Annotated in this window: 52 protein-coding genes (2 of these 52 cut by a window edge); 36 read left to right on the plus strand and 16 right to left on the minus strand. The window is 73.9% G+C overall.

Annotated features, from left to right (window positions below; all coding sequences use genetic code 11):
- Positions 1–15: the final stretch of a PDR/VanB family oxidoreductase gene (locus ACP7CD_RS16250; protein WP_426120640.1), read on the plus strand. It extends 990 nt beyond the left edge of the window; 15 of the gene's 1005 nt are visible here — the last part of the coding sequence; its start codon lies off the left edge, out of view; it ends in the stop codon at positions 13–15.
- 10 nt (positions 16–25) lie between these two features.
- The gene (locus ACP7CD_RS16255) at positions 26–1432 is read left to right on the plus strand and encodes an MFS transporter (protein WP_109269213.1); all 1407 of its coding nucleotides are present in this window, start codon (positions 26–28) and stop codon (positions 1430–1432) included.
- Here the strand turns inward: ACP7CD_RS16255 and ACP7CD_RS16260 are convergent.
- Positions 1401–1898: a DUF427 domain-containing protein gene (locus tag ACP7CD_RS16260; RefSeq protein WP_017833999.1), complete on the minus strand. Its 498-nt coding sequence runs from the start codon at positions 1896–1898 to the stop codon at positions 1401–1403. The two genes, ACP7CD_RS16255 and ACP7CD_RS16260, sit on opposite strands and share 32 nt — an antisense overlap.
- Before the next feature lie 141 nt (positions 1899–2039).
- On the opposite strand from ACP7CD_RS16260, the gene ACP7CD_RS16265 reads away from it, so the two are divergent.
- The 3 genes from ACP7CD_RS16265 to ACP7CD_RS16275 all read left to right on the plus strand — a co-directional run bounded on the left by ACP7CD_RS16265 (position 2040) and on the right by ACP7CD_RS16275 (position 4952).
- The gene (locus ACP7CD_RS16265; protein WP_115163133.1) at positions 2040–3095 is read left to right on the plus strand and encodes a YeeE/YedE family protein; all 1056 of its coding nucleotides are present in this window, start codon (positions 2040–2042) and stop codon (positions 3093–3095) included.
- Positions 3096–3128: 33 nt separating this feature from the next.
- The gene (locus ACP7CD_RS16270; protein ID WP_017833997.1) at positions 3129–3356 is read left to right on the plus strand and encodes a sulfurtransferase TusA family protein; all 228 of its coding nucleotides are present in this window, start codon (positions 3129–3131) and stop codon (positions 3354–3356) included.
- 162 nt (positions 3357–3518) lie between these two features.
- Positions 3519–4952, plus strand: a complete 1434-nt coding sequence (locus tag ACP7CD_RS16275) for an aminobutyraldehyde dehydrogenase (protein ID WP_426120641.1) — start codon at positions 3519–3521, stop codon at positions 4950–4952.
- A gap of 17 nt (positions 4953–4969) precedes the next feature.
- Here ACP7CD_RS16275 and ACP7CD_RS16280 read toward each other — a convergent pair whose 3' ends face one another.
- Positions 4970–5716, minus strand: a complete 747-nt coding sequence (locus ACP7CD_RS16280) for a TetR/AcrR family transcriptional regulator (protein ID WP_232035244.1) — start codon at positions 5714–5716, stop codon at positions 4970–4972.
- Between the two features lie 110 nt (positions 5717–5826).
- On the opposite strand from ACP7CD_RS16280, the gene ACP7CD_RS16285 reads away from it, so the two are divergent.
- From ACP7CD_RS16285 to ACP7CD_RS16295, 3 genes are read left to right on the plus strand one after another with little or no spacing between them, the layout of a single operon-like run.
- Entirely contained in the window at positions 5827–7263 is a 1437-nt protein-coding gene (locus ACP7CD_RS16285) for a flavin monoamine oxidase family protein (RefSeq protein ID WP_172604394.1), read from the plus strand.
- Complete coding sequence (locus ACP7CD_RS16290) at positions 7260–8129, plus strand: universal stress protein (RefSeq protein WP_109244272.1); 870 nt, start codon at positions 7260–7262, stop codon at positions 8127–8129. The genes ACP7CD_RS16285 and ACP7CD_RS16290 overlap by 4 nt, the downstream gene beginning before the upstream one ends.
- Before the next feature lie 2 nt (positions 8130–8131).
- Positions 8132–9652, plus strand: a complete 1521-nt coding sequence (locus tag ACP7CD_RS16295; protein ID WP_035925380.1) for an APC family permease — start codon at positions 8132–8134, stop codon at positions 9650–9652.
- 10 nt (positions 9653–9662) lie between these two features.
- On the opposite strand, the gene ACP7CD_RS16300 is transcribed toward ACP7CD_RS16295, so the two are convergent.
- Positions 9663–11642: a M13 family metallopeptidase gene (locus tag ACP7CD_RS16300; protein WP_426120642.1), complete on the minus strand. Its 1980-nt coding sequence runs from the start codon at positions 11640–11642 to the stop codon at positions 9663–9665.
- Between the two features lie 148 nt (positions 11643–11790).
- Positions 11791–12621, minus strand: coding sequence for an ABC transporter substrate-binding protein (locus ACP7CD_RS16305; protein ID WP_144836397.1), 831 nt, complete (start codon positions 12619–12621; stop codon positions 11791–11793).
- Positions 12622–12912: 291 nt separating this feature from the next.
- Between ACP7CD_RS16305 and ACP7CD_RS16310 the strand changes: the two genes are divergently transcribed.
- The 6 genes from ACP7CD_RS16310 (at position 12913) to ACP7CD_RS16335 (ending at position 19301) form a co-directional block, all read left to right on the plus strand.
- Positions 12913–13290, plus strand: a complete 378-nt coding sequence (locus tag ACP7CD_RS16310; RefSeq protein ID WP_109269219.1) for an RNA-binding S4 domain-containing protein — start codon at positions 12913–12915, stop codon at positions 13288–13290.
- Positions 13291–13417: 127 nt separating this feature from the next.
- On the plus strand, positions 13418–14875 hold the full coding sequence (locus tag ACP7CD_RS16315; RefSeq protein WP_017832943.1) for a benzaldehyde dehydrogenase: 1458 nt from the start codon (positions 13418–13420) through the stop codon (positions 14873–14875).
- A gap of 75 nt (positions 14876–14950) precedes the next feature.
- Entirely contained in the window at positions 14951–16303 is a 1353-nt protein-coding gene (locus tag ACP7CD_RS16320) for an MATE family efflux transporter (RefSeq protein ID WP_035925389.1), read from the plus strand.
- Positions 16304–16353: 50 nt separating this feature from the next.
- A complete protein-coding gene (locus tag ACP7CD_RS16325) occupies positions 16354–17346 on the plus strand; it encodes a universal stress protein (RefSeq protein WP_031282733.1) in 993 nt (330 codons plus the stop codon).
- Between the two features lie 39 nt (positions 17347–17385).
- A complete protein-coding gene (locus ACP7CD_RS16330) occupies positions 17386–18279 on the plus strand; it encodes a universal stress protein (protein WP_095649895.1) in 894 nt (297 codons plus the stop codon).
- A gap of 215 nt (positions 18280–18494) precedes the next feature.
- Positions 18495–19301, plus strand: coding sequence for a TPM domain-containing protein (locus ACP7CD_RS16335; RefSeq protein WP_426120643.1), 807 nt, complete (start codon positions 18495–18497; stop codon positions 19299–19301).
- Positions 19302–19326: 25 nt separating this feature from the next.
- Here ACP7CD_RS16335 and pdxT read toward each other — a convergent pair whose 3' ends face one another.
- Complete coding sequence (gene pdxT / locus ACP7CD_RS16340) at positions 19327–19929, minus strand: pyridoxal 5'-phosphate synthase glutaminase subunit PdxT (RefSeq protein ID WP_017832948.1); 603 nt, start codon at positions 19927–19929, stop codon at positions 19327–19329.
- The gene (gene pdxS / locus ACP7CD_RS16345) at positions 19926–20891 is read right to left on the minus strand and encodes a pyridoxal 5'-phosphate synthase lyase subunit PdxS (protein WP_017832949.1); all 966 of its coding nucleotides are present in this window, start codon (positions 20889–20891) and stop codon (positions 19926–19928) included. The genes pdxT and pdxS overlap by 4 nt, the downstream gene beginning before the upstream one ends.
- A gap of 94 nt (positions 20892–20985) precedes the next feature.
- Here pdxS and ACP7CD_RS16350 point away from each other — a divergent pair, with 94 nt between their 5' ends.
- The 4 genes from ACP7CD_RS16350 (at position 20986) to ACP7CD_RS16365 (ending at position 24133) form a co-directional block, all read left to right on the plus strand.
- Positions 20986–22536 carry a PLP-dependent aminotransferase family protein gene (locus ACP7CD_RS16350; protein WP_426120644.1) on the plus strand — a complete coding sequence of 517 codons (1551 nt, stop codon included), beginning with the start codon at positions 20986–20988 and terminating at the stop codon, positions 22534–22536.
- A 67-nt stretch (positions 22537–22603) separates the two neighbouring features.
- Positions 22604–23194: a DUF308 domain-containing protein gene (locus ACP7CD_RS16355; RefSeq protein WP_017832951.1), complete on the plus strand. Its 591-nt coding sequence runs from the start codon at positions 22604–22606 to the stop codon at positions 23192–23194.
- Between the two features lie 61 nt (positions 23195–23255).
- Complete coding sequence (locus ACP7CD_RS16360; protein WP_017832952.1) at positions 23256–23705, plus strand: hypothetical protein; 450 nt, start codon at positions 23256–23258, stop codon at positions 23703–23705.
- 236 nt (positions 23706–23941) lie between these two features.
- Positions 23942–24133: a hypothetical protein gene (locus ACP7CD_RS16365; protein ID WP_017832953.1), complete on the plus strand. Its 192-nt coding sequence runs from the start codon at positions 23942–23944 to the stop codon at positions 24131–24133.
- Between the two features lie 83 nt (positions 24134–24216).
- On the opposite strand, the gene ACP7CD_RS16370 is transcribed toward ACP7CD_RS16365, so the two are convergent.
- From ACP7CD_RS16370 to ACP7CD_RS16380, 3 genes are all read right to left on the minus strand, one after another.
- On the minus strand, positions 24217–26439 hold the full coding sequence (locus tag ACP7CD_RS16370) for a heavy metal translocating P-type ATPase (RefSeq protein ID WP_426120657.1): 2223 nt from the start codon (positions 26437–26439) through the stop codon (positions 24217–24219).
- 67 nt (positions 26440–26506) lie between these two features.
- Complete coding sequence (locus ACP7CD_RS16375) at positions 26507–26716, minus strand: heavy-metal-associated domain-containing protein (RefSeq protein ID WP_017832955.1); 210 nt, start codon at positions 26714–26716, stop codon at positions 26507–26509.
- 44 nt (positions 26717–26760) lie between these two features.
- Positions 26761–27072 (minus strand): metal-sensitive transcriptional regulator, encoded by a 312-nt coding sequence (locus ACP7CD_RS16380; protein WP_017832956.1) that lies wholly within the window; start codon positions 27070–27072, stop codon positions 26761–26763.
- Positions 27073–27170: 98 nt separating this feature from the next.
- Here ACP7CD_RS16380 and ACP7CD_RS16385 point away from each other — a divergent pair, with 98 nt between their 5' ends.
- The 3 genes from ACP7CD_RS16385 to ACP7CD_RS16395 are packed head-to-tail and all read left to right on the plus strand — an operon-like array spanning position 27171 to position 30267.
- Positions 27171–29228: a glycoside hydrolase family 15 protein gene (locus ACP7CD_RS16385; RefSeq protein ID WP_229586907.1), complete on the plus strand. Its 2058-nt coding sequence runs from the start codon at positions 27171–27173 to the stop codon at positions 29226–29228.
- A complete protein-coding gene (locus ACP7CD_RS16390; RefSeq protein ID WP_109221832.1) occupies positions 29225–29959 on the plus strand; it encodes an AzlC family ABC transporter permease in 735 nt (244 codons plus the stop codon). Before ACP7CD_RS16385 ends, ACP7CD_RS16390 begins: the two co-directional genes overlap by 4 nt.
- Positions 29956–30267 carry an AzlD domain-containing protein gene (locus tag ACP7CD_RS16395; RefSeq protein ID WP_035925411.1) on the plus strand — a complete coding sequence of 104 codons (312 nt, stop codon included), beginning with the start codon at positions 29956–29958 and terminating at the stop codon, positions 30265–30267. Before ACP7CD_RS16390 ends, ACP7CD_RS16395 begins: the two co-directional genes overlap by 4 nt.
- A 9-nt stretch (positions 30268–30276) precedes the next feature.
- Here ACP7CD_RS16395 and ACP7CD_RS16400 read toward each other — a convergent pair whose 3' ends face one another.
- Complete coding sequence (locus ACP7CD_RS16400; protein ID WP_144836402.1) at positions 30277–31698, minus strand: FAD-binding oxidoreductase; 1422 nt, start codon at positions 31696–31698, stop codon at positions 30277–30279.
- A 381-nt stretch (positions 31699–32079) separates the two neighbouring features.
- Positions 32080–32730 (minus strand): helix-turn-helix transcriptional regulator, encoded by a 651-nt coding sequence (locus ACP7CD_RS16405; RefSeq protein ID WP_109269226.1) that lies wholly within the window; start codon positions 32728–32730, stop codon positions 32080–32082.
- Positions 32731–33115: 385 nt separating this feature from the next.
- Here ACP7CD_RS16405 and ACP7CD_RS16410 point away from each other — a divergent pair, with 385 nt between their 5' ends.
- The 3 genes from ACP7CD_RS16410 (at position 33116) to ACP7CD_RS16420 (ending at position 37161) form a co-directional block, all read left to right on the plus strand.
- A complete protein-coding gene (locus tag ACP7CD_RS16410) occupies positions 33116–35419 on the plus strand; it encodes a glycosyltransferase (RefSeq protein ID WP_426120645.1) in 2304 nt (767 codons plus the stop codon).
- A gap of 190 nt (positions 35420–35609) precedes the next feature.
- Positions 35610–37058 (plus strand): OFA family MFS transporter, encoded by a 1449-nt coding sequence (locus tag ACP7CD_RS16415; RefSeq protein WP_095649888.1) that lies wholly within the window; start codon positions 35610–35612, stop codon positions 37056–37058.
- Position 37059: 1 nt separating this feature from the next.
- On the plus strand, positions 37060–37161 hold the full coding sequence (locus ACP7CD_RS16420) for an MFS transporter small subunit (protein WP_017832964.1): 102 nt from the start codon (positions 37060–37062) through the stop codon (positions 37159–37161).
- 63 nt (positions 37162–37224) lie between these two features.
- Here the strand turns inward: ACP7CD_RS16420 and ACP7CD_RS16425 are convergent, their stop codons facing one another.
- Both ACP7CD_RS16425 and ACP7CD_RS16430 read right to left on the minus strand, forming a co-directional pair.
- Positions 37225–37983, minus strand: coding sequence for a FadR/GntR family transcriptional regulator (locus ACP7CD_RS16425; protein ID WP_035925421.1), 759 nt, complete (start codon positions 37981–37983; stop codon positions 37225–37227).
- A gap of 170 nt (positions 37984–38153) precedes the next feature.
- Positions 38154–38294 carry a hypothetical protein gene (locus ACP7CD_RS16430; RefSeq protein WP_154676740.1) on the minus strand — a complete coding sequence of 47 codons (141 nt, stop codon included), beginning with the start codon at positions 38292–38294 and terminating at the stop codon, positions 38154–38156.
- Positions 38295–38475: 181 nt separating this feature from the next.
- Between ACP7CD_RS16430 and eat the strand changes: the two genes are divergently transcribed.
- The 5 genes from eat to ACP7CD_RS16455 all read left to right on the plus strand — a co-directional run bounded on the left by eat (position 38476) and on the right by ACP7CD_RS16455 (position 44411).
- Positions 38476–39906, plus strand: a complete 1431-nt coding sequence (gene eat / locus ACP7CD_RS16435) for an ethanolamine permease (protein ID WP_035925423.1) — start codon at positions 38476–38478, stop codon at positions 39904–39906.
- An 80-nt stretch (positions 39907–39986) separates the two neighbouring features.
- Positions 39987–41369 (plus strand): glutamine synthetase family protein, encoded by a 1383-nt coding sequence (locus ACP7CD_RS16440; protein WP_426120646.1) that lies wholly within the window; start codon positions 39987–39989, stop codon positions 41367–41369.
- On the plus strand, positions 41350–42180 hold the full coding sequence (locus ACP7CD_RS16445) for a gamma-glutamyl-gamma-aminobutyrate hydrolase family protein (RefSeq protein ID WP_109221825.1): 831 nt from the start codon (positions 41350–41352) through the stop codon (positions 42178–42180). Before ACP7CD_RS16440 ends, ACP7CD_RS16445 begins: the two co-directional genes overlap by 20 nt.
- Positions 42177–43538, plus strand: a complete 1362-nt coding sequence (locus tag ACP7CD_RS16450; protein WP_035925432.1) for an aldehyde dehydrogenase family protein — start codon at positions 42177–42179, stop codon at positions 43536–43538. The genes ACP7CD_RS16445 and ACP7CD_RS16450 overlap by 4 nt, the downstream gene beginning before the upstream one ends.
- A 96-nt stretch (positions 43539–43634) precedes the next feature.
- Positions 43635–44411, plus strand: coding sequence for a 3-oxoacyl-ACP reductase (locus tag ACP7CD_RS16455; protein ID WP_035925435.1), 777 nt, complete (start codon positions 43635–43637; stop codon positions 44409–44411).
- A gap of 8 nt (positions 44412–44419) precedes the next feature.
- On the opposite strand, the gene ACP7CD_RS16460 is transcribed toward ACP7CD_RS16455, so the two are convergent.
- Positions 44420–45133, minus strand: coding sequence for a DUF899 domain-containing protein (locus ACP7CD_RS16460; protein ID WP_426120647.1), 714 nt, complete (start codon positions 45131–45133; stop codon positions 44420–44422).
- Entirely contained in the window at positions 45130–45708 is a 579-nt protein-coding gene (locus tag ACP7CD_RS16465) for a dihydrofolate reductase family protein (RefSeq protein ID WP_426120648.1), read from the minus strand. Before ACP7CD_RS16465 ends, ACP7CD_RS16460 begins: the two co-directional genes overlap by 4 nt.
- Before the next feature lie 105 nt (positions 45709–45813).
- Between ACP7CD_RS16465 and ACP7CD_RS16470 the strand changes: the two genes are divergently transcribed.
- On the plus strand, positions 45814–46437 hold the full coding sequence (locus ACP7CD_RS16470) for a TetR/AcrR family transcriptional regulator (protein WP_017832975.1): 624 nt from the start codon (positions 45814–45816) through the stop codon (positions 46435–46437).
- Between the two features lie 83 nt (positions 46438–46520).
- Here the strand turns inward: ACP7CD_RS16470 and ACP7CD_RS16475 are convergent, their stop codons facing one another.
- A complete protein-coding gene (locus ACP7CD_RS16475; protein WP_426120649.1) occupies positions 46521–47594 on the minus strand; it encodes a threonine aldolase family protein in 1074 nt (357 codons plus the stop codon).
- 155 nt (positions 47595–47749) lie between these two features.
- Here ACP7CD_RS16475 and ACP7CD_RS16480 point away from each other — a divergent pair, with 155 nt between their 5' ends.
- The 6 genes from ACP7CD_RS16480 to ACP7CD_RS16505 form a co-directional block, all read left to right on the plus strand.
- Positions 47750–48148: an NUDIX hydrolase gene (locus ACP7CD_RS16480; RefSeq protein ID WP_035925442.1), complete on the plus strand. Its 399-nt coding sequence runs from the start codon at positions 47750–47752 to the stop codon at positions 48146–48148.
- Between the two features lie 54 nt (positions 48149–48202).
- Positions 48203–48676 carry a DUF2867 domain-containing protein gene (locus ACP7CD_RS16485; protein WP_095649878.1) on the plus strand — a complete coding sequence of 158 codons (474 nt, stop codon included), beginning with the start codon at positions 48203–48205 and terminating at the stop codon, positions 48674–48676.
- 131 nt (positions 48677–48807) lie between these two features.
- On the plus strand, positions 48808–52338 hold the full coding sequence (locus ACP7CD_RS16490) for a proline dehydrogenase family protein (protein ID WP_426120650.1): 3531 nt from the start codon (positions 48808–48810) through the stop codon (positions 52336–52338).
- 45 nt (positions 52339–52383) lie between these two features.
- Positions 52384–54234 carry a gamma-glutamyltransferase gene (gene ggt, locus ACP7CD_RS16495; RefSeq protein WP_368827196.1) on the plus strand — a complete coding sequence of 617 codons (1851 nt, stop codon included), beginning with the start codon at positions 52384–52386 and terminating at the stop codon, positions 54232–54234.
- A gap of 162 nt (positions 54235–54396) precedes the next feature.
- Positions 54397–55098 carry a hypothetical protein gene (locus ACP7CD_RS16500; RefSeq protein ID WP_426120651.1) on the plus strand — a complete coding sequence of 234 codons (702 nt, stop codon included), beginning with the start codon at positions 54397–54399 and terminating at the stop codon, positions 55096–55098.
- Between the two features lie 91 nt (positions 55099–55189).
- Positions 55190–56000: the 5' portion of an LLM class flavin-dependent oxidoreductase gene (locus ACP7CD_RS16505; RefSeq protein WP_426120652.1), read on the plus strand. Its footprint extends 242 nt past the window's final position; 811 of the gene's 1053 nt are visible here — the first part of the coding sequence; the start codon lies at positions 55190–55192; its stop codon lies beyond the right edge, outside the window.

A 56000-nucleotide genomic window follows, 5' to 3' on the forward strand; every position in this document is an offset into this window, starting at 1 on the left:
ATCGACGTCCCCTGAGAGGCTCCCCATGGACATCCGACACCAGATCGACGCATCCAGGATGTCGTCGTACCAGTGGCTCATCATCGCGGTGACCACGTTCCTCAACGCCCTCGACGGCTACGACGTGCTCGCCATGGCGTTCACGGCCACCTCCGTGACCGAGGAGTTCGGGCTCTCCGGCTCCCAGCTGGGCTGGCTGCTCAGCGCCGGGCTCATCGGCATGGCCGTGGGCTCCCTCGTCCTCGGGCCCTTCGCGGACCGGTACGGCCGGCGGAGGATCCTCGTGCTGGCGCTCGCCGTCAACGCCCTCGGCCTGTTCCTGTCCACCACGGCCGGGTCCGTGCTCGAGCTCGGGCTGTGGCGCGTCGTCACCGGCCTGGGCGTGGGCGGCATCCTCGCCTCCGCCACGGTGATCACCAGTGAGTACGCCAGCGCCCGCCACCGCGGCATGGCCGTGAGCATCTTCACCGCGGGCTACGGCGTGGGCGCCACCCTCGGCGGCATGGGCGCGACCCAGCTGATCCCCGCCTTCGGCTGGCGCTCCGTGTTCCTCACCGGCGGCCTGCTCACCCTCGTGGCGATCGCGCTCGTGCTGGCAGTGCTGCCCGAGTCCGTGGACTACCTCCGCACCCGGCGGCCCGCGGGCGCCGTGCAGAAGCTCGACCGCATCGCCCGTCGCCTGCGCCTCGAGGGGGAGGTCGAGCTCGGCCCCGTCCCGGCGGGCGCCGGCGAGCGGCGGAGCAGCGTGGGCCTGCTGCTCAGCGGCCGCTACCGCACCGCGACCCTCCTGCTGTGGGCGGCCTTCTTCGTCATCATGTTCGGCTTCTACTTCGCCAACTCCTGGACGCCCCGGCTCCTCGTGGAGACCGGGATGACCGAGCAGCAGGGCATCGTCGGCGGGCTCATGCTCACGATGGGCGGCACTTTCGGGTCCCTGCTCTACGGCGCGCTGACCACCAGGTGGGACGAACGGCTGACCCTGATGGCCTTCACGGTGCTCTCCGCGGTGACCCTCGTGCTGTTCATCACCACCACGTCCGTGCCCCTGCTGGCGTTCTCCTCCGGCGTGGTGGTCGGCATGCTCATCAACGGCTGCATCGCCGGGCTCTACACCGTGGCGCCCATGACCTACGAGCCCGGCATCCGGACCACCGGCGTGGGCTGGGGCATCGGGGTCGGCCGGGCCGGGGCGATCCTCGCCCCCATCGCGGTCGGCGCGCTGCTGGACACCGGCTGGACCCCCACGCAGCTCTACGTCGGCGTGGCGGTCGTCGTCGCCCTCGCGGCCCTGGCCCTTGTCCGGCTGCGCCCCTACGAGGAGACCGCCGAGGAGACCGCCGAGGAGGCCGCCGACGCGTCCGCCGCGGGCGCGGCCGGACCGACCGGTGAGCGACCGGGGCTCACCAGCCCCGGGTCCCCGGAGCGCCCTTGAACGGACCGACCACCCGCGAGGTGATCCAGCCCCCGTAGAAACCGCCCTCCTGCGGGAGCACCTGCTCCCCGGCGACGAGGCACCGGTCCATCATCCCGGGCATCAGCGCCACGTGCCCGCGCAGGGACTCGAAGCCCGGCGCGGGGGAGGGGTAGGTCCAGGCCGCCCGCGGCGCGGTGCGGGCCCCGCCCCGGACGTCGAAGTACGCCGCCGCGCCCTTCCACTCGCACCACGAGCTCCCCTCGCACGGGACCAGGGCGCCCTCGGCGAAGGCCTCGCGGGGCAGGTAGTAGGTGGGCGGGTGGCTGGTCTCGAGCACCCGCAGCGCGGCCGTGGTGGAGGCGATGCGCGCACCGCCCAGCCACACCTCCACGTGCTCCCGGGTGGGCTCGGTCCGGGGCGGTCTCGGGTAGTCCCACACGGACTCCTGGCCGGGGCCGGGGGTCTCGGGCCGGGGTCGTCTCATCTGCGCTCCGTCCGGACGCCCGCCCGTCCGCGCCGGCCGGCGCGGTCTTCGGGCGTCACGCAGTGGTGAGTGCTGCATCACTATGCTACGGCGCATGACGACACCCTGGAGTGCTTGCCCCGGAAATCATAAGGTTCTGGGATGCTCATCTCAGGCCTTCTCATCGGCGCCGCCCTCGGGTTCGTCCTCCAGCGCGGCCGCTTCTGCGTCACCGGCGCGTTCCGCGACGTCTGGATCGCGAAGAACACGTGGTGGCTGTCCGCCTTCTTCGTGGCCATCGCCGTCCAGGCGGTCGGCATCTGGGTGCTGAACGCCCTCGGCGTCATCACCCTCGAGGCCTCGGCCTTCCCGTGGCTGGCCACGATCGTGGGCGGCTTCGTCTTCGGCTTCGGCATCGTCCTCGCCGGCGGCTGCGCCACCGGCACCTACTACCGCGCCTCCGAGGGTCTCGTCGGCTCCTGGTTCGCGCTCATCTTCTATGCGCTGTTCGCGACCATCTCCAAGTACGGCCCGCTGGCCGGGACCACCGAGGCCATGCGCGGCGTGACGGTCGGCACCCAGGGCTCGATCCACGAGACCCTCGGCGTCTCCCCGTGGGTGCTCGTGCTGGTCCTCGTCGCCGTCACCGGCCTGTGGGCCCGCCACCACCTCACCAAGCCGCGGATGAAGATGGCCACGCTCCCGCCGGAGCGGACCGGTCTGAACCACCTGCTGTTCGAGAAGGCCTGGAACCCGTTCGCCACCGCCGTGGTCATCGGCGTCATCGCGATCATCGCCTGGCCCGCCAGCTGGGCCACCGGCCGCGAGTCGGGTCTCGGCATCACCACCCCGTCCGCGAACATCGCGAGCTACCTGACCACGGGCGACGTCGAGCTCGTCGACTGGGGCGTGTTCCTGGTCCTGGGCATCCTGATCGGCTCGTTCATCGCGGCCAAGGGCTCGGGCGAGTTCAAGCTCCGCGTCCCCGACGCGCAGACCATCGTCCGCTCCATCGGCGGCGGCGCCCTCATGGGCGTCGGCGCGGCGTGGGCCGGGGGCTGCACCATCGGCAACGCCCTGGTCGCCACCGCCGCGTTCGAGTGGCAGGGCTGGGTCAGCTTCGCCGTCATGATCCTCGGCACCGGCGCGGCCGCCAAGCTCTTCATCGCCCCCCGCAAGACGTCCGCCGCCCCGGGCCGCGTCCCGGCCGGCGTCTGACCCACCGACCCCCAGTCCCAGGAGGCACCATCCATGGCACAGCACATCCTCGAGACCGACGGTCTCGTCTGCCCGTTCCCCGTGGTCGAGGCGAAGGCCGCGATGGCCGAGATGCCCGCCGGCGACGAGCTCGTCATCAACTTCGACTGCACCCAGGGCACCGAGGCCATCCCGCGCTGGGCGGCCGAGAACGGCTACCCCGTCACGCAGTTCAGCAAGCGCGGTGCGGCCGAGTGGTCGATCACCGTGCAGAAGGCCTGATCCCCGGGAGTTCCACGCAGCGGCGGACCCCCGCGACCGAGCATCCTCGGGCGCGGGGGTCCGTCGTCGTCGGTGGGCCCGGTCACACCGGACCCTACTAAAATGAACACCGATCATTTAGAGTGGCAGGCACCGCGTTCTCGCCCGCAGAGAGGAACCACCATGAGCGACGTCCTGCAGAACTACGTCGACGGCGCCTTCGTCGACGCCCACGGCACCGGCCGGATCGACGTGGTCGACCCCACCACCGGCACCACGGTCACCGTCTCCCCGGTCTCCGACGCCACGGACGTGGACCGGGCCTTCGCCGCCGCCCGCGCGGCGTTCCGGAGCTGGAAGCGCACCACGCCGAGCGAGCGGCAGCTCCTGCTGCTCCGGCTCGCGGACGCGCTCGAGGCGCACAGCGACGAGCTCGTCGAGGCCCAGCACCGCAACACCGGCCAGCCGCGGCAGATGATCGCCGACGAGGAGGTCGCCGCCGGCGCCGACAACCTGCGCTTCTTCGCCGGCGCCGCCCGGACCCTCGAGGGCAAGGCCGCGGCGGAGTACCTGGGCGGGCACACCTCCTACGTGCGGCGCGAGCCGGTCGGCGTCGTGGCGCAGGTGACGCCGTGGAACTACCCGCTGCTGATGGCGATCTGGAAGCTCGGCCCCGCGCTGGCCGCCGGCAACACGGTGGTCCTCAAGCCCTCGGACACCACCCCCGGGTCCACCCTCGTCCTGGCCCGGCTCATCGACGGGATCTTCCCGGCCGGCGTGGTCAACGTGCTGCTCGGGGACGGCTCCACGGGCGCGCTCATGACCGGGCACCGGACCCCGGCCATGGTCTCGATCACCGGGTCCGTCCGTGCCGGCCGTGCCGTGGCCCTCGCCGCAGCGCAGAACCTGACGCGCGGGCACCTGGAGCTCGGCGGCAAGGCGCCGGCGGTCGTCTTCGCGGACGCCGACCTGCCCGCCGCGGCCAAGGCGCTCGTGGAGTTCGGCACCTTCAACGCCGGCCAGGACTGCACCGCGGTGACGCGCGTCCTGGTCCAGGACAGCGCCCACGACGAGTTCGTGCGCCTGCTCGCCGCGGCCGCCCGGGACATCGTGACGGGCGACCCGGACGAGTCCAAGAACTTCTACGGCCCGCTCAACAACGCCCGCCACTTCGAGGACGTGTGCCGCAAGCTCGCCGAGCTGCCCGAGCACGCGAGCGTGGTCACCGGCGGAAAGCCGGTGCCGGGCTCCCCCGGCTACTTCTTCGAGCCCACCGTGGTGTCCGGGGTGCGCCAGGACGACGCCCTCGTCCAGGAGGAGACCTTCGGCCCCGTCCTCACCGTGCAGCCCTTCGCCACGGAGGATGAGGCGCTCGAGCTGGCCAACGACGTCGACTACGCCCTCGCCTCGAGCGTGTGGACCACCGACCACGGCACGGCCATGCGGGTCTCCCGCGAGCTCGAGTTCGGGTGCGTCTGGGTCAACACCCACGTCATGCTGGTCTCCGAGATGCCGCACGGCGGGTTCAAGGACTCCGGCTACGGCAAGGACCTCTCGCTCTACTCGGTCGAGGAGTACACCCAGGTCAAGCACGTGATGCACGCCCTGGACGCCTGAGCCGGCGCGGCCGGGGCTCAGTCCTGGCCGGCGGATCCGTCCTGACCGGCGGATCCGTCCTGCCGGCCGGCCCGGTCCCGGGCGGCCGCCAGGCGCAGCCGGAAGCCCTCCAGCATGGCGGTGAGGGCCGCGTCGAAGGCCGCGTCCGCCGCGGCGGTGGCGTCCGCCGGCCGTGCCTGCACGGCGGCGGCGAACACCGGGGCGAGGTCCGCGCGCTCCCCGGGGTCGAAGATGTCGGCGGGCGCCGTCGCGTCGTACGCGGCGCCGAAGACGAGCGACTCGATCGAGACGATCACGTCCACGATGCTGGCGCGCTCCCAGCCCGCGTCCGCGAGCCCGGAGGCCACGGTCTCGTACATCTGCAGGGTGTGCGGGGAGTCGGCGACCGGCTGGACGGCCATGATCGGGATCATGGCCGTGTGCTGGGCGTAGCAGTCCCGGTAGGACCGCGCCCAGCTCTCGAGGGCCCGGTCCCACGGGACGGTGCCGAAGGCGGAGCAGTCGATGCCCTGGTTGATCGCGTCCTGGACCCGGATCAGCACCTCGCGCTTCGACGGCGTGTGGTTGTACAGGGCCGAGGTGGAGACCTTCAGCTCCCGCGCGAGCTCGGTCATCGTCAGGTGCCGGTAGCCCCGGGTGGCCACGATCTTGATCGCGGCCTTCGTGATCCGCTCCTCGGAGAGCACCGGATGGCGCGGGCGACCGCGACGCCGAGGGGCGGGGCCGGCGGGAGCCATGAGCAGATCCTCCTGCGGTCGGGGCATGTGGCGCTTCCTCCTGAGTCTAGGTGCAACGACTTGGTGACGGCTCTTGACGAGCACGGGCCGGAACCCATTTAATGAACCTAATTCATTTTAGTGTGAAGGAGAGCACAGTGACCGATCAACGCACCCTGGGCAGCGAGACCGCGATCGAGCGCGACGTCGTCGTCGTGGGGGCCGGCCCCGCCGGGCTCATGGCCGCCCGCACGCTCGTGGCCGCCGGGCGGACCGTGGCGGTCCTCGAGGCCCGTGACCGCGTGGGTGGGCGCACCTGGTCGAAGACCGTGGACGGCGCGTTCCTGGAGATCGGCGGGCAGTGGATCTCCCCCGACCAGACCGAGCTGCTGGCGCTGGTCGACGAGCTCGGCCTGGAGACCTACCAGCGCTACCGCGAGGGCGAGTCCGTCTACCTGGCGCCGGACGGGACCCGCCACACCTACACCGGCTCGATGTTCCCGGCGGGGGAGTCCACGATCGCCGAGATGGAGAAGCTCATCGCGCTCCTGGACGGGCTCGTGGCCGAGATCGGCGCCACCGAGCCGTGGGCGCACCCGGCGGCCCGGGAGCTGGACACCATCTCCTTCCACCACTGGCTGCGGCAGCACTCCGACGACGAGGCCGCCTGCAGCAACATCGGGATCTTCGTGGCCGGCGGGATGCTCACCAAGCCCGCGCACGCGTTCTCCGTGCTGCAGGCCGTGCTCATGGCCGCCTCCGCCGGGTCCTTCTCGAACCTCGTGGACGAGGACTTCATCCTCGACCGGCGCGTGGTCGGCGGCATGCAGTCCGTCTCGGAGACCATGGCGGCAGAGCTGGGCGAGGACGTCGTCTTCCTTGACACCCCGGTGCGCACGATCCGCTGGGCCGGCGCGGACGGGACCTACGCCGAGCACGTCCCGGGCACCCCGGTGACCGTGTGGTCCGACCGGCTCACAGTGCGGGCGAAGGACGTGGTCGTGGCCGTCCCGCCCAACCTCTACTCCCGGATCTCCTTCGAGCCGCCCCTGCCGCGGCTGCAGCACCAGATGCACCAGCACCAGTCGCTGGGCCTCGTGATCAAGGTGCACGCCGTCTACGAGACGCCCTTCTGGCGGGACAAGGGCCTCTCCGGCACCGGCTTCGGCGCCCACGAGCTCTCCCAGGAGGTCTACGACAACACCAACCACGGGGACCCGCGCGGCACCCTGGTCGGCTTCGTCTCGGACGAGCGGGCCGACGAGCTCTTCGGCCTGCCCGCCGAGGAGCGCCGCCGACTGATCCTCGAGTCCCTCTCCCACTACCTGGGGGAGGAGGCCCTGCACCCGGTGGTCTACTACGAGTCCGACTTCGGCTCCGAGGAGTGGACCCGCGGCGCCTACGCCGCCAGCTACGACCTCGGCGGCCTGCACCGCTACGGCGCCCACCAGCGCACCCCGGTGGGCCCGATCCGCTGGGCCTGCTCCGACCTCGCGGCCGAGGGCTACCAGCACGTCGACGGCGCCCTGCGGCAGGGCCGGCTCGCCGCGGCCGAGGTCCTCGGCGCCGGCTCGCTGACGGGCGCGGAGCGATGACCACCGCCGGGGTGCCGCGCTACGTGGTCGGCTACAGCGGCGACCGGCGCAGCCGGGACGCCGTGCGGCTGGGCGTCGCGCTCGCGCGCGACGTGGGCGCCGAGCTCGAGATCGTCCTCGTGCTGCGCGCGGACGACCCGTACCAGCAGGTCTACCCGCCGGTGGGGGACATCTCGCCCGTGCTCCGCCGGCAGGCCCACCAGTGGCTGCGCGAGGCCGCCGCCCTGGTGCCCGAGGGGATCACGGCCCGCACCCACGTGCGGGAGGCGCGGTCCGTGCCCACCGGCCTGGTCGAGGCCGCCACCGAGCTGGGGGCCGCGATGATCGTGGTCGGCGCCGGGACGGGCGGCGGCCGCTTCACCCTGGGCTCGGTGGTGAACGCGCTGCTGCACAGCTCGCCGGTCCCCGTGGCGCTCGCCCCGCGCCGGTATCCCGGGGACGAGCCGCTGACCCGGGTCTACGCCGCCGTGGGCACCCGCCCCGGGGCGCACCAGGTCATCCGGGAGGCCGCCGAGGCGGTCGAGCGCTCCGGCCTGGAGCTGGAGCTCCTCTCGTTCCTCGAGGGCGAGGCCGCGGACCCGGGCGCCACCGAGCAGGCCCGCCGGCGCGTCGAGGAGCACCTGGAGGCCGCAGCGGCCGAGGCCCGCCGGACCGGGCCCGTGACCGTGCGGGTCGCCTCCGGGCGGACCCTCAAGAAGGCCGCGCAGGACGTCGACTGGGCTCCCGGCGGCCTCCTGCTCATCGGCTCGTCCCGCCTCGCCCAGGGGCGGCAGACCTTCCTGGGCACCACCGCAGCACGGCTGCTCAAGCACGTCCCGGTCCCGATGGTCGTGGTCCCACGACCGGCCCGCACGGAGGAGAACTGATCATGAGCGCTTCCGACATCGAGGCGCCGGCACGCTCCGGCACCGACAAGGGCCTGAGCAAGGGCGCCGTGGGGCTGCTCGGCTCCGTGGTCATCGGCGTCTCCTGCATCGCCCCGGCCTACACCCTCTCCGCCGCCCTGGGCCCCACCGCCGCGGAGGTCGGCACCTCCCTGCCGGCGATCTTCCTGGTGGGCTTCATCCCCATGCTGCTCGTGGCCTTCGGCTACCAGCAGCTCAACCGGGCCATGCCGGACTCGGGCACCACCTTCACCTGGGGCTCCAAGGCCTTCGGGCCGTGGCTGGGCTGGATGGGCGGCTGGGGGCTGCTGGCCGCCACCATCCTGGTGCTCTCCAACCTCGCCGGCGTGGCCGTGGACTTCCTCTACCTCGCCCTCGCCCAGATCACCGGCAACGACGCCATCGCCGAGCTCACGCGCAACGTGCCCGTCAACGTGGCCACGTGCCTCGTGTTCGTGGCCCTGGCCGCCTGGATCTCGTACCGCGGGATGGAGACCACCAAGGCGTTCCAGTACGTGCTCGTGGCGTTCCAGGCGGTCGTGCTCCTGTGGTTCTCGATCGCGGCCTTCGGCCACGTGGCCGCCGGCACCGCCTACGAGGGGCTCACCGTGCGCGCCGAGTGGTTCAACCCGTTCGGCGTCGAGTCCTTCTCCGCGTTCGCGGCGGGCGTGTCCCTGTCCGTGTTCATCTACTGGGGCTGGGACGTGGTGCTCACCATCAACGAGGAGACCAAGGGCTCGGCGACCACCCCGGGCAGGGCCGCCCTGACCACCATCTTCGTGATCGTGGCCCTCTACATGACCATCGCCCTCGCGGTGCTCACGTTCTCCGGGGTCTCCGACCAGGGGCTGGGCATGGGCAACGAGGAGATCCAGGAGAACATCTTCGCGGCCCTTGCGGGGCCCGTGATGGGCCCCTTCGCGATCCTGATGTCCCTCGCGGTGCTGTCCTCCTCGGCGGCCTCCCTGCAGTCCACGTTCGTCTCCCCGGCCCGCACGATGCTGGCCATGGGCTACTACGGCGCGCTGCCGGGGAAGTTCGCCCGGGTCACCCCGCGGTTCCAGACCCCGGGCTACGCGACGGTCGCGGCGGCCGTGATCTCCGCGGGCTTCTACGCCGTGATGCGCGTGGTCTCCGAGAACGTCCTCTGGGACACCATCACCACCCTCGGCATGATGGTCTGCTTCTACTACGGGGTCACCGCCCTGGCCTGCGTCTGGTACTTCCGCCGCGAGGCGTTCCGGGGGCCGAAGAACGCGTTCACCAAGTTCCTCGCACCGCTGCTCGGGGGGATCCTGCTGCTCGTGTTCTTCGGGCAGACGGCCTACGACTCGATGGACCCGGACTACGGCTCCGGGTCGCAGATCGGCGGCGTGGGCCTCGTGTTCCTCCTGGGGGTGGGCATCCTGCTGCTAGGCGTCGCGATGATGCTCGTCCAGTACCGGCGCAACCCGGCCTTCTTCCGGGAGCGCTTCGAGACCACCGAGCTGCCGGTCCTGGACTAGCCGTACCGACTCACCAGATGTTGACGCGCTCCTCCGGGGGCAGCCACAGGCCGTCGCCGGGGTGGGTGCCGAAGGTGTCGTGGAACGCGAACATGTTCTGCACCACCCGGTTGCAGCGGAACTCGTCCGGGGCGTGCGGGTCGGTGGCCAGCCGGTTGACCAGCTCCTGCTCCCGGGCGGTCGAGCGCCACAGCGCCGCGTAGGCGTAGAAGAAGCGCTCCGCGCCGGTCAGGCCGTCGAGCACCGGCGCGCTGTCCTGGTCCAGGCCCCGCTCGGCCAGGGACATCCGGTAGGCCACCAGGGCGATCTCCAGCCCGCCCAGGTCCCCGATGTTCTCGCCCACAGTGAAGGCCCCGCTGACGCGGTGCCGGGCCGGGTCCAGCCCGCGCGGCGTGCAGCCGTCGTACTGGGCGACGAGCGCGGCGGTGCGCCGGGCGAACTCCGCCCGGTCCTCGTCCGTCCACCAGTTCTCCAGGTGGCCCCGGGCGTCGTACTTGGCGCCCTGGTCGTCGAAGCCGTGGCCGATCTCGTGGCCGATCACGGAGCCGATCGCGCCGTAGCACACGGCGTCGTCGGCCTCGATGTCGAAGAACGGCGGCTGCAGGATCCCGGCGGGGAAGACCACCTCGTTGAGCACGGGGTGGAAGTAGGCGTTGACCCAGTGGGGGTAGAGGAACCACTCGCCGCGGTCCACGGGGGTGCCCATCTTCCCGACGGTGCGGTCGTGCTCCAGCGCCAGCCCCGCCCGGACGTTGCCGAGCAGGTCCTCGGGGTCCGGCTCCAGGGAGGAGTAGTCCCGCCAGGTCTCCGGGTAGCCGACCTTGACGGTGAACGTGGACAGCTTCTCCAGGGCGCGGGCCCGGGTGGCCCCCGACATCCACTCGAGCCGCGAGATCCGCTCCCGGTACGCGGCCAGCAGGTGCGCCACGAGCTGCTCCACCCGGGCCTTGTGCGCCGGCGGGAACCAGCGGGCCACGTACTCGCGCGCCACGTCGTCGCCGAGGATCCGGGTGACCAGGAACTCGGCCCGCTTCCAGCGCTCGCGGGGGCGGGTGATCCCGGACAGGGCGGTGCTGTAGAAGCGGAAGTTCTCCTCGACGAACGGCCGGGGCAGGAACGGGGCGCGCTTGGACACGATCCGCCACGACTGCCAGATCCGGATCTGCTCCTCGGACCACTCCTGCCACAGCCCGCCCAGCTGCGCCACGAAGGAGGGCTGGCGCACGATGACCCGGTCGAAGATCCCCGCGCCGCGCTCCGGGGCGGTGCCCTCGAGCCACGCCGTCCACGGGAAGCCGGGCGCCATGGCCTCCAGGCCGGCCACGTCCACGGGGTTGTACATCTCCTCGACGTCCCGTGCGGAGACGGTGTCCCAGTGGGCGGCGGCGAGCTGCGTCTCCATGGCGAGCACGGTCGCCGCGGCGTCCCGGGCGGGCACGCCCCAGCGGGCCGGCAGGCCCGCGAGCTCGAGCATCGCCGCGACGTGGGCGGTGAACGCCGTGCGCAGCCGCTCGTGCTGCGGGTCCGTGTAGTAGCTGTCCGTGGGCAGGGACAGCCCGTCCTGACGCAGGAAGAAGGAGTAGCGGGAGGAGTCCCGGGAGTCGTTCTCCACGAAGAAGGACAGCGGCCCGTCCACGCCGGTGCGGTGCAGGGCGGCCGAGGCGCGGGCGAGTCCCTCCCGGCCCCGGGCGGCGTCGAGCACCGCGAGGTCCGGGTCCAGGGCGGCCAGGCCGCGGCGCTCGATCTGCGCCTCGTCGAGGAAGGACCGGTACAGCGCCCCCATCCGCGACCCGGCGGGCGCCTCCTGCACGATCTCGTGCACCCGCTGCGTGTTCCGGTCGGTGAGGATCGCGGAGGCGCCGTCGAACGCACGGTCGTCCGGCAGCTCGTGCGCCTCGATCCAGCCGCCGTTGACGTGGCGGTACAGGTCGTCCTGCGGTCGGACGCCGGGATGGACGTGCTGCAGCTCGAGGCCGGAGTCGGTGGTCACGGGAGCTTCCCCTGTCGTCGTGGCGGGGCGGAGGGCGCGGGGGCGTCCGCCCGGCTCCAGCCTGCGGACGACGGCGCCGCGGCCCGCTTCGCGCGGGCCACGGCGTCCGTGCTGCTCGTCACCCCCGTGCACCGGGGGCGACGACGGGTCAGCTCGCGGCCGGCTCCGGGCTCGCGGACCCTGCCGCCTCGTCGGCGCCCAGCCACTCGGCCTCGAGCTCCTCGAGGGAGCCGTCCTCCTGCATGGCCGCCAGCGTCTCGTTGACCCGCTCCAGCAGGGCCGTGTTGCCGGTCTTGACGGCCAGGCCCAGCTGCTCCCCGGTCTCGATCTCCTCGACCAGCTGCAGCTCGGGGTTGTCCTCGATCGCGGGGCCGGTCACGGAGATGTTGCCGAGCGCGGCCTCGACGTCGTCGGTGTTGAGCCCCTGGATCATCAGCGAGGAGGTCTCGTACTGGACCACGTCCGCCCCGTTGTCCTGGGCGTAGGCCTCCCCGGTGGTGGCCTGCTGCACGCCGATGCGCTTGCCCGCGATGTCCGCCACGGAACGGATGTCCGAGCCGGGCGCGACCAGGAGGGCGAGGTTGTCGTCGAGGTACGGCTCGGAGAAGTCCATCACCGACTCGCGCTCCTCGGTGATCGTCATGCCGGACGCGGCGAGGTCGCACTGGTCGGTGTCCAGCGCGGAGCCCGTCTCGATGGCCTCGAAGGGCGTGGTGATGACGTTCGACTCCACGCCGAGGTCCTGTGCGATCCGGTCGACCAGGTCGATGTCGAAGCCCACGGTCTCGCCGTTCTCGACGTACTCGAACGGGGCGTAGGGGATGTCCGAGCAGACCGTGAGGGTGCCGGAGCTGATCAGGCTCAGCTCGCCCTCGCCGGCGGCCTCCTCGCCCCCTCCGGTGCTCGTGCACGCGCTCAGGGCCAGCGCGGAGACGGCCAGCACGGACAGGGTCGCTGCCCCGTGGAACCTGCTCTTCATGGATCTGTCCTTCCCTCGGGAGGTGGCGGGCCGCCGCCGGCTGCACGGCGTCGTGCCCCGTGCGCGGCCCGCCGGTGAATGTGCCTCAGTGTAGGTGTTCGCGCGTTGCCGGGATGTTGCACACCACTGGTCGGTAGTCAATTCATTGTCCCCACTCCGGGCGACACCTCCGGGGCGGCGCGCCCGGGCGGCCGCGGCGGAGCCGTCCGGCGTCGGCCGTGCTCGGCGGATTCGGCACAATGGCCCCATGACCCGCACCGAGGACCAGCGCCGCAGCGACCGGGGCGCGCGATGACCGCGCCGCAGGCCCCCGCGAGCGTGCGCGTGGACGTGTGGCTGTGGGCGGTGCGCGTGTTCAAGACCCGCTCCGCCGCCACGGCCGCGTGCCGCGCCGGCCACGTGAAGATCGACGGCACCTCGGTCAAGGCCGCCCAGCCGGTGCGGCCCGGCCAGCGGGTGACCGTGCGCCGTCCCGGTCACGAACAGGTCCTGGAGGTGGTGCAGCTGCTGACCAAGCGCGTCGGGGCGCCCGTCGCCGCGAAGGCCTACGTCGACCACAGCCCGCCCCCGCCCCCGGCGCTGCACGCCGCGGTCCCGCGGCGGGACCGGGGCACCGGGCGGCCCACCAAGAAGGACCGCCGGGAGATGGACCGCCTCCGGGGGCTGTGACGGCGTCCGCGCGGCGTTCCGTGCGCGCTCCCAGGAAGGCGCAGAATAATCCGCACTGCACGTGTGCCGTGGGTCACCCCGCCGTCCGGCGGTCCGACCCGCGGCCGGAACCCGAGGAGTTCGACCCATGGCACTGCTGGACACATCGGTGTGGACCGGAAAGATCTACGTCAACGGATGGCGCGACGGCCGCGGCGGCACCGAGGACGTCACGAACCCGTCGACGGACGAGACGCTGGGGCAGATCGGCTTCGCCTCCCCCGAGGACGTGTACGAGGCGGCCGAGAAGGCCGCAGCGGCCCAGAAGGAGTGGGCGGCGCTGAAGCCCTCCGAGCGCGCCGCGGTGCTGCGTCGCGCCGGCCTGCTGTTCGAGGAGCACGCCGAGGAGGTCATGGACTGGGTGGTCCGGGAGACCGGGGCGATCCAGCCCAAGGCCGGGCTGGAGGCCTCGGTTGCGGCCGCGGAGTGCTACGAGTCCTCGGCGCTGCCGAGCCACCCGCACGGGGAGTATCTGCCCTCCGACGCCCCGCACTGGTCGCTGTCCCGCCGGGTGCCGGTCGGGGTGGTCTCCGTGATCTCGCCGTTCAACTTCCCGCTGATCCTCTCGATCCGCTCCGTGGCCCCCGCCCTGGCCCTGGGCAACGCGGTGCTGCTCAAGCCGGACCCCCGCACCTCGGTCACCGGCGGCGCGCTCATCATGCGCGTCTTCGAGGAGGCCGGGCTGCCGCCCGGCGTCCTGCAGCTGCTGCCCGGCGGCGGTGACGTCGGGGCCGCCACGGTCGAGGCCCCGCACGTGAACGTCGTGTCCTTCACCGGGTCCACGGCCGCCGGCCGGCACGTGGGCGCCGCGGCGGCGCAGCACCTCAAGCGCGCCCACCTCGAGCTGGGCGGCAACAACGTGGTCATCGTCCTGCCCGGCGCGGACGTGGACCTGGCCGCGGGGGTCGGGGCGATGGGCTCCTTCTTCCACCAGGGACAGATCTGCATGACCACCGGGCGCCACCTGGTGCACGAGGACCTGCACGACGAGTACGTGGACAAGCTCGCGGCGAAGGCGGAGGCCCTGGTGGTCGGGGACCCCTCCGGCGGACCCGTGCACCTCGGCCCGATCATCGACGAGCGCCAGCTCAAGGCCATCGACGCGATCGTGCAGGAGACCGCCATCGCCGGCGCCCGGGTGGTGGCCGGGGGGTCCCACGAGGGCCTGTTCTACCGGCCCACGGTGCTCTCCGAGCTGACCCACGAGATGACGGCCTGGAAGGACGAGATCTTCGGGCCGGTGGCGCCCGTGATGAAGGTGTCCAGTGCGGAGGAGGCGGTGGAGTTCGCCAACGCCTCCGAGTACGGGCTCTCGGTGTCCATCGTCGGGGACGTCGGCGAGGCCATGAAGATCGCCGACAGGATCCGCTCCGGCAAGATCCACATCAACGAGATGACGGTCGCCGACGAGGCCAACGCCCCCTTCGGCGGCATGGGCGCCTCCGGCACCGGCTCCCGGTTCGGCGGGCCGACCGCCAACATCGACGCGTTCACCGAGACGCAGTGGATCACGATCAGCCCGGACGTCCCGCACTACCCCTTCTGAGCACCGCCGCTCCCGGGCCGCGTCCCGTCCGGGGGTGCGCCGCGGGGGGCGGGAGGTCGTCGGTAGCCTGGACCGGTGACGACGACCTCCCGCCCCCGCGGCCTCAACCGGCAGATCCTGGCCCTGGCCGTCCCCGCCTTCGGGGCGCTCGTGGCCGAGCCGCTGTTCCTGCTGGCGGACTCCGCGATCGTCGGCCACCTCGGCACCCCCCAGCTCGCCGGCGTGGGCGTGGCCGCGGCCGTCCTGCAGACGGTCGTGGGGCTCATGGTCTTCCTCGCCTACAGCACCACCCCTGCGGTGGCCCGGCACCTCGGTGCGGGCCGGCTCCAGGAGGCCGTGGCGGTGGGCCGGGACGGGCTGTGGGTGGCCGCGGGGTTCGGCCTGCTCCTGTCCGCGGCGGGCTGGGCGCTGGGCCGGCCGCTGCTGGCGCTGATGGGCGCGCGCGGCGAGGTCCTGGAGCACGCCGTCGTCTACCTGCACTGGTCCCTGCCCGGACTGACCGCCATGCTCCTGGTGCTCGCGGCCACCGGTGTGCTCCGCGGCCTCCAGGACACCAGGACCCCGCTGCTCATCGCCGGGGTCGGGGCCGCGGCCAACGCGGGGCTCAACCTCCTGCTCGTGCACGGGGCGGGCCTGGGGGTGGCCGGCGCGGCGATCGGCACGAGCGCCGTGCAGTGGGCCATGGCGCTGGCGTACCTGCGGATCCTCCGCCGGCTCGCCCGCGAGCACGGCGTGGGGCCCGCGACCACGTGGCCCCGGCTGCGCTCGCACCTCACGGTGGGCTCCTGGCTCATGCTGCGCACCGTCTCCCTGCGGGTCGCGATCCTCGCGACCGTCCTGGTGGTCACGGGACAGGGCGCCCAGAACCTCGCCGCGCACCAGCTCGTGATGACGTTCTTCAACTTCCTGGCCTACGCCCTCGACGCCCTCGCCATCGCGGCGCAGGCGCTGCTGGGCCGGGACATGGGGGCGCGGGACGTGACCGACCCCGTGCAGCGGCGGGCGGTCCGGGCTCTCATGAACCGGCTGGTCCTGTGGGGGCTCGGCTTCGGCGTGGTCACGGGCCTCCTGGTGGCCCTGGTCGGCACCCGGCTGGGGTTCCTGCTCAGCCCCGATCCCGCGGTGCAGGCCCTGTTCGCGGCGGCCCTGCTGGTGGTGGCGGTCGGCCAGCCGCTGGCCGCGTACGTCTTCGTCCTGGACGGGGTGCTCATCGGGGCCGGGGACGCCCGCTACCTCGCGGTGGCCGGAGTGCTCAACCTGGCGGTCTACGCCCCGCTGCTGCTGCTCGTGGCGCACTCCGCCGGGACGGGGACCGGAGGGTTCGTGTGGCTGTGGACCGCCTACGCCGGCGGCTACCTGGGGGCCCGGGCCCTGACCCTGGGGCTGCGGGCCCGCGGCGACTCCTGGCTGCTCCGGAACGCACGGTAACAACCCGGAGCGCACCCGGTGTTGTGGGGCGGATCACCTACGATGCAGACATGAACAGTGATCCTCGCGCAGAGAACCAGCCCACCGCCGACTCCGGGCACAACGTCGTGCTCGTCGGCATCGACGGATCCGACCAGGCCCGCCACGCGCTCGAGCGCGCCCTCGAGGAGGCCCGCGCCCAGGACCTGACCGTGCGCCTGCTCGGCGCCTATCCGGTCATCGGGGTCGGGGACCCCGGCCTCGAGATGCGGTTCACCGAGGCCGTGATGAAGGAGAACGCCGGCCACCTGGCCGAGGCCCGGCAGACCGTGGAGCAGGCGGGGCTGCCCGTCGAGGTCGTGGAGGCGGGCGGGGACGCCGCCAAGGCCGTCGTGGAGCAGTCGGGCGAGGCCGCGCTCGTGGTCATGGGCAAGCGCGGCCGCGGCGGCGCGCTGCGCGGCCGGCTGGGCTCGGTGTCCGCGGCGGTCGCCGCGCACGCGAAGTGCCCGGTGATCATCGTCCCCGAGGCCGCCGAGAGCCGGAGCCCCGAACGGCACCCCGAGCGGCGCGGCGGCAGCGCGGGCGACTTCGCGCTCGAGGCCGACGGGCCGGTCAAGGCCGACCAGATCGACTTCACCGGCCGGGTGGTCGTGGGCCTGGACGCCCTCGGCTCCCGCAGCCCGGCGCTGGGCAAGGCCGTGGCCTACGCCCAGGAGCACGGCAAGGCCCTGGCGCTGGTCTCCGTGAACGGGGCCCTGTCCGGCACGCCCTCCTGGTTCCAGGACGAGTTCAACCAGGCCCGGTACTTCCACGAGGCGGACCAGAAGCTCACCCAGATCTCCGACGAGATCGCCGCGCAGCACCCCGAGCTGACGGTCGAGCACCACATCTTCGTGGGCCGGCCCGCCCGCATCCTGATGAACGCCACGCACTCCGCGGACATGGTCGTGGTGGGCTCCCGCGGCATCGGCGGCTTCCGGGGGCTGCTGCTCGGCTCGGTCTCCCAGGCGGTGCTGGAGAACGCCACCGGCCCGGTCATGGTGGTGCCCGCGCACCGCCCCTGAGCACCCCACCCCCACGGCGAGACCAGGAGGCGGCACCCCATGCCGGAACAGATCGTCGTCGGCTACGACGGCTCCGAGAACAGCGAACGGGCCCTGGACTGGGCGATCCAGGAGGCCGGCACCCTCGCCGGCGAGCTCAGGGTGGTGGTCTCCATGGGCCGGCCCGTCGCCGTGGACCCCAGTCTCTACGGGCCGTTCCTGGAGGCGATCGAGGAGGAGGCGGACAAGGTCGCCGCCGCCGCCGTCACCCGGGCCCGGGACGCCGGCGTCACCGCGGTCGCGGTCGTCGAGCGCGGTGACGCGGCCGGGGTGCTGGTGCACGAGTCGGAGGACGCCGCGTCCCTGGTGCTCGGCCGCCGGGGCCGGCGCGGGGTGCGCGGCCGCCTCGGATCGGTCACGGCCGCGGCGGCGGCGCACGCGAAGTGCCCCGTGATCGTCCTCCCGGACCGCTGGGACCCGCGGGCACGGGACGCCCGCGGGGCGACCGGCCCCTTCGCGGGCCGCGTGGTGGTCGGCGTGGACCGGCTCGGCCGGGACAACCCGGCCGTCCTGGCGGCCGGGCGGTACGCCGCACGGCACGGCGCGGGCCTGGCGCTGGTCACCGTGGTGCCGGAGGCGCTGAGCATGCCGACGGGCTCCGCGGACCTGGACCGGGCCGTGCGCGAGCAGCTCACCGAGCCCGCCCAGTCCCTCGTGGACCAGGTGGCGGAGTCGGTCCGGGAGGACCACCCGGAGCTGGACGTCGAGACGTTCGTCTTCTCCGGCCAGCCGGCGGACCAGCTCGTGGAGGCCGGGCGGTCGGCGGAGCTCGTGGTGGTCGGCAGCCGCGGCTACGGCGGGTTCCGCGGGCTGCTCATGGGCTCCGTCTCCCAGGCCGTGCTGCAGGAGGGCGAGGGCCCCGTGATGGTGGTCCCGGCCCGCCGGAAGAGCTGACCCGTCCGCCCGCAGGAGGAGACCCCGCCCGTCCAGGACCGGGGGCTCCTCCTGCGGGCGGATCCGCCGAGCGGTGCCGGCGGGCCATCCTGGGGACGAGCCCGCGGAGCGCCCGCGGACGGACGGGAGCACACCGTGGACCGCAGAGCACTCGCCGCGACCGCCCTGGCCCTCGCCGCGCTCACCGGGTGCTCGGGGGGGGGGCGGAGGACCCGGTGGAGGTCCCCGCCCGGCCGGCCGGGTCCAACGTCCTGGACTCCGCCGGCGTCCTGACGGACGCGCAGGAGCAGCAGCTCGACGCCCTGATCGAGGACCGCGGGGCCGGCACGGACGCGGCACGCGTCGCCGTGCTCACGGTGGAGGAGGCGACCGGGTCGATCGAGGACTACGCCCGCGAGGTCGCCACCGCCTGGGAGGTGGGCGACGCCGGGGCGGACAACGGCGTGCTCGTGGTCGCCGCCACCGGGGACCGGGAGCTGCGCATCGAGACCGCGGACGGGGTGCGCGAGCGGTTCTCGGACGACGAGGCGGAACGCGTGGTGGAGGACGTGCTGGCGCCGGCCTTCGCGGACGAGCGCTACGCGCAGGGCCTCGGCGAGGCCGTCGAGCAGATCCACGTCTACGCGCAGGGCGGGGAGCCGCCGCGGGAGCCCTTCGACTGGGCCCTGCTCGGCTGGGTCGCGGGCGGCTTCGGCCTGGTCGGCGTGCTGGTGGCGTGGTGGATCGCCGCGGACCTCCGCCGCCGGCGCCGGATCGCCGACGAGGAGCTGCGGGCGGCCCGGCAGCGCGACCCGGAGCTGCGGCTCACCGAGGAGCAGCACGCGGCGTACCGGACGTACCGCTACCACCACCGCAAGCCGGACGCCGTCACGAACCCGGCCGTGTGGCTCCCGCTCTACCTGGCCAACCCGGGGCTGTACTCCGGCGGCTCGGGCGGCGGCACGAGCGGTGACGGGCAGGGCGGCTCCTCGTTCGGCGGGGGCGGCGGCTTCACCGGCGGCGGGGCGTCCGGCAGCTACTGAGCCGCCCCGCACGGGGCGGGGCGGCTCAGGCGGGGAGTCCGCGCCGGGCGGCCACGAGGGAGAGCAGGTGCCGGTGCACCGTGGTCTCCCCGGTCAGCTCGGGGTGGAACGAGATGCCGACGACGGCGCCGCTCGCCACCGCGACCACCTCGCCCCGGTGCCGGGCGAGGACCTCGACGCCCTCGCCGACGCGGGTCACCGCGGGGGCGCGGATGAAGGCCGCGCGCACCACGTCCCCGCCGCGGCCCCACGCGAGCACGACCTCCTCGGAGGCCGTCTGGGGTCCGAACGCGTTGCGGGCCACGGTGACGTCCAGGACCTCGAGGGTCTGCTGGCCGGGGGCGGGGTCCTCGATGCCGGACGCGAGCAGGATGAGGCCGGCGCACGTGCCCAGCGTGGGCAGGCCGCCGAGCACGGCGTCCCGCAGCGGCTCCCGCAGCCCGAACAGGCGCAGCAGCCGGTCCACGGTGGAGGACTCCCCGCCGGGCAGGACGATCGCGTCCAGCCCGGCGAGCTGCTCGGCCGTCTTCACGAGCACGGGCTCGGCGCCCAGCTCCCGCAGCATCGCGGCGTGCTCGGCGACCCCGCCCTGGAGGGCGAGGACGCCCACGCGGGGCGCGGAACTCACCAGCCGCGCTCCGCGAGCCGGTGCGGGGCCGGGAGGTCGCCCACGTTGATGCCGACCATCGCCTCGCCGAGCCCGCGGGAGGCCTCGGCGATCTTCTCGGGGTCGTCGAAGTAGGCGGTGGCCTTCACGATGGCCTGCGCCCGGGCCGCGGGGTTGCCGGACTTGAAGATCCCGGAGCCCACGAACACGCCGTCGGCACCGAGCTGCATCATCATGGCGGCGTCCGCGGGGGTGGCCACGCCGCCGGCGGTGAACAGCACGACCGGCAGCTTCCCGGTGCGGGCGACCTCGAGGACGATGTCGTAGGAGGCCGCGAGCTCCTTCGCCTTCACGTAGAGGGCGTCGGGGGAGATCCGGTAGAGGGCCTGCAGCTCGGCGATCTGCCCGCGGATGGTGCGGATGTGCTTGGTGGCCTCTGAGACGTCGCCGGTGCCGGCCTCGCCCTTGGAGCGGATCATCGCGGCGCCCTCGGCGAGCCGGCGCAGGGCCTCGCCCAGGTTGGTGGCCCCGCACACGAACGGGACGGTGAAGCGCTGCTTGTCGATGTGGTTGACGTAGTCGGCGGGGGAGAGGACCTCGGACTCGTCGATGTAGTCGACCTTCAGGTGCTCGAGCACCTGCGCTTCCACGAAGTGGCCGATGCGCACCTTCGCCATGACGGGGATGGAGACGGCGGCCTGGATGCCCTCGATCAGGTCGGGGTCGGACATGCGGGCCACGCCGCCCTGGGCGCGGATGTCGGCCGGCACGCGCTCGAGGGCCATCACGGCCACGGCGCCGGCGTCCTCGGCGATGCGGGCCTGCTCGGCGGTGACGACGTCCATGATGACGCCGCCCTTGAGCATGTCGGCGAGGCCGCGCTTGACGAGCGGGGAGCCGGTCAGCGGGGTCGCGTCCGAGGCGGTGGGGCGGGTGGTGCCGCCGGCGGGGTTCTGGGCATGGGCAGTCTGCAGATCGGTCATGGAGTCCATCCTGCGGCCGGAAGTGGTCCACCGACAGGTCCACCATCGATAGAATCTGTTGGACCACAGGAGTTCCGAGGGAGAGGAGCGGACCGTGCGGCACCCCCACGACGTCGAGCTGCCCGTGCGCGTCGACCGGGCCGATCCCGCGCCGCTGCCCGCCCAGCTCGTCCAGCAGCTGCGGGAGCTGGTGGTCTCCGGGACCCTGCGCCCGGGGGACGCGCTGCCCTCCACCCGTGGGCTCGCCGCCCGGCTGGGGATCTCGCGGGGCTCCGTGGTCACCGCCTACGACCAGCTCCACGGCGAGGGCTATCTGCACGCGACCAACGGCGCCACGGTGGTCCACCCCGACCTGGCCCGCTCCCGCACGGAGCCCCCGGCGGCCCGGCCCGGCCCCCGCCCGGCCGCGGCGCCGCGGCGCCGGACCCGGGAGCGGCCCATGATCGACCTCACGCCCGGCCGGCCCGACACCGGACGGCTGGCCACCCCGCAGTGGCGCGCCGCGTGGCGGGACGCCGCGGCCGCCGCCGGCACGGGGGCGCCCCCGCCCCAGGGCTCGGAGCCGCTGCGCGAGCAGATCGCCGAGCACCTGCGGCTGATGCGCGGCGTGGTCCGGGACCCCGAGGACCTCTTCGTCACGGCGGGCGCGCGGGACGGGCTCCAGCTGCTGCTCGCGGTGCTCGGCGGCCACGCGGGCCGCGGGCTGCGCGTCGCCGTCGAGGACCCCGGCTACCCCTCGCTGCGCCGGGTGCCGGAGCGGCTCGGCCACGAGGTGCTGCCGGTGCCGATCGACGACCAGGGCCTCGACCCCGCCCGGCTGCCGTCCGGGGCGTGGGCCGGCCCGGGGGAGTGGGAGATCGAGCGGCCCCCGGACGCCGTGATCGTCACCCCCAGCCACCAGTACCCCCTCGGGGCGTCGATGCCCGCCGCCCGCCGGCTCGAGCTGCTCGGCTGGGCGCGCGCCCACGACGCGCTGATCGTGGAGGACGACTACGACTCCGAGCTGCGCTACGTGGGCGAGCCGCTGCCCGCGCTGTCCTCCCTCGAACACGCCCCGGGCGCCGTCCCGGAGCCCCCCGCCCCCGGCCGGCTGCTCGGCGACGGCGGCCACGTGGCCACGCTGGGCTCGTTCACCAAGGTCCTCGCGCCCGGGCTGGGGGTCGGCTACCTGCTGGCCCCGCCCGCCCTCCGGGAGGACCTGCTGCGGCTGCGCACGGACCTCGGCAACCCGGCCTCCGCGGTCGCCCAGGACGCCATGGCCCGTTTCCTGGCCGACGGCGGCCTGCGCCGGCACACCGCCCGGATGCGGCGGGAGTACCGGCGCCGGCGGGACCTGCTCACCGCGGCCCTCGCCGGGGTCCACGGGGTGCGGGCCGTGCCCATGGACGGGGGGCTGCACGCCGTCCTCGAGTTCACCGGGGAGGTGCCCCTGGCGGAGCAGGACGTCGTGGATCGGGCCGCGGCCGCGGGCGTGCGGGTGGCGGCGCTGGGCTCGTACTGGGCGCACGGCGCGGGGGGCGGCCGCCGCGGCGTCGTCGTCGGCTTCGGCGCCACCGGTGCCGCCCCGGAGGGGGACGCCCTGCCGGACGCCCTCGCGGTCCTGGCCCGGGTGCTCTCGGCGCCCGGCCCCGCACGCGGTCGCTAGACTGGCCGGTGCCCCGGGGGTCTCCCCGCCGGGGCCCTCCCGCGAGCACGCTCCCGAAAGGCGCACCGTGAACCCCGACCCGAGCACCGGCATCCACCGCGACCTGTTCGCGCCCACGCTGCTGCGCGCGCTCGTGGCGCTGGTGTTCGGCGCCGTGACCGTGTTCTGGCAGGAGCCGACGCTGCCCGTGGTGGCCTGGGGCGTGGGGCTGTACCTCGTGCTCACCGGCGCGGCGAGCGTACTCCTGCAGCTGCGCCTCAACGGCAACGACCACGTGGACATGGGCCCCACCCGGCAGATCCCGCAGTCCTACGGCGTGCTGTACCTCCTGGGCGGGGTCTTCACGATCCTCGGCGCCGACACCCCCGCGTGGCTCGTGGTCTACGCGGCGTCCATCATGGGCCTGGCCGGGCTCACGGAGCTGGCGCTCGGGCTGAAGTTCCGCACGACCTTCCCGCTGGGCCGCGACTGGACCATCGCCGGGCTGGTCACGGTCCTCGCCGCCACCGGTCTCGTGCTCGTGGTGGACCTCGGCCCCAAGGCGCTCTTCGGGGTGGTGGGGGCCGCCGCGGTGGTCATCGGCGTCACCCACCTGCTGGCCGCCCTCACGCTCCGGCACGAGGACCGCCGGGGACGGGCCCCCGCCGGGACCGCGTAGACTGGGCTACCGCACGGCAGGCCCCGGCCCCGCCGGGGACATCAGCTCACGAGGAGGACCAGTGGCACAGCGCAAGGGCTCGAGAGGCGGCTTCCGGGCCGACGTCAAGGGCCCCCTGATCCTGTCCGCCGTGCTCGCGGCGATCGCGTTCGTCGCCGTGGGCATCTTCGCCAGCGGCGGCACGGACAACGCCCTGCGCCTGGACCTCGCCTTCATCGCCGCCGGCATCGCGTTCATCGTGACGCTCGTGATCAGCGCCACGCTGATGATCGTGGAGAAGCCCAACGACCCCCACCTCGGCGCGGGCACGGGCGTCAACCGCTCCTCGGCCAAGCTCTACGCCGAGGCCCGGGCCCGGCGGCAGGCCGCCGCGCGGCCCCCCGGCGAGGCCGAGTTCGGCCAGCGCGTCCGGCCCGACACCGAGGGCGAAGACCTCCTCGGCCGCCGCCCCGCCGACGGCTCCGCCCCGGCGGACGGCCCGGACGACGACGGCCCCGCCCCGCGCGCCTGAGCATCCCGCCCGCCTGAGCATCCCGCCCGCCTGAGGCCCCCGAACGAGCCGGACCCCGCTCGCCCGGGGGTCCCGCTCGTTCCGGGGCCCTGCGCGCTCCGCGCCCGCTCCCGGGAGGGGCCCGCTCCGGTGGACAGCCCTGTCGCGTCCGGCCGGGCGCTGGGTAGATTGGGACGGCACCTGAGCAGCAGGGCCCGAACCCGCGCCCTGCTCGAGACCGGACGACGGGAACCAGCATGAGCCAGCAGCCGGAACCGCCCACCGAGGGCGACGAGGAGTTCGAGCGCAAGGTCCAGCAGCGGATGGCCGACCAGCAGGAGGACGGCGCCGACGAGGACCCCACGGACGTGGCCCAGGAGGACCACAAGTCCGAGGTGCCCGAGCTCGAGGAGAACGAGGAGAGCCCGGTCGACCCGGGCTCCGTCTGACCCCGGACCAGCGCCTGACACAACGCACGACGCCCCGGGAAGGGCCGATGGTCCTTCCCGGGGCGTCGTCGTGTCCGGCGGGCTCAGCGGCCGAAGCTCCGCAGCCGCAGAGAGTTCAGCACCACGAACACGGAGCTGAAGGCCATGGCGGCACCCGCGATCACGGGGTTAAGCAGCCCCGCGGCGGCCACGGGGATGGCCACCGTGTTGTAGGCGAAGGCCCAGAACAGGTTCGACTTGATGATCGACAGGGTCCGGCGGGACAGGGCGATGGCCGTGGGCACCGACCCGACGTCGCTGCGCACCACCGTGATGTCCGCGGCCTCGATCGCCGCGTCCGTGCCGGCGCCCATCGCGATCCCGAGGTCGGCCTGCGCCAGGGCCGCGGCGTCGTTGACCCCGTCGCCCACCATGGCGACCACGCGGCCGTCGTCCTGGAGGTCGCGGACCACCGCGACCTTGCCCTCCGGGCTGACGTCGGCCACGACGTCCTCGGCGGCGATGCCCGCCTCCGCGGCGACGGCCCGGGCCACGGGCTCGTTGTCGCCAGTCAGCAGCATGGGCCGCAGGCCCAGCTCCTTGAGCCGGGCGACCGCCTCGCGGGCGTCGTCCTTGACGGTGTCGCGCAGGTCGACGAAGCCGACGAGGGCCCCGTCGACGGCCACGAGGATCGTGGTGAACCCGCCCTCCTGGGCGCGGCGCAGCGCGTCGAGCTGGGCGCCGTCCAGGCGCACGCCGTTCTCGGACAGCCACGTGGTGCGCCCGACCACCACCGAGCGGGAGTGCATCCCGTCCGCCACGTGCGCGCGGACGCCGCCGCCGGGGGCCGAGACGAACCCGGAGACCGGGAACCGGTGCGGGGTGGCCGCGGCCACCGCCCGCGCGATGGGGTGCTCGGAGTGCTGCTCCACGGTGGCCGCGAGGTCCAGCACCTGGTCCCGGGAGTACCCGGACACGGGCGTCACGGCCGCCACGGAGAGCTGCCCGCTCGTGACGGTGCCCGTCTTGTCCAGCACCACGGTGTCCACGGTGCGGGTGTCCTCGAGCACCTCGGCGCCCTTGATCAGGATGCCCAGCTGCGCGCCGCGCCCCGTGCCGGTGAGCAGGGCCGTGGGGGTGGCCAGGCCGAGGGCGCAGGGGCAGGCGATCACGAGCACGGAGACCGCGGCCACGAAGGACGCGTTCACGTCCCCGGTCAGCAGGAGCCAGCCGGCCAGCGTGGCGAGGGCGATCACCAGGACGACCGGGACGAAGACCCCGGAGATCCGGTCGGCCAGCCGTGCCACGGGGGCCTTGCTCGCCTGCGCCCGGGACACCATCCGGCCCATCTGGGCCAGGGTGGTGTCGGCGCCCACGCGGGTCGCCTCGACCAGCAGCCGGCCGTTGGTGTTGATCGTGGCGCCGGTGACGGTGTCGCCGACCTCCACCTCCACCGGGAGGGACTCGCCGGTGAGCAGGGACGTGTCCACGGCCGCGCGGCCGTCCACGACCACGCCGTCGGCGGCGATCTTCTCGCCGGGGCGCACGACGACCAGGTCCCCCGGGCGCAGCTGCTCCGCGGGCACGCTCGTCTCCACACCGTCCCGCAGGACCACCGCGTCCTTCGCGCCGAGCTCCAGCAGCGCGCGCAGCGCCTCGCCGGAGCGGGCCTTCGCCCGGGCCTCCAGGTAGCGGCCCAGCAGCAGGAATGCGGTGACCAGGGCGCCGGTCTCGAAGTAGAGCTGGTGCCCGCTCATGTCCATCGCGTGGCCGAGCATCGCGCCGGCCGTCATGCCGGGCTCGCGCAGCAGGTTCCACAGCGAGAACAGGTACGCGGCGGACACGCCCAGGGACACGAGGGTGTCCATGGTGGAGGTCAGGTGCCGGGCGTTGACCGCCGCCGAGCGGTGGAACGGCCACGCGGCCCACGTCACGACCGGCAGGCTCAGGGCCGCGACCACCCAGCCCCAGTGCGGGAACTGGAAGCCGGGCAGCATCGAGATCACGAACACCGGGAGGGAGAGCGCGGCCGCCACGAGGAGGCGCCGGCGCAGGGACTCGGGCGAGCGCAGCGAGGACGCCTCGCGCCCGGCGACCCGGGCCATGGCGTCGGAGCCGTCCGGGCCGCCGGCGTCGTCGCCCCCGGGCGCGTTCTTGAGGACGGCCCCGTACCCGGCCTTCTCGACCGTCTCGACGACCTGCTGGTCGCTCACGCCCGCGGGGACGTGGACGGTGGCGGTCTCGAGGGCGAGGTTGACGGAGGCGTCGACGCCGTCGAGCCGGCCCAGCTTCTTCTCGACCCGGCTGACGCACGAGGAGCACGTCATGCCCGTGATCTCGAGCTCGAGGGTGCGCAGATGCCCGGCGACCTCGGTGGGGACGGGCGTGCGGGTCTCAGGCAACGGTGTACCCCGCTTCCTCGACGGCCTCCTCGATCTCGGCCGCCGACAGCTCGCGGGTGGACGTCACGACCACGGGGGAGACCCCGCCGGCCACGAGGTCGACGTCGACGGACTCGACGCCCTCCAGCTCGGTGAGCTCCTCGGTGACGGACCTGACGCAGTGGCCGCAGGTCATTCCGGAAACGTTGACGGTGGTCTGCACGATGGGCTCCTCGGGGTTTCGGTGGGGTGGTTCAGCGGGGTGGGTCAGCTCTTGAGCAGGCGCGCGATGGCCGCGGACGCCTCCTGGAGCTTGTCGTCGACACTCGTGACGTCCCCGGACTCCTGGGCGGCCTCGACGGCGCCCACGACGCAGTGGCTCAGGTGCTCGTCCAGCAGGCCCAGGCTCACGGCCTTGAGGGCTGACTGGATCGCGGAGATCTGGGTGAGGACGTCGATGCAGTACTTGTCCTCCTCGACCATCCGGTGGATGCCCCGGACCTGGCCCTCGATGCGCCGCAGGCGCTTGAGGTACGCGTCCTTGTCCTGGGTGTACCCGTGCGGCGGGGTCTGGGTCATGGGTCCTCCTCGGTCGTCCTGCAACCACTGTATACCCCTTGGGGGTATAGCTCAAGCGGCCGGTCCGCCGCGGCCCGGCGATGTGCCAATCTTGAGGCATGGCTTCACTGATCGAGGACTACGCCCTGCTCTCGAACATGCGCACGGGTCCGCTCGTCTCCCGCACCGGGTCCATCGACTGGCTGTGCGCGCCCCGGTTCGACTCCCCCTCGGTCTTCGGCGCCCTGCTCGGGGAGCCCGACCACGGGCGGTGGCTGCTCGCCCCCGCCTGCACGGTCGCGGAGGGGGCCGACGGCGAGGTCCTCGACGAGGAGGACAGCGGCGCCCAGGTCGCCGAGCGGTTCTACGTGGAGAACACGTTCGTGCTGCAGACCGTGTGGGTCACCGACTCGGGGTCCGTGCGCGTGACCGATTTCCTCCCGCTGACCTCCCGCACGGACGTGGTCCGCCGCGTCGAGGGCCTCACCGGCGAGGTCGAGATGTACCACGAGCTGCGGGTGCGCTTCGGCTACGGCGCCGTGGTCCCCTGGGTCAGCCGCTTCGAGGGGGAGGAGGACCCCGGCGGCGGCGACCCCGCGCCCCCCATGCTCGTGGCCATGGCCGGCCCGGACGCCCTCGTCCTGCGCGGTGAGCCCCTCCCCGAGTCCACGGACGACGACGACGAGCGCCGCCACCGCGGGACCTTCACCGTCTCCGCCGGCCAGGCACGGGACTTCGTCCTCACGCACTTCCCGTCCCACCGCACGCCCCCGGCGCCGGTCGACGTCAACGAGCAGCTCACCCGGACCGTGGAGCTGTGGCAGGACTGGTCCGGGCTGTACTCCCCGCCGGCCGTCGGGGAGGACGAGCCCGTGCACATCGTCCCGGTCCGCGGCCACGCCGTGGCCCGGCGCTCGGACGTGGTCCGGCGCTCGCTGCTCGTGGTGCGGGCGCTGATGCACCAGGAGACGGGCGGGCTCGTGGCCGCCCCCACCACGTCCCTGCCGGACGTGGTGGGCGGGGAGCGCAACTGGGATCACCGCTTCGCCTGGCTGCGGGACGCCGCGATGGCCCTCGAGGTCATGCTCGACCACGACCACGACCGCGAGGCCGCCCAGCTGCGCAACTGGCTCCTGCGCGCCGTGGCGGGCGACCCGCACGACCTGCAGAACATCTACGGGGTCGCGGGGGAGCGCCGCGGGCGCGAGCACCAGCTCGACCTGCCCGGCTACGAGCGCTCCCGGCCGGTCCGCGAGGGCAACGGCGCCGCGGGCCAGCACCAGTCGGACGCCGTGGGGCACGTCATGGTGGTGTTCGAGAAGCTCCGCCGGCGCGGCGCCGTGGAGGACCACCTCTCCTGGCCCCTGCAGCAGGCGATGCTGCGCTCGGTCGTGGAGAACTACGAGGTCACGGACCAGGGCCTCTGGGAGATGCGCGGCGAACGGCAGTACTACACGCACTCGCGCGTGCTGATGTGGGCGGCGCTCCAGTGCGGCGTGGACGCCGTGCGCGTGCACGGCCTGCCCGGCGACGCGCAGCTGTGGGAGCAGCTGCGGGACGCCCTCGCGGAGGAGATCTGGACCAGCGGCTACGACCCCGAGGTCGGCTCCTTCGTGCAGTACTACGGGGCGAAGACCGTGGACGCCTCCCTGCTCCAGCTGCCGCAGGTGGGGTTCGTGGCCTACGACGACGAGCGGATGCTCGGCACCGTGCGGCGGATCGAGGAGGAGCTGCGGCACCCCAGCGGGCTCATCCACCGCTACCGCAACGTCCTGGGCCCGGTGGACCCCGATGACCCCGACGCGTACGCCGGGGTCATCGGGGTGGACGGCTTCCCGGGCCAGGACAACCCGCACCTCGGCGCGTCCCTGTGGCTCGCCGCCCAGTACGCGCGCTCGGGCCGCACGGACAGCGCCCGGAAGCTCGTGGACTCCGTGCTGTCCCGCGCCAACGACCTCGGGCTGCTCTCCACCGAGTGGTCGCCCGAGCAGCGGCGGATGACCGGCAACTTCCCGCAGACCTTCACCCACCTCGCCCTCGTCCAGGCCCTGGACGCCCTCGACGCCGCCCAGGGGCGCCGCGCCCCGGCGGCGCCGCACGAGAGCCCGGCCGAGACCCCGGCTGCGGCCGAGGCGGGCACGGGCGGGGTCTCCGCCGTTCCCGGAGGCGCCTCGTGAGCCACGCGGCTCCGGTCGACTGGCGGTCCTCGCCGGCGGTCCGGATCGGGCTGTCCGTGTCCGTGGCCACCGGGCTGTACGGCATCTCCTTCGGCGCCCTGTCCGTGGCGGCGGGACTGACCTTCTGGCAGACCGTCGCCCTGTCCGCGCTCATGTTCACGGGCGGCTCCCAGTTCGCCTTCATCGGCGTGGTCTCGGGCGGAGGGGCCGGGGCCTCGGCGCTGGGCGCCGCCACGCTGCTCGGGATCCGCAACGCCGTCTACGGGATGAGCATGAACGCCCTCGTCCGCCCGCGGGGCTGGCGCCGGCTCCTCGCCGCGCACGTGACCATCGACGAGTCCAACGCGGCCGCGTCCTCCCAGGTGCACCCCGTCGAGGAGCGGCGGGGCTTCTGGACCGCGGGCCTGGGCGTGTTCGCGCTCTGGAACCTGTTCACCGTGCTGGGCGCCCTGCTGGGCAACGCCCTCGGCGATCCCGCGCGGTGGGGCCTGGACGGCGCCGCGGTGGCCGCGTTCCTGGGCCTGCTGTGGCCGCGGCTGAGCGCCCGGGAGCCCGTGGCGGTCGCGGTGGTCTGCGGCCTCGTCACGGCCCTGACGATCCCGGTGCTGCCGGCGGGCCTGCCGATCCTCGTGGCCGCCGTGGTCGCCGCGTTCCTGGGCCGCTCCCGCGGTCCCGGGCCGGCCCCGTCCGGCGCGGCGTCCGGCCCTGGCGCCGAGGGGGCGGAGGCGTGAGCATGTGGTTCTGGGTGCTCGGGGCGTGCGCGCTCGCCTACGCCCTGAAGCTCGTCGGCTACCTCGTGCCGGACCGTGTGCTGGACGACCCGCGCGTCGGGCGCATGGCCGGCACCGTCACCGTGGGTCTGCTCGCCGCGCTCGTGGTCATGAACGCGTTCGGCTCCGGCCAGGAGCTGGTGCTGGACGCCCGGCTGGGCGCGCTGCTCGTGGCGGGAACGGCCCTGATGCTGCGGGCCCCGTTCCTGCTGGTGGTGGTGCTGGGGGCGGTCGCGGCGGCCGTGCTCCGGCTGCTCGGCGCGCCCTGACGCCTCGCGTCAGGCGACGTTCGGCAGGATGTTGTGGTTGAGCCGGAACAGGTTGCCCGGGTCGTAGCGGTTCTTCAGCTCGACGAGACGCCGGTGCGTCCGCTCCCCGTAGGCCTGCCGCGCGGCCTCGGGCGTGACGGGGCCGTGCTCGGCACCGAGGAAGTTCACGTAGAGGCCGGCGTCGGCGAACGGTTCCACGGCGGCGTGGGCCTTCCGGGCGAACGCCGTGAGGCGGGCGTCGTCGGCGGCGTCCGGCCAGTAGCCGTAGACGTTGAGCCAGTACCGCGCGGACCGGTTGGGGAAGGCGGTGGCGCCGGCGGGCACCCGCCCGAAGAACCCTTCCATGTGGTGGATGTCGATGCCCGTGCCGAACCAGGTGATCTCCGAGGCGGCGCCGAGCAGGGCGTCGACCACCTCGTCGTCCAGACGGGAGAACGAGGCGTTCTTCCAGTAGCCGCGGGCCCCCTTCGGGAAGAGCACGTCCATGGCCGACTGCCACTCGGTCCACTGCACCGGGCCGACCTCCTCCTCGTCCGGCGGGGCGTCGGCCCGCAGCCGGTCGACCAGGCGCAGGCCCTCGGCGTGGTCGGGCGACATCCAGGCGAAGGCGATGATCAGCCAGGGCTCGTCGCCCATCCCGAAGCTGGGCGGCAGCCGGAGGATCGAGACGATGCCGTTCATCTCGTCCGGCAGGTCGTCGGTCCAGCGGGCGAAGGCCTGCAGGGCCGCGCGCCAGTGCTCGCGCCGGTAGAACAGGTTCCCGCCCAGCACGGAGGCGGGCAGCTCCCTGGCCTGGAACGTGAAGGAGGTCACGACGCCGAAGTTCCCCCCGCCGCCGCGGATCCCCCAGAACAGGTCCGGGTTGTGCTCCGCGTTGGCGTGCAGGTGCTCCCGGGTCCCGGTGATCACCTCGGCGTCCACGAGGTTGTCGAGGCTCAGGCCGTTGCTGCGCGTCAGCCAGCCGACGCCCCCGCCCACGGTCAGGCCCGCGACCCCGGTGGCGCTCACCACGCCGAGGGGCACTGCGAGACCGTGCGGGACGGTCGCGCGGTCGACGTCGGCCAGGGTGGCGCCCGGCTCCACGGTCACGCGCCGGGTCCCCGGGTCCACCTCGACCCGCCGCAGCGCGCCGAGGTCCAGGACGAGCCCGCCCTCCACGGTGCCGTGGCCGGCCACGTTGTGCCCGCCGCCGCGGACCGCCAGCGGCAGGTCCGTGTGCTGCGCGGCGGCCAGCACCGGGTCGATGTCGGACACCGCGCCGGCCTGCACGACAGCGCGGGGCCGCACGTCGACCATGCCGTTCCAGACCCGTCTCGCCTCGTCGTAGAGCGGGTCGTCGGGCTCGACCAGCGTCCCTGTGAGATGGGTGCGCAGCCTCTCGAGCTCTCGGGCGATCTCCTGGTCGTGCTCCCCGCGGTCCACGGCATTCATGGGGCTGGCTTCCTGTGGGCGGGGGCGCGCGCCCCCGGGCTGGTGCTCGTGCTCGACGGCGGTGCGCGGACCGTCGTCGGCGATGCCGGAAGGGTCACGGGCGGACTCGGAGCGGTCCGGGCGCTCGACCCCGCCGGGGCTGGAGTTCCGGTGCGGGGGGATGCGGAACGGCGCACAGTGGTGCTGTCTCCAGGGTAGGAGCGTCCCCGGCCCGGCACAACGGTCCGCGCACAACGGTCCGCGCACAACGGTCCGGGCACGACGGTCCGGGCGCACCTGGCCGGGCGTGGGTCGGACGGGCGTGGGCCGGACGGGCGTGGGCCGGACGGGCGTGGGCCGGACGGGACGGCCCGTGGACGCGGGGAACGTCCGATCCGGTGCTCAGGCGAGCGGCAGCACCGGGGGAATGATCCCGTCCTCGATGGCCCGCTTGTAGAGCTCGAGCTTGGTGCGGGCCGGCCGCTCCACCGCGGCGTACTTGCGGCGGATCCGCTTGAGGTGCTCCTCCACCGTGGACTCGGCGATCTCCAGCAGCGCGGCCACCTCCTGCTCCTGGAGTCCGTCCACGTAGAGCGCGAGCACCTGGCGCTCCCGGGCGGAGAGCTTCGCGGGAGCTCTGCTGGGCAGCTCGGCCAGAGCCGACTGGAGCACGTCGCTCACGAAGTGGCCCAGCTGCCGGGAGAGCCGCATGGTGCGGAAGACGGTCCGGATGGGCTCCCACTTGCCCACGGCACCGGCCGCCCCGCAGGTGAAGGCGGACCGGACCCGGGCGAGGTCGTCCGGCGGCACCAGCACCACCACGGTGTGCTCCTGCGCGGTGAGGTCCGTGACGTTCTGCACGAGGTTGCGGCCGTCCAGGGTGTTCAGGCTCAGCAGGACCACCATCTCCTCGGCCGGGTTCTCGGCCAGGAACTCCGGGACGCTGCCCGCCACCGCGCTCACGCGCACGCCGTGCTCGGGGTGCTCGAGGGCCTCGCGCTGCATCGCGATGCGCGTCATGGGCTGGGGGCTGATCACGGCGGCGTTCAACATGGTGGGGCTCCTCGACGTCTCCCGCTGTGAGGTGGGCGGGATCTCCGCGGCCGGGGATCGCCGGTCCGCTCCGGCAGCGGGAGGGCCGTGTCCTGCGGCGGGACCGGCGCCGAACGCCCATATGTCCTTTGTGGAATACAGGGCGGTGTGGCGGGGGCCATCGGGGCAGGGGGTCCTCCGGGCGGTCGCCGCCGGCGGAGATGGTGCAGTGTGTTCCTCCACAGTGGCGGACCCGCCCGCGCGCGGGCAAGGCGATTCCGTGCGGACCTGCAACTTCGCACACCGCACGCCGCCCGACGGGCCGTGCCGGGGCCGGGGCCGGCGGAAGCGGTGCGGCTGGAAGAATGGGGGAGCCCGCACCGGTCGAGGAAAGGTCCGCACCGTCATGCACACCGACGTTCTCCCGGGATCGGGCGGGCAGGGACTCCTGCCGGGAGCGGCTCGCGAGCTCCGCGGAATCCTCGAGGAGCTCTCCCTGCGCGGCCTCGCCCCCCGGCTCCTCGATCCGGGGGCGGACCCGGTGCTCACGACCGCAGGGGAGGAGGGCCTCCGGGAGCACGGGCCCGCAGGCGGCGATCCCGCACCGCGGTCCGAGGCGGAGGCGCTCCTGCTGGCCGGTCTCGGGGCGGATGCTCCCGTGGGCGACACCGGGCTGCTCCTCTGGCTCGACCGGGCGAGGGCCGCTGCGGCGGCGGGCCGGCCGGTCGTCGTCACCGGCCTGGTCCTCGACCCCGATGCCGTCCCGGAGGAGATCGTGCGCCGGCTCCTCCCGGTCGCCTCCCTCGTGGGGCTGCGGGACGAGACGTCCCTGGCGGTGGCCCGCCGGCTGTGCCCCGAGCACCCCGGCCTGCGCGTCGGCTGGGAGGACGCGCTCCTCCTCCCGCGTCCCGCCGCCCCGGCCCGGCCGCTCGAGCAGGACGGGCCGACACGTCGCCCAGGAGAGTGGAGCTCCCCGGCCGGGCGGGCGCAGGAGGAGTGGGAGGGGCCGGCCGCGGAGTCGGCGGATCCGGACGGACGGGCCGAGCGGCAGGACGAGCTGGGCGGGTCGGCGGAGGAGCCGGGGGCGCCGGCGGGGCCGCCGCGGATCCTCGCCGCAGTGCGGCGGCCGGCCGGTCCCTTCCCGCCGGAGCGGCTCGCCCCCGTGCTCGCCGCCCTGCTGGACGCGCTGGTGCACCGGACGGGCGCAGCGGTCACGCTCCTGGCATGCGGCGGCGCCCCGGCCGACGAGGAGTTCGCGGCGGACGTGGCCGCGCTGCTTCCGGGCGACGTCCACCGGGTGCGCGCGGCTCCGGGAGAGGCCGGCACGGAGGCGCTCCGGGCGGACTGGGTCCTGACCACCTGCTCCCGCGGTGCGGCCCTCGGCCTCGCGGCACGGGCCGTCGTCCTCCCGGTGGGTCCGGACAAATATTCCATGGACGACATGAACGGCGTGCTGAGCCGCTGGGGGCTGGAAGGTGCCGTCGTTCCCCTGGCGGCGCTGCTCACCCCCGGCGACGTGGCGTGGGACACCCATGCGGCCCTCCAGCAGTGGGCGGCGGAGGCCGTGGAGCACCGGGGGGCGGTGCGCGCCGCGCTGGCGGACGCCGAGCCGGCGGTCCGGGAAGCGGCGGCCCGGTGGTGGGACGACGTGGCCGGGGCGCTCCGCGGTCAGGAGCCCCGGCCCGCGGTAGGAACGGTGGCGGTGCCGCGCGGGGTCGGTGCCCCGGTGGTGCGTGCCCTCCGCCGCCGGTACACCGTTCCCGCGGTGCCGCCCGAACGGCCCACCGTCGCGGTCCTGCTGCGGCACCACGGCGCCCCGGCGCGCCTGGGCCGGGCCGTCGACGACCTCCTGGCGCAGACGTTCACCGACTGGCGACTGGTCCTCGTGGACGACGGCGGGAACCCCGCCGAGGTGGACGCGGTCCTGGCGCCGCGCCGGGACGAGCTCGCGGGGCGCGCGACGGTCCTCCACCACCGCAGGGCCCTCGGTGCCGCGGCGGCCGCCAACCGTGGGCTGCGGGCAGGGGAGTCTGAACTCGTCGTCCTGCACGACGGCTCGGAGCCCTGGCCGCCCGAGCTCCTGCAGCGCGCCGTGGCGCACCTCGAGGATCCCCTCGTGACCGACGACGGGGTCGTGGTGCCAACCGAGAATCCGCCCGGGACCGGCCGAGACGTACCGGCCGGTCGGCCGGGACGGAATCTCGTGCCGACGGACCGGGAGGCCCTCACCCTCACCGACGTGCTGGACGGCGACCGCACCGCGGTCGACGCGCCGTTCCTGTACCGGCGCGCGGTGCACGGGGTGCTGGGCGACTACGACGAGACCATCGGCGCCGCGGAGCGCTGGGAGTTCGTGCTCCGCTTCCTGGAGACGTTCACCGTGGGCCTGCTCCCCGCGCGCCCGACCGCCCGGCGGGACCGGACCGACGGGCGCGCCTTGGCGCGGGGCGAGGCGGCGGTGCGCGAGCGCCATCTCAGGCAGTGGAGCGCGGAGCACGGGATCGGCCTGCCGCTCTACCTGCGGCGGGCCGCGGCGGAGGAGGCCGGCGCCCTGCACCGGAGGCTGGACGCCGCCGAGGAGCTCGCGCACGAGCTCCTGGAAGTGGTCCGCGCCCAGACCCGGCAGATCGAACGGCTCGAGCAGGTCGTGGCGGAGAAGGGCTTCCTCGCCTTCTGGCGGCGTGCGTGGCGGGCCCTGCGCGGAGGATGAGCGGCCCGCTCCGGCCCGCTCCGGCCCGCTCCGGCCCGCTCCGGCCCGCTCCGGCGCGGCCGGTCGGCAGGTTGCTTTCCAGTTCTCCCGTCCGTGTGACATGCTTCACCCTTGGGCGCGTCCGGGACGTGCGAATTCCGTCCCGGACGCGCCCTTCGCGCAGTGTCCGCACCAGATGAGGAGTCGGGGCATGGGATGGCTTGATCGGCAGCACTCGGTGGCACCACCGGGATTCAACCGCTGGCTCATACCGCCGGCCGCCCTCGCGGTGCACCTGTGCATCGGTCAGGCCTACGCCACCAGCGTGTACAAGAACGCGCTGGTGGCGCACTTCGACGCGAGCCTGACCCAGATCGGCATCATCTTCTCCATCGCCATCGTCATGCTGGGCCTGTCCGCCGCCGTCTTCGGGACGTGGGTGGACACCGGCGGGCCGCGCAGGGCCATGTTCACTGCGGCGCTGCTGTGGTCCGGCGGGTTCCTGGTCGGCGCGCTCGGCATCTTCACCGAGCAGCTCTGGCTCGTCTACCTGGGCTACGGGGTCATCGGCGGCATCGGCCTGGGCATCGGCTACATCTCGCCCGTCTCCACGCTGATCAAGTGGTTCCCCGACCGCCCCGGGCTCGCCACGGGCATGGCGATCATGGGCTTCGGCGGCGGCGCGCTGATCGCCAGCCCCCTCTCCGCGGCCCTGCTCAACTTCTACGACCCGAACTCCGGCACCGAGGGCTGGGTGGCGAGCGGGAACGCCGTCGGCAAGCTGTTCCTGACCCTCGCGGTCGTCTATCTCGCCTACATGCTCTTCGGCGCGTTCACGATCAAGGTTCCGGCGGAGGACTGGAAGCCCGAGGGGTTCGAGCCCTCGAAGGTCGAGTCGAAGGCCCTCGTCACCAAGAACCACGTCTCGGCCCGCAACGCCATCCGCACCCGGCAGTTCTGGCTGGTGTGGATCGTGCTGTTCTGCAACGTGACGGCCGGCATCGGCATCCTCGAGCAGGCAGCCCCCATGATCCAGGACTTCTTCCGCCAGGCGGACGGCGCCTCCCTCGTGACGGCCGCCGTGGCCGGCGGTTTCGTGGGCCTGCTGTCCATCGGCAACATGGGCGGGCGCTTCGTGTGGTCCACCACCTCGGACGTGCTGGGCCGCAAGCGCATCTACATGGTCTACCTCGGTGTCGGGGCGGTCCTCTACACCGTGCTGGCGCTGTTTGGCTCAACCTCCACGCTGCTGTTCGTGCTGCTGGCCTTCGTCATCATCTCGTTCTACGGCGGCGGCTTCGCCACGGTGCCGGCCTATCTGCGGGACCTCTTCGGGACCTTCCAGGTGGGGGCCATCCACGGCCGCCTGCTCACGGCGTGGGCCGCCGCGGGCATCGCCGGGCCCCTCATCGTCAACGCGTTCCTCGACGCCCAGGGCACCCCCGGGGAGCTCACAGCGCAGGCGTACCAGCCGGCGCTGCTGACCATGGTCGGCCTGCTGGTCGTCGGCTTCGTCGCCAACCTCCTGGTCAAGCCCGTGGACGCCAAGTACCACGAGCCCGAGCGCCGGACCGCGGCGTCCGGCGCCGAGGCCTCCGGGGAGGCCGGCACCGAGTCCCCGCGCACGTCCGACACCGAGCTCTCCCCGAAGGAGGCATGACATGAGCCGTGCACGACTGGCACTGGGCTGGGTCCTCGTCGGGGTCCCGCTCGCCTACGGAGTGACGATGACCCTCACGCGGGTGACCGCGCTGTTCGTCTGACCGGCTGAACGACCGGCTGACGGGCCGGGCGCGTCCTGACCGGGCCGCTGCTCGGGCGGCGGGTCACACCGGGCCGCGGTCGTCCCCGGGGGCGTCGTCGTCGGACTGCCCGGCGTGGCCGAGGAAGCCGCGCAGCAGCGCGGCCGTGCCCTCCAGATGGGCGAGGGAGGCGGCCCGGGCGGCGGGGGCGTCGCCAGCCAGGACGGCGTCGGTGAGCTCGCGGTGCTGACGGTCGGAGTGCTCGAGGTTGACCGGAAGCACGGGGATCCGGTCCAGCAGGTCGCTGGCCCGCGAGCGCACCTCCGCGACGGCGCGGACCAGGCTGGGACAGCCGCCCAGCTCGGCCACCGCGATGTGGAAGCGTGCGTCGGCGGGGCGGTAGTCCTCCGGGGCGCTCTCCTCGACCTGCCGCAGGCACGCGAGCAGGTGCTCCCGGGCGGCCGCGCTGAGGGACGCCGCCGCGGCCAGCTCCGCCGCGGCGGGCTCGACCACGGCGCGGAACACGAGCACGTCCTCGACGTCCGCGGGGTCCACCGGGGGGAGGGTCTCGTCCGGCAGGGCGGTGCGACCGGTCACGAAGGTCCCGCCGTACCGGCCCCGCACCACCTCCAGGACCCCGGCGACCTGGAGCTCGTGCAGGGCCTCGCGGAGCGTGGCGCGGGAGATGCCGAGCATCGCCGCGGTCTCCCGCTCGGGCGGGAGCCGCTCGCCCCGGCGGAACAGGCCGAGCCGGATCGAGTCGAGGATCCGTTCCACGGCCTCCTCGAAGGCGTTGCCCTGGCGCACGGGCCGGATGCGGGGGTGCTGGACGGGATCGCTCACGGTGGCGCTCCTCCCTGCGGTGCGACGTGCGCCCATGGTGTCACGGTCCCCGGGGACCGCCTCCGGCGGGACCCCGCCCTCCGCGCCGGACGGGGCCACGAGCAGCAGCGGCGCGCCGCCCGGTCCGGACGGCGCGCCGCTGCCTCCGGCCGGGACGGCCGGCCGAGGTCCTAGTGGGTGAGGTCGATGGCGACCACGCCCACCGCGATGATCAGGGCGGCGGAGACGAGGAAGCCCGCCGTGATGGCGATGAGGGCCCAGGAGCGGGCGCGGCCGGGGCGGTCAGTGGCTGAGGACGTGGTCTGGTTCATGCCCACCATTCTGCGGCATCCGGGGGGCCGGCTCCACCGCGACGCGGTCCGTGCCCGGCCCGGCGGCCGCCCGGCCGCGCCCCGCGGGGTCTTGACGGGGCACGGGGCAGCCCACAGACTGTGACCACTCGCGCCAAACGTCTGTTTTCAGACCTTTGTGGAATCCCGGAGGGATCGTCCCATGCCCGAATCCCCAGCACAGCCCACCCGCACCGACGAGTACTTCCAGCACCGCCAGCTCCGCTCCGGCGCCGCCGGGTGGGTCCTGCTCGCGGGCCTGGGCATCGCCTACGTCATCTCCGGGGACTTCTCCGGCTGGAACATCGGGCTCTCCGAGGGTGGGTGGGGTGGGCTGCTCATCGCCTTCGTGCTCATGGGCCTCATGTACACCTGCATGGTCTTCGGCCTCGCCGAGCTCTCCTCCACCCTCCCCACGGCGGGCGCCGGGTACGGCTTCGCCCGCCGGGCGCTCGGCCCCCTCGGCGGCTTCGCCACCGGGATGGCCGTGCTCATCGAGTACGCCGTGGCCCCGGCGGCGATCGCCACGTTCATCGGCGGCTACATCGAGGCGCTGGGCCTGTTCGGGATCACCAACTCCTGGCCCGTGTACCTCGTGACCTACCTGGTGTTCATGGGCATCCACATGTACGGGGTGGGCGAGGCGCTCAAGCTGATGTTCGGGATCACCGTGGTCGCGGTCCTCGCGCTGGGGGTGACCGTCGTCGCGCTCGTGCCGCACTTCGACGCCGCCAACCTCTTCGACATCGTCCCGAACGACGCCGCGGGGGCGAGCGCGTTCCTGCCCATGGGCTACGCGGGGGCGATGGCGGCCCTGGTCTACGGGATCTGGTTCTTCCTGGCGATCGAGGGCGTGCCGCTGGCCGCCGAGGAGACCGCCGACCCCCGCCGGGACATGCCGCGCGGGATCATCGTGGCCATGGCCTTCCTGCTGGTCTCGGGCGCGCTCATGCTGGTCCTGGTGCCCGGCGCGGCCGGGTCGGAGGCGATGAGCACCTCGGACAACCCGCTGCCGGAGGCCATCCGCACGGTCGCCGGGGCGGACAGCGCGATGGCGAACATCGTCAACTACGCGGGCCTGGCCGGGCTGGTCGCGAGCTTCTTCTCCATCATGTTCGCCTACTCCCGGCAGCTGTTCGCGCTCTCCCGGGCGGGGTACCTGCCCCGGTTCCTCTCGCTGACCGGCAGGCGCCGGACCCCGTGGGTCGCCCTCATCGTGCCCGGCACCGTGGGCTTCGTGCTCGCGGCCGTGACGGGCGACGGCGGACTGCTCATCAACATCGCGGTCTTCGGCGCCACCGTCTCCTACGTGCTGCTGAACCTCTCCCACATCGTGCTGCGGCTGCGCGAGCCGGACCTCCCGCGCGGCTACCGCACCCCGGGCGGCGTGGTCACCACCGGCATCGCCCTGGTGCTGGCGCTCGTGGCCGTGGTCGCCACGTTCCTGGTCGACGTGCTCGCCGCGTCCATCACCGCGCTCGTGTTCGTCGTCTTCCTCGCCTACTACTGGTTCTACAGCCGCCACCGCCTCGTGGGCCACGCCCCCGAGGAGGAGTTCGCGCAGATCCGCACCGCCGAGGCGGACCTGCACTGACCCCGTCCCGCCCGACTCCCCGCCCAGCGACCCCAGCACCCCAGCGTTCCCAGCGATTCCAGCGACGAAGGACCGGACCCATGACCCAGACTCCTCAGCACCCGCGCAACGACCGGATGCTCACCGTCGAGCAGCTGCGGCAGCACGTGGCCGACGGGCTCGTGGACACCGTGGTCCTGGCCTTCACCGACATGCAGGGCCGGCTCCAGGGCAAGCTCAACCACGCGCAGTTCTTCCTCGACTCGGTGCTCGACGAGGGCGCCGAGGGCTGCAACTACCTGCTGGCCGTGGACACGGAGATGAACACCGTGGGCGGGTACTCGATCAGCAGCTGGTCCTCCGGGTACGGGGACATGGAGTTCGCCATGGACCTCGACACGATCCGGCTGATGCCGCACAACCCCGGCCAGGTCCTCATCCAGTGCGACCTCACCGGCCACGGCGGGCAGCCCATCCCGATGTCCCCGCGGTCCATGCTGCGCCGCCAGCTCGACCGCGCCCGGGACATGGGCTTCACCATGGTCACCGGCACCGAGCTGGAGTTCTGCGTCTACAACACGAGCTACGAGGACGCCTGGGACGCCGGCTACCGGAACCTGGTCCCGGCCAACCAGTACAACGTGGACTACTCCGTGCTGGGCTCCCAGCGGGTCGAGCCGCTGCTGCGGGAGATCCGCAACGCCATGTACGCGGCCGGGCTGACCGTGGAGTCCGCGAAGGGCGAGTGCAACCTGGGCCAGCACGAGATCGCGTTCCGCTACGACGAGGGCATGGTCACCGCGGACAACCACGTGGTCTACAAGCTGGCGTCGAAGCAGATCGCCCACCAGCAGGGGAAGTCCATCACCTTCATGGCCAAGCCCAACGAGCGCGAGGGCAGCTCCTGCCACATCCACATGTCCCTGCGCGGACCGGACGGCGAACTGGTCTTCTGGGACCGCGAGCGGAACGCCCGGTCCCGCACCTACGAGCACTTCATCGCCGGGGTGCTGCGGACCATGCGCGAGTTCACCCTGTTCTACGCCCCCACCATCAACTCGTACAAGCGCTTCGTCGAGGGCAGCTTCGCCCCCACCTCGGTGGCCTGGGGCGTGGACAACCGGTCCTGCGCCGTGCGCCTCGTGGGCAGCGGGCAGTCCGCCCGGATGGAGAACCGCCTCCCCGGCGGGGACGTGAACCCGTACCTGGCGCTGGCCGCGATGCTCGCCTCCGGGCTGCACGGCGTGGAGCAGGAGCTCGAGCTGGAGCCGATGACCGAGGGCAACGCCTACGAGTCCGACGCCCCCGTGGTGCCCTCCACCATGCGCGAGGCCCGGGACCTGCTGGACGGCTCGGAGCTCGCACGGGAGCTGTTCGGCGAGGACGTCGTCGAGCACTACGTGCACTACGCCGACGTGGAGCTGGCGGCCTTCGAGGCCGCCGTCACCGACTGGGAGCTGCGCCGTGGCTTCGAGCGCCTCTGAGCCGGGCAGGCCCGGGTACCGGCCGCGGATCGGGCTGACCACCTACTACCAGGAGGGCTCCTGGGGGGTCTGGAGCTCCGTGGCGGCGATCGTCCCGGGCGCCTATGTGGAGGCCGTCGCGGCGGCCGGGGGCACGCCCCTGCTGCTGCCCCCGGTGGGCACGGACCCGGGGGTGCTCGAGCTCGTGGACGGGCTGGTCGTCATCGGCGGCGTGGACGTGGACCCGCGGTTCTACGGCGCCGACCGGCACGAGCTGACCTCGTCCCAGCCCTCCCGCGACGAGCACGACCTCGCCCTGACCCGGGCGGCCCTGGAGCGCGGGGTGCCCCTGTTCGCGATCTGCCGCGGCGCCCAGATCCTCAACGTGGCGCTCGGCGGCACGCTGATCCAGCACCTGCCGGACGTCAACGCGAACGCCGCGCGCTACCAGCCCGGACCGGGCCGGTACGGCGAGGTCGAGTTCGCCACCGAGCCGGGCAGCCGCTGCCGCGAGCTGCTGGGCGAGACGGCGTGGTCCCCGTGCTACCACCACCAGGCCCTGGAGACGGTGGCCGAGGGCCTGGTGGTGACCGCCCGCGCCGAGGACGGGACGGTCGAGGCCGTGGAGACCACCGAGGGCGGCTGGACGCTCGGCGTCCAGTTCCACCCCGAGGAGAACCGGAAGGACTCCCGGCTCTTCGAGGGGTTCGTCCGCGTGGCCCACGGCTACGCGCAGGACCGCGCCCGGCAGTACAGCGCCCGGCACGACAGCCCCGGGGGGACCGGCCGGGCAGAGCACGCTCCACAGCGAGAGGACACCCGCATCCCATGACCACCACGCAGATCATCGACCCCGCCACGGAGGAGGTCGTCGGCACCGTCGAGCTGACCTCCCTGGAGCAGACGGACGCGGCGATCGAACGGGCCCGGCGGGCCTTCGAGACCTGGCGGACCGTCGCCCCCGCCGACCGCGCCCGGCTGCTGCGCCGCTTCGCCGACGCGGTGGACGCCGACCTCGAGCACCTCGCGGCCCTGGAGGTCCGCAACGCGGGGCACACCATCGGCAACGCCCGCTGGGAGGCGGGCAACGTCCGGGACGTGCTGACCTACTACTCCGGGGCGCCCGAGCGGCTCTCGGGGCGGCAGATCCCCGTCCAGGGCGGGGTCAACCTCACCTTCCACGAGCCCCTGGGCGTGGTGGGCGTGATCGTGCCCTGGAACTTCCCCATGCCGATCGCCGCGTGGGGCTTCGCCCCGGCGCTCGCCGCCGGCAACACGGTGGTGCTCAAGCCGGCCGAGCTCACCCCGCTGACCGCGATCCGGCTCGGGGAGCTGGCGCTGGAGGCGGGTCTGCCCGAGGGCGTGCTCACCGTACTGCCGGGCAGGGGCTCGGTGGTGGGGGAGCGCTTCGTGACCCACCCCGCCGTCCGCAAGGTCGTGTTCACCGGCTCCACCGAGGTGGGCCGGCGGATCATGGCCGGCTGCGCGGAGCAGGTCAAGCGCCTGACCCTCGAGCTGGGCGGGAAGAACTCCAACATCGTCTTCGCGGACGCCGACCTGGAGCAGGCCGCCGCGTCCGCCCCCGCCGGCGCCCTCGACAACGCGGGCCAGGACTGCTGCGCCCGCTCCCGCGTGCTGGTCCAGCGCTCCGTGCTGGAGAGGTTCCTGGAGCTGCTGGAGCCAGCCGTGCGGGACTTCGCCTGCGGGGACCCGTGGGACGAGGGCACGCGGATGGGCCCGCTGGTCTCCGCCGCGCACCGTGACTCCGTGGCCGGCTTCCTCGCCGACGACGACGCCCGGGTCGCCTTCCGCGGGACCGCCCCCGAGGGCCCCGGCTGGTGGTTCCCGCCGACCGTGCTCACCCCGTCCCCGGACTCCCGGGTGTTCCGGGAGGAGATCTTCGGCCCCGTGCTCGCCGTGGTGCCGTTCGAGGACGAGGCGGACGCCGTCCGGATCGCCAACGACACCGAGTACGGGCTCTCCGGGTCGATCTGGACCCGGGACGTCGGCCGCGCGCTGCGGGTGTCCCGCGCCGTCGAGGCCGGGAACCTCTCCGTCAACTCGCACGCCTCGGTGCGCTACTGGACGCCCTTCGGCGGCTTCAAGCAGTCCGGCTTCGGCCGGGAGCTCGGCCCGGACGCCCCGCAGGCGTTCACCGAGACCAAGAACGTGTTCCTGGCCACCGACTGACGCCGCCGTTCCACCACCCGTCCCGGGGGAACCCCCACCACCGAACCCCCACCACCGAACCCCCACCACCGAACCCCCACCACCGAAGGAGGACCCATGGAGGTCAACGCACGCCGTCTGGTCGGCCGCAGCGCCGTCATCACGGGAGGGGCCAGCGGCATCGGTCTCGCCGCGGCCCGCCGCCTCGCCGCCGAGGGCGCGCACGTCGTCGTCGCGGACCTGAACCCCGCGGCCGGGGAGGCGGCCGCCGAGGAGGTCGGGGGGCTGTTCGTGCGCACCGACGTGGCGGACGAGGCCGACGTGATCGCGCTCTACGCGGCGACCTACGAGGCCTACGGGTCGGTGGACGTCGCCTTCAACAACGCCGGGATCAACCCGACCGACGACGGCTCCATCCTGGACACCGGGATCGACGCGTGGCGCAGGGTGCAGGAGGTCAACCTCACCAGCGTCTTCCACTGCTGCAAGCACGCCATCCCGTACATGCGCGAGCAGGGGAGGGGCTCGATCATCAACACCGCGTCCTTCGTGGCCGTCATGGGCGCGGCCACCTCGCAGATCTCCTACAGCGCCTCGAAGGGCGGCGTGCTCTCGATGAGCCGGGAGCTGGGCGTGCAGTTCGCCCGGGAGGGGATCCGGGTCAACGCGCTGTGCCCGGGCCCGGTCAACACGCCGCTGCTGCAGGAGCTGTTCGCCGCGGACCCCGAGCAGGCCCAGCGCCGGCTCGTGCACGTGCCGGCCGGGCGGTTCGCGGAGCCGGAGGAGATCGCCGCGGCGGTCGCCTTCCTGGCCAGCGACGACGCCTCGTTCGTCAACGCCGCCACGTTCCTGGTGGACGGGGGGATCGCCGGGGCCTACGTCACCCCGGTGTGACCCAGTGGTCAGTCGGCGGGGGCGGCAGGGCGGTTCACGGGTTCCTCGCCGTAGAGGGCGGCGACCTCCTCGGAGCCGAGCCACCCGCTGAAGGTGGGCGACTGCGGCCAGCCCTCGGGGGAGTCCTGCCACTCCTCCTGGCGCCCCCAGGGCAGCAGGTCGATGAGCGGGAAGGTGTGGCTGACCTGCTCGACACCGCGGCCGCTGCTGTGCCAGGTGCGGTGGACGGTGTCCCCGTCCCGGAAGAACACGTTCAGGGCGAACTCTCCGCCCGGAGGAGCCCCGACGTCGGCGCCGAACGGGCTGCCGGCGGTGGAGTACCAGGTCATGCGGTTGCCGACGCGACGGCGGTAGGCGAGGGCCTCGTCGATCGGGCCCTGGGTGACGACCACGAACCGGGCGTCGTAGTGGTCGAGGAAGTCTAGGCGGGTGAACTGCGAGGTGAAGCTCGTGCACCCTCCGCACTGCCAGGTCTCGCCGGGGAACCACATGTGGTGGTAGGTGATGAGCTGCCGCCTCCCGTCGAAGACGTCGACGAGCCGGATCGGCCCGTCCTCGCCCTCCAGCGTGTAGTCCGGCAGCTCCACCATGGGCAGTCGGCGGCGCTGCGCCGCGATCGCGTCCAGCTCCCGGGTGGCGGCCTTCTCCCGGACGCGCAGCGCGTCGAGCTCCCGCTGCCAGGTCTCCTGGTCGACGACACGGGGCCGTCCTGGGTAGTTCATGGCATGTCCTCCTGTGTCCGGCCGCGGGCGGGTCGGTACGCGGCGTAGGTGACCCCGGACCCGAACGACCGCGCGTCGAGCAGCCGGAGCCGGGGGATGACGTGACCGTCCGGGAACAGCCGGCGACCGCGGCCCTGGACGGCGGGATGGACGAACAGCCGGTACTCGTCGACGAGCCCGGCCGTGATGAGGGCGTGGACCAGGGTGATGCTGCCGGTGCAGACGATGTCCTTGCCGGGCCGGTCCTTCAGCGCACGCACCTGCTCGAGGGGGTCGCCGGTGAGGACCGTCGAGTTCCGCCACTGCGGGTCCGTCATGGTCGAGGACACGACGTACTTCTGCACCCGGTCGAGATACTCGGTGGTCCCCGTCGTGTCGTGGCTCTGCAGGGGCCAGTAGCCGCGGAAGTCCTCGAAGGTCCGCCGGCCGAGGAGGAGGGCATCGGCCTCCCGCCCCTGCCGGCGGGTCAGCGCCAGGTGGTCCGGGTCCGGCTCCCGGGCGGGATCGAACCAGTCGTCCAGCATCTCGACCGCGCCGTCGAGAGTGACGTTCTCGGTGATGACCAGGGTCCGCATGCCGGGACTCCTCCGTCCGTGCCCAGAGGGTGCGCCGTCGTCCCGCGGCACCGTGGACCAGTAGAGTGTGTACACCGTACACATTGATGGAAAGAGAGGTCAAGGGTGCCGCGCACACGGGATTCCTACCACCACGGTGATCTCCGCAGAGCCCTGGTCGACGCCGGCCTCGCCGCGACGCGGGCCCGCGGTGCGGCGGCCCTGGGGCTGCGTGACGTCACCCGTCAGGCGGGCGTCTCGCCGAACGCCGCGTACCGGCACTTCGCCGACCGGCAGGCCCTCCTGGCGGCGGTCGCGCACGAGATCCAGGACCGGATGGCCGAGCGGATGCGGGCGCGGATGCCCGTGGCGGGGGACCTCGATCCGCAGGACCGGGCGCGGCTCCGGCTCCGCGGGGTGGGGCTCGGCTACATCGCCTTCGCCGTGGCCGAGCCGGGGTGGTTCGCGACGGCCTTCTTCGGACCGGGCGGCGGGCCGGGCGACGTGCTCCACGACCCCCACGACCGCCTGCCGCCGCCGTTCGCGCTGCTGGTGGAGGAGCTCGACGGCATGGTCGAGGCAGGCGCGCTCTCGCGCGAGCGGCGGGACGGCGCGGAGTGGGCCTGCTGGAGCACCGTGCACGGCTTCGCGGAGCTCGTGGTCCACGGCCCCTTGCGCGGGCAGAGTCCCGAGCGGGTCGACCGGTGGGCGGAGCGGGTCGTGGACGACATCATCACCGGGATCGCCTGACGGCCGGGCCCGTGCCGCGGGACCTGCGCCGTTTCCCAGGAGCCCGGGCGGCGGCACCCCGCGGTCGCGCGAGCGGCGCCCGGTCAGCGGGCGGCGGCGACCAGGTCCTCCCGCAGCGCCGCCACGAACCCGTCCACGTCCTCCTCGGTGGTGTCCCACGAGCACATCAGGCGGACCTCGCCGACGGCCGGGTCCCACACGTAGAACGGCCAGCGCTCCTGCAGCCGGGCGGTGGTCCCGGCCGGGAGCACCGCGAAGACCGCGTTGGCCTGGGGGGTCTGGGTCACCCGGGCACCGGGGACCTCCGCGATCCCGGCCGCCAGCCGCCCGGCCATCGCGTTGGCGCGGCGGGCCGCCGCGAGCCACAGGTCTCCCGTGTGCAAGGCCAGCAGCTGCGCGGACACGAAGCGCATCTTCGAGGCCAGCTGGGTCGAGAGCTTGCGCACGAACCGGGGCTGGCGCACGGCGTCCGGGGTGAGCACCACGACGGCCTCCGCGCCCATCAGACCGTTCTTGGTCCCGCCCCACGAGACCACGTCCACGCCCGCGTCGGTGGTCAGCGCCCGCAGCGGGACGTCCAGGGCCGCGGCGGCGTTGGCGAGGCGGGCGCCGTCCAGGTGGACCGTCAGGCCCAGGCCGTGCGCGTGCTCGCAGACCGCCTGCAGCTCCTCGGGCGTGTAGACCGTGCCGAGCTCGGTGGACTGGGTGACGGTGACGACGCGGGGCTGGGCGTGGTGCTCGAAGCCGAAGCCGTGCGCCTCCCGGTCGATCAGCTCCGGGGTGAGCTTCCCGTCCGGGGTGGGCACCGCCAGCATCTTCACGCCCGCGACCTTCTCGGGGGCGCCGCACTCGTCCACGTGCGCGTGGGCCGTGGCGGTGCAGATCGCGGCGTCCCAGCGGTCGGTCATCGCCGCGAGCGCCACGACGTTCGCCCCCGTGCCGTTGAACAGGGGATAGCACTCCGCCTGCTCGCCGAAGTGCCGGCGGACCACGTCCTGCAGCGCCTCGGTGTAGGGGTCCGCGCCGTAGGCCCCCACGTGCCCGCCGTTGGCGGTCGCCAGGGCCTGGAGCACCTCGGGGTGGACGCCCGCGTGGTTGTCGCTGGCGAAGCCCTTCCGGGCGGGGTCGTGCAGGCGGGACAGGACGGAGTCGGTCACGGGTGGCCCTTCCGGTGGATCGGCGGTGTGCCGGGCGGCACTCGCACTCTACTCGCGCCCCCGCCGGGGCAGTCCGGACCCGCACCGGGCCCGGGGCAGTCCGGTCCGGGCCCCGCCCGGGGCCGCCCGGCCCGGGCCGTCGGTAGGCTCGGGGCATGCGCATCGTCCGGGCCGCCGCGGCGGTGGTCGTCGGGGAGGACGGCCGGCTGCTGCTGGTCCGCCGGGGCCGGGAGCCCCAGCGCGGGCGCTGGAGCGTGCCGGGCGGGAAGCTGGAGCCGGGCGAGACCGTGGCCGAGGCCGCCGTCCGGGAGGCCTTCGAGGAGACCGGCGCCCGGGTCCGCGCGGAGCGCGAGCTGGGGGTGGTGCACGTCCCCGGGGGACCGGATCTCGTGTACGAGGTGCACGACGTCGCCGCGACCTACCTCGGCGGTGTGCTGCGCCCCGGCGACGACGCCGACGCCGTGCGCTGGGTGGCCCCGGAGGAGCTGCCGGGGCTCGAGACCACCGACGGCCTGCTGGAGCACCTCGCACGGTTCGGGATCCGCCCGGCCTGAGACCCGCGGGCCCGGCCTCTCGTCCGGGCCCGGAGCGCGTGCTTGGATAGGGGCATGGCACAGACGCGGGGTTTCTACGTCGACACCGTGGAGCGCACCACCACGGCGGACCGGGACGCGGTCTGGGCGGTCGTCGAGGGCATCGGCGGCGAGCGCGGCTGGTACAGCACCGACCGCCTCTGGGCCGCCCGCGCCACGGCCAACCGGCTGAACCTCCCGCCCGGGCGGCTGCGCCACCGCGAGCACCCGGACCGCCTGGCGGCCGGGGAGCGCCTGGACTGGTGGACGGTCGAGGCCCTCGAGCCGCCGCGGCGGCTGCGGCTGCGGTCCGTCGTGCGGATGCCGGGGGACGCCTGGCTGGACATCTGCCTGGAACCGGGACCCGACGGCACTCTCGTCTACCGCCAGACCACGGTGTTCCGCCCCGCGGGTTCGGCCGGCCGGGCCTACTGGTACGCCATGCTCGCCCCGCACAAGGCCGTCCTGGGCCGGCTCGCCACGGACATCCTGCGGCAGGCGGGCGGTTAGGGCTCTTCCGCCCCGGCCGCTCCGGCCGTAGCGTGGACTCACCGGCCACCGTGACGCCCGGTGGGCGCGGCCGGCGGCCGGGGGAGTGCCTCGGCACCGCTGCCGGGCGGAGCCTCCAGGAGAGTGCCGCCATGACCGCCGACGCCCCGTCCGTCCCCGACTCCCGCGCCCTGGCCGACGAGGCCGTCGCCCTGGTCCGCGAGTGGCTCGTGCGCGCCGCCGAGGGCCGCCGGCACCGCGACGGCGCCGCCGACCGGCTCGCCACCGTCCTCCAGGACCCGCACGGGCTCGAGTTCACCGTCGGCTTCGTGGACCGGGTGGTGCGCACCGAGGACGTGCGGGCCGCCGGGCGGGCCCTGCACGCGCTCGCCGAGATCGTGCCCCGCACCATGTCCGCGGCGGACCGCGCCCAGATCCGGCTCGGGGCCGCGCTCTCGGCCTCGGCGCCGCAGGTGGTCGTCCCCGCCGCCCGCACCCGGCTCCGCCAGCTCGTGGGCCACATGATCGTCGACGCCCGCCCCCGGCCGTTCGGGCAGGCCGTGAAGAAGCTGACGGCCCAGGGCCACCGGCTCAACATCAACCTGCTGGGCGAGGAGGTCCTCGGCGTGGAGGAGGCGGACAAGCACCTCGCCGACGCCGCGGCGCTGCTGGACCGGGACGACGTCGACTACGTGTCCGTCAAGGTCTCCTCCGTGGTCCCGCAGCTGTCCCACTGGGGCTTCGAGGGGACCGTGGCGAAGGTCGTCGAGCGGCTGCTGCCCGTCTACCGGGCCGCGGCCCAGGCCCCGGCCGGGAGCAAGTTCATCAACCTCGACATGGAGGTCTACTCCGACCTGCACCTGACCACCGAGGTGTTCACCCGTCTCCTGGAGCACCCGGAGCTGCGGGGCCTCGAGGCGGGGATCGTGGTCCAGGCCTACCTGCCGGACGCGCTCGCGGTGGTGCGGCGGCTCTCGGTGTGGTCCGCCGCGCGGGTCGAGGCCGGGGGCGCTGGGATCAAGGTGCGGCTCGTGAAGGGCGCGAACCTCCCCATGGAGCGCGTGGACGCCGAGCTCCACGGCTGGCCCCTGGCCACGTGGAGCAGCAAGCAGGAGACCGACACCAACTACAAGCGGGTCCTCGACTGGCTGTTCGTGCCCGGCCGGATGACGGGGCTGCGGCTGGGGGTCGCCGGGCACAACCTCTTCGACATCGCCTTCGCCCACCTGCTCGCCGAGCGCCGCGGCGTGACGGAGCGGATCGAGTTCGAGATGCTCCAGGGCATGGCGGTCGAGCAGGCGAGGGCCGTGAGCGCCGACGTCGGGCAGCTGGTGCTCTACGTGCCCGCCGTGCGCCCGGCCGAGTTCGACGTGGCCGTGTCCTACCTCGTGCGCCGGCTCGAGGAGAACGCCTCGCACGAGAACTTCATGTCCGGGATCTTCGAGCTGGCCCCGGACAACGAGGTCTTCGCGCGGGAGGAGCAGCGCTTCCGGGCCGCCCTCGAGGCGCTGGACCCGCGGCAGGACACCGCCCCGGCCCCCGCCCGCGCCCAGGACCGCACCGCGCCCGGCGCCGGGTCCGCGCACCTGCCGCTGGAGGAGCCCTTCCGCAACGAGCCGGACACCGACGTCTCCGTCCCCGCGAACCAGGCGTGGGCGGACGCGATCGCGGCCCGGATCCCGGACCGCTCCTGGTACGAGGCCCTGCCCGTGCCCGACCCCGTCGGCGCGCAGGACGTCGAGCGGCTCGTGCGCACGGGACGGGACGCCGCCGAGGGCTGGCACGGCCGCGGTGCCCGCGAGCGGGCGGAGATCCTCAACCGGGCGGCCGACGTCCTGGCCGCCCGCCGCGGGCACCTGCTGGCCGTGGCCGGCGCGGAGGCGGGCAAGACCCTGGGCCAGTCGGACCCGGAGGTCTCGGAGGCGATCGACTTCTGCCGCTGGTACGCCCGCCGCGCCCTCGAGCTCGAGACCGTGGACGGCGCCCGGTTCGTCCCGGACCGGCTCGTGCTGGTCACCCCGCCGTGGAACTTCCCGCTGGCGATCCCCACCGGCTCCACGGTCGCGGCCCTGGCCGCCGGCGCCGCCGTGCTGCACAAGCCCGCCCCGGAGGCCCGGCGCTGCTCGGCCGCCGTGGTCGAGGCGCTGTGGGAGGCCGGCGTGCCGCGGGACGTGCTCCAGCTCGTCGACTCCGTGGAGGGGGAGGTGGGGCAGGCCCTCGTCTCCCACCCCGGGGTGGACCGCATCGTCCTCACCGGCGCCTACGAGACGGCCCGGCTCTTCCAGTCCTGGCGGGCGGGGCGGCCGATGACAGCGGAGACCTCGGGCAAGAACGCCCTGGTCATTACCCCCAGTGCGGACCGGGACCGGGCCGTGTGGGACCTCGTGACCAGCGCGTTCGGCCACGCCGGGCAGAAGTGCTCGGCGGCCTCCCTCGGGATCCTCGTGGGCAGCGTGGCGCGGTCCGAGCGGTTCCGCCGGCAGCTGCTGGACGCCGCGTCCTCGATGGTCGTGGACTGGCCGCAGAACCTGCAGGCCTCGGTGGGCCCGGTGATCGCCGAGCCGGGTGAGAAGCTGCACCGCGCCCTGACCCGCCTCGACCCGGGGGAGCAGTGGCTGCTCGAGCCGCGGCAGCTCGACGACACCGGGCGGCTGTGGCGGCCCGGGATCAGGACGGGGGTGGCCCCCGGCTCCTTCTTCCACCGCACCGAGTGCTTCGGCCCCGTCCTGGGGCTGATGGAGGCCGCGGACCTGCAGGAGGCGATCGAGCTGCAGAACGCGGTCGAGTACGGGCTGACCGCCGGGCTGCACTCCCTGGACCCCGACGAGGTCAGCACGTGGGTGGAGCTCGTCACGGCCGGCAACCTCTACGTCAACCGCGGCATCACCGGGGCGATCGTCCAGCGCCAGCCCTTCGGCGGCTGGAAGCGGTCCTCGGTGGGCCTGGGCGCCAAGGCCGGCGGACCGAACTACCTGGTCCAGCTCGGCTCATGGCAGAAGGCTCCTTTCGCGGAGGCCCCCTCCGAGCAGGCCGGCACCGAGCTCTCCGCGTCCGTCGCCCACCACCTCGCGGAGCTCCGCCCCCTCGTGCCCGATTCGGACGCCGCCTGGCTGACGGCCTGCGCCGAGCAGGACCAGGCGTGGTGGGACGGGGAGTTCGGCCGCGCCCACGACCCCACCGGCCTGCAGTCCGAGGCCAACCTGTTCCGCTACCGCCCGCGCGACGTCGTCGTGCGCGCGGCCGAGGACGCCCCGCTCACGGACGTGATCCGGGTGGGGCTGGCCGCGGTGCGCTCCGGCGCCCGCGCGGTCCTCGTCCCTGCTGGAGAGGTCCCCGCGGAGGTGCAGGAGCTCTTCCGCTCGGTGCTGGACCCCTGCGGTGACGAGGCCTTCGCCCGGGTCGCCGCCGACTGGTCCGATCCGAGCGGGGCCGGACGGATTCGGGTGGTGGGCACCGCGCCGGGCCTGGCCGAGGCGCTCGCCGAGCGGCCCGAGGTCGCGCTGCTCACCGGGCCGGTGGTCGGCGCCTCCCGCGTGGAGATGCTCCCGCTGCTCGCGGAGCAGGCCGTGTCCGTGACGATGCACCGCTTCGGGAACCCCTCGACGGACGCCGAGACGGTGGTGCGCCGGCTGATCGCGTCCTCGCCGGGCCTGGGCACCCCGGCGCCACCGGTCGAAATGTAGGCGTCGCCCCTGGTGGGGACGAGGCGCCGGTGCGAGGCTGAGCCCATGCGCGCATCCCTGAGGTACCTCGCACTGGGTCTGGCCGGAGCGCTCGGCGTCTCCGGCACCGTTCTCGGCGGCTCCGCGGCCGTGGCGCACGACGACCGGCAGCACGGGGGGAGGGGCTCGCCCGTCACCGCCGAGCTGCCGAAGGTCCCCGTCATGACCGGCGGCGGCGGCGCGGTCTCCTCCGTGGACCCGCTCGCGAGCCAGGTCGGCATCGACGTGCTCGAGCGGGGCGGCAACGCCGCCGACGCCGCCGTGGCCGCGGCCGCGGCCCTGGGCGTCACCGAGCCGTACTCCGCGGGCATCGGCGGCGGCGGGTTCTTCGTGCACTACAGCGCGGAGACCGGCGAGGTCCGCACGGTCGACGGGCGCGAGACGGCCCCGGCCACGTTCACGGAGGACGAGTTCCTGGGCGAGGACGGCGAGCCCCTCGACTTCGCCACCGTGGTCAGCTCCGGGAAGTCCGTGGGCGTGCCCGGCACCCTGGCCACGTGGGAGACCGCGGCCGAGGAGTTCGGCACGATGGACCTCCACCGGCTGCTGCGGCCCGCGGAGCGGATCGCCGCCCGCGGCTTCGTGGTGGACGAGAACTTCCAGGAGCAGACCGCCCAGAACGCCGAGCGCTTCGGGAGGTTCCCCGAGACCGCGGAGCTGTTCCTGCGCGACGGCGAGGCGCCCGCGGTCGGCACCGTGTTCCGCAACCCCGACCTCGCCCGCACCTACCGCACCATTCGGCACGAGGGCACCGGCGCCTTCTACGACGGGTCGATCGGGGCGGCGGTCGTCGACGCGAGCCGGGAGCCCACCACCGCCGAGGGGGTGGAGGTGCTCCCCGGGGAGCTGACCCTCGAGGACCTGGGGTCCTACGAGGCCCTGCTCAAGGACCCTGTCTCCACCGAGTACCGCGGCCTGGAGGTCTACGGCATGGGCCTGCCCAGCTCCGGCGGCATCACGGTGGCCGAGACCCTGAACCTCCTGGAGGCCTACGACGAGCGCACCGGGACGGGTCTCGACGAAGTCTCCGGGACCCAGTACCTGCACCGCTTCTCGGAGGCCACGGCGACCGCCTTCGCCGACCGCAACCGGTGGATCGGGGACGTGGAGGGCGTGCCCGTCGAGGAGCTCATGAGCCAGGAGTTCGCCGACGAGCGCGCCTGCCTCTTCGACCCCGCCGCGGCCCAGGAGCGGCCGATCCCCTTCGGCGAGCCGGACGGGGACTACGCCGCCTGCGGGACGGCCGGGGCCCGTCAGCCCGAGCCCGTGGGCGGCGTCTCGACCACCCACCTCAACGTGGCCGACCGGTGGGGCGACGTGGTCTCCTACACCCTCACCATCGAGCAGACCGGCGGCTCCGGGATCACGGTCCCGGACCACGGGTTCCTGCTCAACAACGAGCTGACCGACTTCAACTTCGCGCCCGTCACCGAGGGCGTGCCGGACCCGAACCTGCCCGGCCCGGGCAAGCGGCCCCGCTCGTCGATGAGCCCCACGATCGTGCTCCGGGACGGGGAGCCGTGGATGTCGGTGGGCACCCCCGGCGGCGCCACGATCATCACCACGGTGGCGCAGATCCTCACCGGGCACATCGACCGGGACCTCGACCTCGTCGACGCCGTGGCCGCGCCCCGGCTGAGCTCCCGCAACGGGGCCGAGGAGGTGGACCTCGGCCTGGCCGAGTCCGAGGTCGGCCGTCAGCTGAGCGACCTGGGTCACGAGCTGGTCCCGCCCCCGCGCCGCTGGATCGGCAACGCCTCCGCCATCCGGTTCCTCGGCGACGGCCGCTTCGAGGCGGCGGCCGAGACCGAGCGCGGCTACGGCGGCTCCGCCATGGTGGTGCACCCCGAGCCGTGATGCCGCCCTGTTGTTGACCGGCCGCTGACCTGTCGCTGACCTGTCACCGAGGCCCCGGGCCCCGTCCGCTCCGGACGGGGCCCGGGGACCGCCGGGACACGTCCTAGGCTGGGTCCGGACCGCGCGTCCCGCGCCACGTCCGTCCGACCCAGGAGCCGCACCGTGTTCAGCCACCCGCCCGCCGACCGTCCCGGCCCCTCCGAGCCCGTCGTGCCGGGGGACCCCGCCCTGGACGACCGGTGGCGGGCGGCCACGGCCGGGTGGCGCCCGTCCTCGATCCGCCCGTCCTCGATCCGCTCGGGCGAGCCCGACCGCGTCCGCGCCTGGGTGCGCCACGCCTGGGAGGGCCTCGCCGGCGGGGATGCCGACGGCGCGGCCGCCGGGCCGGAGGACGACGACGCCGTCGGCCGGCGGGTGCACGACCTGATGACTGTCGCCGCGCTGTTCGTCCTCCAGGAGCGCTTCCTGGCCGTCGCCGCCGGCGAGCCGGCCCCCGCGGGGGCGCCCGACCCCCGCCGGGACGGCGCCCCCCTGGGCGACGACGAGGTCCTGGCGGTCGTGCGGCAGACGTGGGAGATCGACCCCGCGGAGGAGGGGGCGGAGGGGTTCGCGGCGGAGCTCGCCGGGTTCCTGCAGGACCACCTGGAGGAGCTCGCCGAGGAGGTCCGCGAGCGGCTGGTGGACCGGCGCGGTCCCACCCAGGTGTTCGCCGAGCTGTGGAGCCTCGAGCACGTGGACGAGCTCGAGCCCGCCGACCAGGAGGGGGAGCCCCCGTTCCCGCTCTCCACGGACGACATCGCGTGGATCGTCAGCGGCGTCCCCGGCCCCGAGAAGCACACCGCCTGGGAGTGGCTCACCCGCTGAGCCGGACCTCGGCCGCAGCGGCACCGGAATAAGCCGGCCCGCCGACGACTTTTATGGATGTATCCACAAAATCTGCGACGAGGAGCCCCGCATGACCATCCAGCTCGGCCTGAACACCTTCGGCGACCTCTACCCCGGGCCGGACGGGCGGATGCTCGGCGGGGCACAGGTGATCCGCAACGTCGTGGCCGAGGCGGTGCTGGCCGACCAGGTGGGACTGGACTTCTTCGGCATCGGCGAGCACCACCGGGAGGACTTCGCGGTCTCCTCGCCCGAGACGGTGCTCGCCGGCATCGCCACGGTCACGGGGCGGATCCGCCTGGGCTCCGCGGTGACCGTGCTCAGCTCCGACGACCCGGTGCGGGTCTACCAGCGCTTCGCCACCGTGGACGCCCTCTCCTCCGGCCGCGCCGACGTCATCCTGGGCCGCGGCTCCTTCACCGAGTCCTTCCCGCTGTTCGGCTACCCGCTGGACGAGTACGAGGCGCTGTTCGAGGAGAAGCTGCAGCTGTTCGACCGGCTCCGCACCGAGGGCCGGATCGACTGGCAGGGCCGGCTGCGCGCGCCCATCCAGGGCCTGGAGGTGTACCCCAAGACCGAGGCCGGCGCGCTGCGCACGTGGATCGCCGTGGGCGGCTCGCCCAACTCGGTGGTCCGCGCCGCCCACTACGGGCTGCCCGTCATCTTCGCGATCATCGGCGGCAGCCCCTCGGCCTTCGGGCCCTTCGCCGACTACTACCGCCAGGCCCTCGAGCACTTCGAGAAGGAGCCGCAGCCGGTGGCCTTCCACTCCCCGGGCTACGTCGCGGAGACCGACGAGCAGGCCCGCGAGGAGTTCTTCCCGCACCAGGCGTACACGCACGCCCGGATCGGCAGGGAGCGCGGCTGGGGCCCGCTGACCC

It is taken from the genome of Kocuria sp. LHG3120, assembly GCF_049897445.1.
GTDB classification, from domain to species: Bacteria; Actinomycetota; Actinomycetes; order Actinomycetales; family Micrococcaceae; genus Kocuria; species Kocuria rosea.

Excerpts from the sequence above, each read along its gene's own strand:
- ACP7CD_RS16420 (WP_017832964.1), top strand. The coding sequence starts at position 37,060 with ATGAGCCGTGCACGACTGGCACTGGGCTGGGTCCTCGTCGGGGTCCCG.
- ACP7CD_RS16480 (WP_035925442.1), top strand. The coding sequence starts at position 47,750 with ATGCGCATCGTCCGGGCCGCCGCGGCGGTGGTCGTCGGGGAGGACGGC.
- ACP7CD_RS16400 (WP_144836402.1), bottom strand. The coding sequence starts at position 31,698 with ATGAATGCCGTGGACCGCGGGGAGCACGACCAGGAGATCGCCCGAGAG.
- eat (WP_035925423.1), top strand. The coding sequence starts at position 38,476 with ATGCCCGAATCCCCAGCACAGCCCACCCGCACCGACGAGTACTTCCAG.
- ACP7CD_RS16405 (WP_109269226.1), bottom strand. The coding sequence starts at position 32,730 with ATGTTGAACGCCGCCGTGATCAGCCCCCAGCCCATGACGCGCATCGCG.
- ACP7CD_RS16460 (WP_426120647.1), bottom strand. The coding sequence starts at position 45,133 with ATGAACTACCCAGGACGGCCCCGTGTCGTCGACCAGGAGACCTGGCAG.
- ACP7CD_RS16305 (WP_144836397.1), bottom strand. The coding sequence starts at position 12,621 with ATGAAGAGCAGGTTCCACGGGGCAGCGACCCTGTCCGTGCTGGCCGTC.
- ACP7CD_RS16455 (WP_035925435.1), top strand. The coding sequence starts at position 43,635 with ATGGAGGTCAACGCACGCCGTCTGGTCGGCCGCAGCGCCGTCATCACG.
- ACP7CD_RS16265 (WP_115163133.1), top strand. The coding sequence starts at position 2,040 with ATGCTCATCTCAGGCCTTCTCATCGGCGCCGCCCTCGGGTTCGTCCTC.
- ACP7CD_RS16260 (WP_017833999.1), bottom strand. The coding sequence starts at position 1,898 with ATGAGACGACCCCGGCCCGAGACCCCCGGCCCCGGCCAGGAGTCCGTG.
- ACP7CD_RS16325 (WP_031282733.1), top strand. The coding sequence starts at position 16,354 with ATGAACAGTGATCCTCGCGCAGAGAACCAGCCCACCGCCGACTCCGGG.
- ACP7CD_RS16280 (WP_232035244.1), bottom strand. The coding sequence starts at position 5,716 with ATGCCCCGACCGCAGGAGGATCTGCTCATGGCTCCCGCCGGCCCCGCC.
- ACP7CD_RS16485 (WP_095649878.1), top strand. The coding sequence starts at position 48,203 with ATGGCACAGACGCGGGGTTTCTACGTCGACACCGTGGAGCGCACCACC.
- ACP7CD_RS16380 (WP_017832956.1), bottom strand. The coding sequence starts at position 27,072 with ATGACCCAGACCCCGCCGCACGGGTACACCCAGGACAAGGACGCGTAC.
- ACP7CD_RS16490 (WP_426120650.1), top strand. The coding sequence starts at position 48,808 with ATGACCGCCGACGCCCCGTCCGTCCCCGACTCCCGCGCCCTGGCCGAC.
- ACP7CD_RS16385 (WP_229586907.1), top strand. The coding sequence starts at position 27,171 with ATGGCTTCACTGATCGAGGACTACGCCCTGCTCTCGAACATGCGCACG.
- ggt (WP_368827196.1), top strand. The coding sequence starts at position 52,384 with ATGCGCGCATCCCTGAGGTACCTCGCACTGGGTCTGGCCGGAGCGCTC.
- ACP7CD_RS16295 (WP_035925380.1), top strand. The coding sequence starts at position 8,132 with ATGAGCGCTTCCGACATCGAGGCGCCGGCACGCTCCGGCACCGACAAG.
- ACP7CD_RS16415 (WP_095649888.1), top strand. The coding sequence starts at position 35,610 with ATGGGATGGCTTGATCGGCAGCACTCGGTGGCACCACCGGGATTCAAC.
- ACP7CD_RS16270 (WP_017833997.1), top strand. The coding sequence starts at position 3,129 with ATGGCACAGCACATCCTCGAGACCGACGGTCTCGTCTGCCCGTTCCCC.
- ACP7CD_RS16290 (WP_109244272.1), top strand. The coding sequence starts at position 7,260 with ATGACCACCGCCGGGGTGCCGCGCTACGTGGTCGGCTACAGCGGCGAC.
- ACP7CD_RS16450 (WP_035925432.1), top strand. The coding sequence starts at position 42,177 with ATGACCACCACGCAGATCATCGACCCCGCCACGGAGGAGGTCGTCGGC.
- ACP7CD_RS16440 (WP_426120646.1), top strand. The coding sequence starts at position 39,987 with ATGACCCAGACTCCTCAGCACCCGCGCAACGACCGGATGCTCACCGTC.
- ACP7CD_RS16465 (WP_426120648.1), bottom strand. The coding sequence starts at position 45,708 with ATGCGGACCCTGGTCATCACCGAGAACGTCACTCTCGACGGCGCGGTC.
- ACP7CD_RS16330 (WP_095649895.1), top strand. The coding sequence starts at position 17,386 with ATGCCGGAACAGATCGTCGTCGGCTACGACGGCTCCGAGAACAGCGAA.
- ACP7CD_RS16410 (WP_426120645.1), top strand. The coding sequence starts at position 33,116 with ATGCACACCGACGTTCTCCCGGGATCGGGCGGGCAGGGACTCCTGCCG.
- ACP7CD_RS16310 (WP_109269219.1), top strand. The coding sequence starts at position 12,913 with ATGACCGCGCCGCAGGCCCCCGCGAGCGTGCGCGTGGACGTGTGGCTG.
- ACP7CD_RS16255 (WP_109269213.1), top strand. The coding sequence starts at position 26 with ATGGACATCCGACACCAGATCGACGCATCCAGGATGTCGTCGTACCAG.
- ACP7CD_RS16365 (WP_017832953.1), top strand. The coding sequence starts at position 23,942 with ATGAGCCAGCAGCCGGAACCGCCCACCGAGGGCGACGAGGAGTTCGAG.
- ACP7CD_RS16275 (WP_426120641.1), top strand. The coding sequence starts at position 3,519 with ATGAGCGACGTCCTGCAGAACTACGTCGACGGCGCCTTCGTCGACGCC.
- pdxS (WP_017832949.1), bottom strand. The coding sequence starts at position 20,891 with ATGACCGATCTGCAGACTGCCCATGCCCAGAACCCCGCCGGCGGCACC.
- ACP7CD_RS16430 (WP_154676740.1), bottom strand. The coding sequence starts at position 38,294 with ATGAACCAGACCACGTCCTCAGCCACTGACCGCCCCGGCCGCGCCCGC.
- ACP7CD_RS16315 (WP_017832943.1), top strand. The coding sequence starts at position 13,418 with ATGGCACTGCTGGACACATCGGTGTGGACCGGAAAGATCTACGTCAAC.
- ACP7CD_RS16370 (WP_426120657.1), bottom strand. The coding sequence starts at position 26,439 with ATGACGTGCTCCTCGTGCGTCAGCCGGGTCGAGAAGAAGCTGGGCCGG.